General features: G+C 38.3%; 59 protein-coding genes, 1 pseudogene and 1 riboswitch (2 of these 61 cut by a window edge). Of the genes and pseudogenes, 49 read left to right on the top strand and 11 right to left on the bottom strand.

Annotation, left to right across the window (positions count from 1 at the left end; genetic code table 11):
* Both SCI76_RS02425 and SCI76_RS02420 read left to right on the top strand, forming a co-directional pair.
* Positions 1-140: the 3' portion of a sodium:solute symporter gene (locus SCI76_RS02425; protein WP_275211130.1), read on the top strand. 1,354 nt of this gene lie to the left of the window's left edge; only the last 140 of its 1,494 coding nucleotides appear in the window; its start codon lies beyond the left edge, outside the window; the stop codon is at positions 138-140.
* Between the two features lie 226 nt (positions 141-366).
* Entirely contained in the window at positions 367-534 is a 168-nt protein-coding gene (locus SCI76_RS02420) for a Fur-regulated basic protein FbpA (protein ID WP_080754423.1), read from the top strand.
* Positions 535-770: 236 nt separating this feature from the next.
* Here SCI76_RS02420 and SCI76_RS02415 read toward each other — a convergent pair whose 3' ends face one another.
* On the bottom strand, positions 771-1,364 hold the full coding sequence (locus SCI76_RS02415) for an exonuclease domain-containing protein (RefSeq protein ID WP_063248019.1): 594 nt from the start codon (positions 1,362-1,364) through the stop codon (positions 771-773).
* Positions 1,365-1,597: 233 nt separating this feature from the next.
* On the opposite strand from SCI76_RS02415, the gene SCI76_RS02410 reads away from it, so the two are divergent.
* The 13 genes and pseudogenes from SCI76_RS02410 (at position 1,598) to SCI76_RS02350 (ending at position 15,804) form a co-directional block, all read left to right on the top strand.
* Complete coding sequence (locus SCI76_RS02410) at positions 1,598-1,894, top strand: hypothetical protein (RefSeq protein WP_028413377.1); 297 nt, start codon at positions 1,598-1,600, stop codon at positions 1,892-1,894.
* 381 nt (positions 1,895-2,275) lie between these two features.
* On the top strand, positions 2,276-4,627 hold the full coding sequence (locus SCI76_RS02405) for an immune inhibitor A domain-containing protein (RefSeq protein WP_328180158.1): 2,352 nt from the start codon (positions 2,276-2,278) through the stop codon (positions 4,625-4,627).
* Between the two features lie 221 nt (positions 4,628-4,848).
* Positions 4,849-6,228 carry a class II fumarate hydratase gene (fumC, locus tag SCI76_RS02400; RefSeq protein WP_048020951.1) on the top strand — a complete coding sequence of 460 codons (1,380 nt, stop codon included), beginning with the start codon at positions 4,849-4,851 and terminating at the stop codon, positions 6,226-6,228.
* A 175-nt stretch (positions 6,229-6,403) separates the two neighbouring features.
* Positions 6,404-6,622 (top strand): hypothetical protein, encoded by a 219-nt coding sequence (locus SCI76_RS02395; protein WP_108674720.1) that lies wholly within the window; start codon positions 6,404-6,406, stop codon positions 6,620-6,622.
* Positions 6,623-6,668: 46 nt separating this feature from the next.
* On the top strand, positions 6,669-7,565 hold the full coding sequence (locus tag SCI76_RS02390) for a GH25 family lysozyme (RefSeq protein WP_048020949.1): 897 nt from the start codon (positions 6,669-6,671) through the stop codon (positions 7,563-7,565).
* A 61-nt stretch (positions 7,566-7,626) separates the two neighbouring features.
* On the top strand, positions 7,627-7,893 hold the full coding sequence (locus tag SCI76_RS02385) for a hypothetical protein (RefSeq protein ID WP_028413373.1): 267 nt from the start codon (positions 7,627-7,629) through the stop codon (positions 7,891-7,893).
* A 136-nt stretch (positions 7,894-8,029) separates the two neighbouring features.
* The gene (locus tag SCI76_RS02380; RefSeq protein WP_221833336.1) at positions 8,030-10,117 is read left to right on the top strand and encodes a PAS domain S-box protein; all 2,088 of its coding nucleotides are present in this window, start codon (positions 8,030-8,032) and stop codon (positions 10,115-10,117) included.
* A 562-nt stretch (positions 10,118-10,679) separates the two neighbouring features.
* The gene (gene yjcZ, locus SCI76_RS02375) at positions 10,680-10,820 is read left to right on the top strand and encodes a sporulation protein YjcZ (protein ID WP_048020947.1); all 141 of its coding nucleotides are present in this window, start codon (positions 10,680-10,682) and stop codon (positions 10,818-10,820) included.
* A gap of 607 nt (positions 10,821-11,427) precedes the next feature.
* Positions 11,428-13,026 (top strand): annotated as a pseudogene (locus tag SCI76_RS02370) (M4 family metallopeptidase); the annotation flags it as partial.
* 307 nt (positions 13,027-13,333) lie between these two features.
* On the top strand, positions 13,334-14,074 hold the full coding sequence (locus tag SCI76_RS02365) for a metallophosphoesterase (protein WP_048020945.1): 741 nt from the start codon (positions 13,334-13,336) through the stop codon (positions 14,072-14,074).
* Between the two features lie 276 nt (positions 14,075-14,350).
* Positions 14,351-15,019, top strand: a complete 669-nt coding sequence (fsa, locus tag SCI76_RS02360) for a fructose-6-phosphate aldolase (RefSeq protein WP_028413368.1) — start codon at positions 14,351-14,353, stop codon at positions 15,017-15,019.
* 163 nt (positions 15,020-15,182) lie between these two features.
* A complete protein-coding gene (locus tag SCI76_RS02355) occupies positions 15,183-15,401 on the top strand; it encodes a spore germination protein (RefSeq protein WP_275211128.1) in 219 nt (72 codons plus the stop codon).
* A 115-nt stretch (positions 15,402-15,516) separates the two neighbouring features.
* On the top strand, positions 15,517-15,804 hold the full coding sequence (locus SCI76_RS02350) for a hypothetical protein (RefSeq protein ID WP_048020944.1): 288 nt from the start codon (positions 15,517-15,519) through the stop codon (positions 15,802-15,804).
* Positions 15,805-15,833: 29 nt separating this feature from the next.
* Here SCI76_RS02350 and SCI76_RS02345 read toward each other — a convergent pair whose 3' ends face one another.
* The 3 genes from SCI76_RS02345 to SCI76_RS02335 all read right to left on the bottom strand — a co-directional run bounded on the left by SCI76_RS02345 (position 15,834) and on the right by SCI76_RS02335 (position 17,888).
* Positions 15,834-16,505, bottom strand: a complete 672-nt coding sequence (locus SCI76_RS02345) for an NAD(P)H-dependent oxidoreductase (protein WP_047750986.1) — start codon at positions 16,503-16,505, stop codon at positions 15,834-15,836.
* Between the two features lie 300 nt (positions 16,506-16,805).
* Entirely contained in the window at positions 16,806-16,946 is a 141-nt protein-coding gene (sspL, locus tag SCI76_RS02340) for a small, acid-soluble spore protein L (RefSeq protein ID WP_013057030.1), read from the bottom strand.
* Positions 16,947-17,117: 171 nt separating this feature from the next.
* Positions 17,118-17,888: an SDR family oxidoreductase gene (locus SCI76_RS02335; protein WP_063248012.1), complete on the bottom strand. Its 771-nt coding sequence runs from the start codon at positions 17,886-17,888 to the stop codon at positions 17,118-17,120.
* Positions 17,889-18,247: 359 nt separating this feature from the next.
* Here SCI76_RS02335 and SCI76_RS02330 point away from each other — a divergent pair, with 359 nt between their 5' ends.
* From SCI76_RS02330 to SCI76_RS02320, 3 genes are all read left to right on the top strand, one after another.
* Positions 18,248-19,708, top strand: coding sequence for a sensor histidine kinase (locus SCI76_RS02330; RefSeq protein WP_255900866.1), 1,461 nt, complete (start codon positions 18,248-18,250; stop codon positions 19,706-19,708).
* Positions 19,705-20,412, top strand: a complete 708-nt coding sequence (locus tag SCI76_RS02325) for a response regulator (RefSeq protein ID WP_255900869.1) — start codon at positions 19,705-19,707, stop codon at positions 20,410-20,412. Before SCI76_RS02330 ends, SCI76_RS02325 begins: the two co-directional genes overlap by 4 nt.
* Before the next feature lie 198 nt (positions 20,413-20,610).
* Positions 20,611-21,918, top strand: coding sequence for a CitMHS family transporter (locus SCI76_RS02320; RefSeq protein WP_034266108.1), 1,308 nt, complete (start codon positions 20,611-20,613; stop codon positions 21,916-21,918).
* Between the two features lie 41 nt (positions 21,919-21,959).
* On the opposite strand, the gene SCI76_RS02315 is transcribed toward SCI76_RS02320, so the two are convergent.
* Entirely contained in the window at positions 21,960-22,559 is a 600-nt protein-coding gene (locus tag SCI76_RS02315) for a DedA family protein (protein ID WP_014460120.1), read from the bottom strand.
* 337 nt (positions 22,560-22,896) lie between these two features.
* On the opposite strand from SCI76_RS02315, the gene SCI76_RS02310 reads away from it, so the two are divergent.
* The 6 genes from SCI76_RS02310 (at position 22,897) to SCI76_RS02285 (ending at position 29,037) form a co-directional block, all read left to right on the top strand.
* A complete protein-coding gene (locus SCI76_RS02310; RefSeq protein WP_014460118.1) occupies positions 22,897-24,177 on the top strand; it encodes a GntP family permease in 1,281 nt (426 codons plus the stop codon).
* 19 nt (positions 24,178-24,196) lie between these two features.
* The gene (locus tag SCI76_RS02305) at positions 24,197-24,973 is read left to right on the top strand and encodes a 3-hydroxybutyrate dehydrogenase (RefSeq protein WP_028413363.1); all 777 of its coding nucleotides are present in this window, start codon (positions 24,197-24,199) and stop codon (positions 24,971-24,973) included.
* Positions 24,974-25,168: 195 nt separating this feature from the next.
* Positions 25,169-26,629 (top strand): aminoacyl-histidine dipeptidase, encoded by a 1,461-nt coding sequence (locus SCI76_RS02300; RefSeq protein WP_048020937.1) that lies wholly within the window; start codon positions 25,169-25,171, stop codon positions 26,627-26,629.
* A 244-nt stretch (positions 26,630-26,873) separates the two neighbouring features.
* Positions 26,874-27,347, top strand: coding sequence for a hypothetical protein (locus tag SCI76_RS02295; RefSeq protein WP_033578967.1), 474 nt, complete (start codon positions 26,874-26,876; stop codon positions 27,345-27,347).
* A gap of 175 nt (positions 27,348-27,522) precedes the next feature.
* The gene (locus SCI76_RS02290) at positions 27,523-28,098 is read left to right on the top strand and encodes a GNAT family N-acetyltransferase (RefSeq protein WP_168760767.1); all 576 of its coding nucleotides are present in this window, start codon (positions 27,523-27,525) and stop codon (positions 28,096-28,098) included.
* A gap of 252 nt (positions 28,099-28,350) precedes the next feature.
* Entirely contained in the window at positions 28,351-29,037 is a 687-nt protein-coding gene (locus SCI76_RS02285) for an O-methyltransferase (RefSeq protein ID WP_034266120.1), read from the top strand.
* A gap of 200 nt (positions 29,038-29,237) precedes the next feature.
* Here SCI76_RS02285 and SCI76_RS02280 read toward each other — a convergent pair whose 3' ends face one another.
* The 6 genes from SCI76_RS02280 to SCI76_RS02255 form a co-directional block, all read right to left on the bottom strand.
* Positions 29,238-30,149: a LysR family transcriptional regulator gene (locus SCI76_RS02280; protein ID WP_407545015.1), complete on the bottom strand. Its 912-nt coding sequence runs from the start codon at positions 30,147-30,149 to the stop codon at positions 29,238-29,240.
* Between the two features lie 132 nt (positions 30,150-30,281).
* On the bottom strand, positions 30,282-30,467 hold the full coding sequence (locus tag SCI76_RS02275) for a hypothetical protein (protein WP_028413357.1): 186 nt from the start codon (positions 30,465-30,467) through the stop codon (positions 30,282-30,284).
* Positions 30,468-30,622: 155 nt separating this feature from the next.
* On the bottom strand, positions 30,623-30,757 hold the full coding sequence (locus SCI76_RS02270) for a hypothetical protein (protein ID WP_013057043.1): 135 nt from the start codon (positions 30,755-30,757) through the stop codon (positions 30,623-30,625).
* 138 nt (positions 30,758-30,895) lie between these two features.
* On the bottom strand, positions 30,896-32,158 hold the full coding sequence (locus tag SCI76_RS02265; RefSeq protein ID WP_048020933.1) for a dicarboxylate/amino acid:cation symporter: 1,263 nt from the start codon (positions 32,156-32,158) through the stop codon (positions 30,896-30,898).
* Between the two features lie 50 nt (positions 32,159-32,208).
* The gene (gene lysA, locus SCI76_RS02260) at positions 32,209-33,537 is read right to left on the bottom strand and encodes a diaminopimelate decarboxylase (protein WP_014460106.1); all 1,329 of its coding nucleotides are present in this window, start codon (positions 33,535-33,537) and stop codon (positions 32,209-32,211) included.
* Between the two features lie 138 nt (positions 33,538-33,675).
* A riboswitch (Lysine riboswitch) is annotated at positions 33,676-33,858 on the bottom strand.
* 66 nt (positions 33,859-33,924) lie between these two features.
* Positions 33,925-34,437 (bottom strand): CBO0543 family protein, encoded by a 513-nt coding sequence (locus SCI76_RS02255; protein ID WP_063248009.1) that lies wholly within the window; start codon positions 34,435-34,437, stop codon positions 33,925-33,927.
* Between the two features lie 338 nt (positions 34,438-34,775).
* Here SCI76_RS02255 and SCI76_RS02250 point away from each other — a divergent pair, with 338 nt between their 5' ends.
* From SCI76_RS02250 to SCI76_RS02130, 25 genes are all read left to right on the top strand, one after another.
* Positions 34,776-35,894, top strand: a complete 1,119-nt coding sequence (locus SCI76_RS02250) for an NAD(P)/FAD-dependent oxidoreductase (RefSeq protein WP_394557108.1) — start codon at positions 34,776-34,778, stop codon at positions 35,892-35,894.
* Between the two features lie 73 nt (positions 35,895-35,967).
* Positions 35,968-36,282, top strand: a complete 315-nt coding sequence (locus SCI76_RS02245) for a YckD family protein (RefSeq protein WP_048020928.1) — start codon at positions 35,968-35,970, stop codon at positions 36,280-36,282.
* A gap of 160 nt (positions 36,283-36,442) precedes the next feature.
* Positions 36,443-38,167: a PAS domain S-box protein gene (locus tag SCI76_RS02240; protein WP_407545014.1), complete on the top strand. Its 1,725-nt coding sequence runs from the start codon at positions 36,443-36,445 to the stop codon at positions 38,165-38,167.
* An 86-nt stretch (positions 38,168-38,253) separates the two neighbouring features.
* Positions 38,254-38,517, top strand: coding sequence for a DUF1292 domain-containing protein (locus SCI76_RS02235; protein ID WP_013057050.1), 264 nt, complete (start codon positions 38,254-38,256; stop codon positions 38,515-38,517).
* A 152-nt stretch (positions 38,518-38,669) separates the two neighbouring features.
* Positions 38,670-39,914 carry an acyl-CoA dehydrogenase gene (locus SCI76_RS02230; RefSeq protein ID WP_407545013.1) on the top strand — a complete coding sequence of 415 codons (1,245 nt, stop codon included), beginning with the start codon at positions 38,670-38,672 and terminating at the stop codon, positions 39,912-39,914.
* The gene (locus tag SCI76_RS02225; RefSeq protein ID WP_048020924.1) at positions 39,892-40,665 is read left to right on the top strand and encodes an SDR family oxidoreductase; all 774 of its coding nucleotides are present in this window, start codon (positions 39,892-39,894) and stop codon (positions 40,663-40,665) included. Before SCI76_RS02230 ends, SCI76_RS02225 begins: the two co-directional genes overlap by 23 nt.
* A gap of 19 nt (positions 40,666-40,684) precedes the next feature.
* Entirely contained in the window at positions 40,685-42,301 is a 1,617-nt protein-coding gene (locus tag SCI76_RS02220) for a long-chain fatty acid--CoA ligase (protein WP_168760769.1), read from the top strand.
* Positions 42,302-42,391: 90 nt separating this feature from the next.
* Entirely contained in the window at positions 42,392-42,958 is a 567-nt protein-coding gene (locus SCI76_RS02215) for a TetR/AcrR family transcriptional regulator (RefSeq protein ID WP_047750971.1), read from the top strand.
* 80 nt (positions 42,959-43,038) lie between these two features.
* On the top strand, positions 43,039-43,923 hold the full coding sequence (locus tag SCI76_RS02210; RefSeq protein WP_047750970.1) for a 3-hydroxyacyl-CoA dehydrogenase family protein: 885 nt from the start codon (positions 43,039-43,041) through the stop codon (positions 43,921-43,923).
* Positions 43,920-44,702, top strand: coding sequence for an enoyl-CoA hydratase (locus tag SCI76_RS02205; protein WP_048020918.1), 783 nt, complete (start codon positions 43,920-43,922; stop codon positions 44,700-44,702). The genes SCI76_RS02210 and SCI76_RS02205 overlap by 4 nt, the downstream gene beginning before the upstream one ends.
* A gap of 14 nt (positions 44,703-44,716) precedes the next feature.
* Positions 44,717-45,118, top strand: a complete 402-nt coding sequence (locus SCI76_RS02200; protein WP_048020916.1) for a thioesterase family protein — start codon at positions 44,717-44,719, stop codon at positions 45,116-45,118.
* A 25-nt stretch (positions 45,119-45,143) separates the two neighbouring features.
* Entirely contained in the window at positions 45,144-46,202 is a 1,059-nt protein-coding gene (locus SCI76_RS02195) for a phosphotransferase family protein (protein ID WP_048020914.1), read from the top strand.
* Entirely contained in the window at positions 46,199-46,942 is a 744-nt protein-coding gene (locus SCI76_RS02190; RefSeq protein ID WP_047750966.1) for a 2-phosphosulfolactate phosphatase, read from the top strand. The genes SCI76_RS02195 and SCI76_RS02190 overlap by 4 nt, the downstream gene beginning before the upstream one ends.
* Positions 46,930-48,708: an acyl-CoA dehydrogenase family protein gene (locus SCI76_RS02185; RefSeq protein ID WP_168760770.1), complete on the top strand. Its 1,779-nt coding sequence runs from the start codon at positions 46,930-46,932 to the stop codon at positions 48,706-48,708. The genes SCI76_RS02190 and SCI76_RS02185 overlap by 13 nt, the downstream gene beginning before the upstream one ends.
* A gap of 14 nt (positions 48,709-48,722) precedes the next feature.
* Complete coding sequence (locus SCI76_RS02180; RefSeq protein WP_048021471.1) at positions 48,723-49,484, top strand: SDR family NAD(P)-dependent oxidoreductase; 762 nt, start codon at positions 48,723-48,725, stop codon at positions 49,482-49,484.
* 29 nt (positions 49,485-49,513) lie between these two features.
* A complete protein-coding gene (locus tag SCI76_RS02175; protein ID WP_407545012.1) occupies positions 49,514-50,287 on the top strand; it encodes an enoyl-CoA hydratase/isomerase family protein in 774 nt (257 codons plus the stop codon).
* Positions 50,288-50,303: 16 nt separating this feature from the next.
* Positions 50,304-51,287 (top strand): quinone oxidoreductase, encoded by a 984-nt coding sequence (locus SCI76_RS02170; RefSeq protein ID WP_048020908.1) that lies wholly within the window; start codon positions 50,304-50,306, stop codon positions 51,285-51,287.
* 193 nt (positions 51,288-51,480) lie between these two features.
* A complete protein-coding gene (gene pdxS, locus SCI76_RS02165; protein WP_407545011.1) occupies positions 51,481-52,365 on the top strand; it encodes a pyridoxal 5'-phosphate synthase lyase subunit PdxS in 885 nt (294 codons plus the stop codon).
* A 37-nt stretch (positions 52,366-52,402) separates the two neighbouring features.
* Positions 52,403-52,651: a ferredoxin gene (locus SCI76_RS02160; RefSeq protein ID WP_013057065.1), complete on the top strand. Its 249-nt coding sequence runs from the start codon at positions 52,403-52,405 to the stop codon at positions 52,649-52,651.
* Between the two features lie 214 nt (positions 52,652-52,865).
* Positions 52,866-53,195 carry a DUF3870 domain-containing protein gene (locus SCI76_RS02155; RefSeq protein WP_013057066.1) on the top strand — a complete coding sequence of 110 codons (330 nt, stop codon included), beginning with the start codon at positions 52,866-52,868 and terminating at the stop codon, positions 53,193-53,195.
* 179 nt (positions 53,196-53,374) lie between these two features.
* Positions 53,375-54,031 (top strand): CoA transferase subunit A, encoded by a 657-nt coding sequence (locus tag SCI76_RS02150; protein WP_063248001.1) that lies wholly within the window; start codon positions 53,375-53,377, stop codon positions 54,029-54,031.
* A gap of 1 nt (position 54,032) precedes the next feature.
* On the top strand, positions 54,033-54,695 hold the full coding sequence (locus tag SCI76_RS02145; protein WP_407545008.1) for a 3-oxoacid CoA-transferase subunit B: 663 nt from the start codon (positions 54,033-54,035) through the stop codon (positions 54,693-54,695).
* On the top strand, positions 54,695-55,885 hold the full coding sequence (locus SCI76_RS02140; RefSeq protein ID WP_048020904.1) for a thiolase family protein: 1,191 nt from the start codon (positions 54,695-54,697) through the stop codon (positions 55,883-55,885). Before SCI76_RS02145 ends, SCI76_RS02140 begins: the two co-directional genes overlap by 1 nt.
* Complete coding sequence (locus SCI76_RS02135; protein WP_048020903.1) at positions 55,873-57,258, top strand: aspartate aminotransferase family protein; 1,386 nt, start codon at positions 55,873-55,875, stop codon at positions 57,256-57,258. Before SCI76_RS02140 ends, SCI76_RS02135 begins: the two co-directional genes overlap by 13 nt.
* Positions 57,242-57,671, top strand: the start of a protein-coding gene (locus tag SCI76_RS02130) for an aminotransferase class III-fold pyridoxal phosphate-dependent enzyme (RefSeq protein WP_048020901.1). It continues 866 nt past the right edge of the window; the window shows 430 of its 1,296 coding nt (coding positions 1-430); its start codon is at positions 57,242-57,244; its stop codon lies off the right edge, out of view. The genes SCI76_RS02135 and SCI76_RS02130 overlap by 17 nt, the downstream gene beginning before the upstream one ends.

The raw sequence follows: 57,671 nt of genomic DNA, 5'->3' as shown, positions 1-57,671 counted from the left end.
TCATTAAAGATACAAATGTCGGCGTCATTTCTTTATTTATTAATTTAGTTGTATTAATGGTGGTTAGTTTAGCAACAAAAAAAATCGCCGCACAGCCGCATTTTGAAAGTGGGGCAGTAGATGGCAAACAGATTTTATGAAAATCTTTTTCCAATTGCGTTTTAAGAACATCATGAAGGGTATAAAAGTAGTGCATCACCAAAATGTTCAATATGGCTGCAACACGTAAGCAGCCTTCTCGATAAAATGTAACGATTGCGTTGTTTTTAAACATAGGTAACGAGTGTGAAAAGCAACAAGACGTATGCCACAAGCGGTGTACGTCTTTTCTATGAAAGATATTCACCTAAAAAAGGAGATGATAACATGACATCTGAAAAAGCATTTGAGCAAAAGAAAGATCTTTTAATGAATCAAATTATTGAATCGGGTTACTTTAAAGCAGAAGACGGGAGACATTTGTACGAATTGAATTTAAGTGAACTAGAACAAACGCATCACGACCTTCAAAGCCAAAAGGTAAGAGAAGTATAATTTGAATCTTCTAGATTATTAGCAATTCAGCTGATTTCGTATATGTCTGTAAACACCGGCTGTTCAGTTTGTTCCTCCGCGATTTTTTTGGTTTGAAAGCAGGCACTTTTCTTTTTCTTCCGGTGCGTTTACAACCTCGCTGTTTACAACCATATTCCTCAAACATATAACTCAACACTTAAGAAATAGGCAAATAAAAACAAAAAAAGCGCAGAAGCTGCGCTTTTTTTATTAAGTTAAAAACGAGTGGAAGCCGCTGTTTTTTTAGGTTTGCTCATTGCTTTTTTTAATACTTCAGAAAAATAGGGCTCTCCGCTAGGATTTTGCTGTCTTAGCAAGTCAATGGTTCCTTTCACGTCATCCATAGCTCTGTGAGCGTTCTCTCTCTCAATCTTATGATGGTCAAGAAGTGTTGTTAGTTTTTTATTAGGAAAGCCGTACTCTTTCCATTTGACAGCACGCATAGAGCAGTGCCATTTTTGGTTAAATAAAGATGGATACCGTTTTAAAAGAAAACTGCGATCGAAAGAAGCATTATGAGCGATGATAGCCGAAACGCTAGTTAACAGCGATTCCACTTTTTTATCGTCTAATGTTTTATTTTTGACCATCTCATTTGTAATTCCCGTTAAGTTTGTAATGTACGGGAAAATGGGAGTTGAAGGCATATTAAATTCTTCATATTCTTCTACAATGTCGATTATTTCTCCGGTAGCAGAATCATAAGAAACAACAGCAATTGCCAGTTCGATAATATCGCATGTTTGAGCACTTAAGCCCGTTGTTTCAACATCTAAAACGGCTGCTAATTTCACTTGTTCAGTTGACAACTCGTCGCCCTCCCTTTCTATTTATCATTCTATTAGCTTATCATTTTTTAACAGAAAACGTTAGTAAAAAAGATGAGCAAGCATGTACACGGGTTTATTTTATACGCCCACGTGGAAAAGGAATTCACTTTTTTAAAGGAGATGACGATAGCAAAGGAGAATAGTAATATTTACTCATCTAAATTAAGTCTTCATTGAAAATAATGAAATGAAGGAAGAAGGGGATCGTTATCATGCAATTGCTGTATATGGTACTTTTTCTTGTCTTAATTTTTTGGGGAATTACATCTTTTATTCATTACAGGAATCAAACTATTAAAGTTCGTTTGAACAAACATTATACGAATGCAGTAGAATGGATTGAAGCTGTTAAACAAGAGCTGGAAAAGCAAGGGAAATCCGTGAGTTATGAAGGGGATTTCTTGTTTAAAATTGATGAAAAACCTTATGAAATCGCAGCGCGCAATATGTCTATTTGGAGCACGTCGCTCTATCATATCTTGCTGCATCGTCAAAAAGAACATTCTTAAATTTGCTTGCATACAAAGGTTATCACTTCTCGTCTATCGAGAAGTGATTTTTTTATCTTTCTGTATCCATAATGGGGAATTTTTTGTTTTTATATAATAGTAATACGGAAAAGGTGGTTCTAATTCCCTAAAAAAATACGCTTCATACAGTTTTAGTTGTGGTTATCGATTTGGCATGGAATTTGCATACGCAAGAAGGGTTTATCAGACATTTTAATTGTCAGGCAAAGAAAACTAGTTACATACTATAAAACTATTTTACATTATCTACTAGAATCAAAAAATTTTAATAATATAGTAAAATGTAGTTGACCTTCCTAGTTTTAGAATATAAAATAAATCTTGCTAATAGTTTGAAAATTCTAAAATGGAGGGGTTTACTTGAAAAGCTGGAAAAAGATTTTGGGGACATCTTTTCTTGCCACAACTGTTACATTAAGCGGAGTGGGACCAGTACTTATGAATGGAAGTACTGCTTCAGCTAAAACCGCACAATCGGAAGAACTTCCGAGTTCACCAATTGATATGAATACAGTACCGGAAGAAAGATTGGCTAACGCACTGAAAAACCAAGGAGTTATTTCTCAAAGTGCAACACCGCAAGAAGTGAAGAAAGCCGTTACTTCTTACATAAACAAAAAAGATGCACATAAAGAGAGCATGAAAGGACATAAAGCTAGCAAAATTGATTTGAAAGCGAAAGAAATGCAAACAAAACAAAAAGAAAAGTTTCAACGAGGCGAATTTGCTAACATTAAGTCTCAAGGAAACAATTCGGGGAACGGGGTAAACGTTAAACCTGCAGCTCAGGCAAAATATAACGGACAAGTGAGAAAAGATAAAGTTCTTGTACTTTTAGTCGAATACGCAGACTTTAAGCACAATAATGTCATTCAAGAACCTGGTTACATGTATGCAAAAGACTTTAACCGAAATCACTATCAGCAATTAATGTTTGGAAAGAAAGACTTTACGCTATTCAACGGAAAGAAAATTAAAACGTTTAAACAATATTATGAAGAACAGTCTGGAGGTAGTTACACAGTAGATGGAACGGTTTCTGACTGGTTAACCGTACCTGGAAACGCAAAAGAATACGGAGCAGACAATCCAGCGGGAGGAAACGATAATGCGCCTGGATCTAAAGGGCCTCGTAACCTTGTAAAAGAAGCGCTTGCTGCAGCAGCAAAAAGCGGCATTAACCTTTCAGATTATGATCAGTTCGATCAATATGATATCGATGGAGATGGCAACCGCAATGAGCCTGACGGCATAGTGGATCACTTAATGGTCATTCATGCTGGAACTGGGCAAGAAGCAGGTGGAGGTAAACTAGGAAACGATGCTATCTGGTCTCACCGCTCTACTTTGGGACAAGTATATAAAGTTCCTGGAACAAACATGGCTGCTTATGATTATACAATCGAACCGGAAGACGGAGCAGTTGGGGTTTTTGCTCATGAATTTGGCCATGATTTAGGTTTGCCGGATGAGTATGATACACAGTATACGGGTCAAGGTGAGCCGGTAGGCGTTTGGTCAATTATGAGCGGAGGGAGCTGGGCTGGTGAAGTAGCTGGAACAGAACCGACAAGTTTCTCCCCGCAAAATAAAGAGTTTTTCCAAGCAAATATGGGTGGAAACTGGGCAAATATTCAACAAATTGACAGCAAAAACATTACAAAATCGGGCTCTGTGAGCGTGGTTGATCAAAGTGTCACAAAATCTAAACGACCAGGTATTGTAAAGATTAATTTACCTAAAAAAGCTGTTCAAGGGATTAAGCCTGAGTTTGGAAGCAACTATTATTACAGTAAACGCGGAGACGATCTGCATACGACGATGACAACGCCAGAGTTTGATTTAACAACGGCCAACACAGCTAAATTCAATTACAAAGCGTTCTATGAAGTAGAGGCAGAATACGATTACTTATATGTAAATGCGATTCTTCCTGACGGTTCAAAAGTTCTGTTAGATACAATTGGTGATAAAGCGAATAATGCAGATGGTTCTGCTGAAACATCTAACGGAAAATGGGAAGATAAAAGTTATGACTTAACGCAGTTTAAAGGTAAAAAAATCAAGCTTCAATTTGAATACGTCACGGACGGCGGACTTGCTCTTCAAGGATTCGCTCTTGATAATGCTAGTTTAGTAGTAGATGGAAAAACGGTATTCACGGACGATGCTGAAGGAGCTCCAAAAGTAACGTTAGATGGATTTGAAAAGACAAACGGCATCAGCTATAAAGATAACTATTATTACCTTGAGTGGAGAAACTATGCAGGCAGTGATAAAGCACTTCAATTCGCGCGCGGTGCAAAATATAATACAGGCATGCTGCTTTGGTACGCAGATGAAAGCTATCTTGATAACTGGGTAGGACAACATCCGGGTGAAGGATTCCTTGGTGTAGTTGATTCACATGCTCATAAAGTTCTTTACTTTAATGTGAATGGTATTAGCACTACAGCAAATTCAAGCCGATATCAAATTGCAGACGCGGCGTTCTCATTTGATAAATCACCTGCTTGGTCATATTCTCATAAAACGTGGGGAACGATTTCATCTAAAGAATCAAATGGTGTTACAAGCTTTAACGATAAAAAATCGTATTTAGATGAAAGAATTAAAGATGCAGGCCGCTTGCTTCCTCAAAACGGATTAAAATTAGACGTAATTGGTGAAGCAAAAGACAATTCAGCTGGTGCTGTATGGATTCATAAGTAAAATTGGACGTATTAAAAAGATCTGAAGAGCGTATTCTTCGGATCTTTTTTTGTATCATAAAATCATAATAAACTATGAGCTAAATAATCAAATAAGTTAAGCCCGTTTAAAAAATAGAAAAAAGGGAATTTTCAACAGTGAATAATTGTTATTATGTCATGAAATTCATCCATATAATCAATACTAATAGGTAAAGAAAATATTGAAAAGGAGTTCTAACTATGAGCTATCGTATCGAAAGAGATTCAATTGGAGAAATCAAAGTGGCAGAAGATAAACTATGGGGAGCGCAAACGCAAAGAAGTAAAGAAAACTTTCCAATAGGGATTGAAAAAATGCCGATTGAAGTAATACGCGCTTTTGCGGTTCTGAAGAAAAGTGCGGCTATTAGCAATCATAAACTAGGCAAACTATCAGCAGGGAAATCGGAAGCCATCGTGCAAGCTGCTAACGAAATTATTGAAGGGAAATGGAATGAACATTTTCCTTTAGTAGTATGGCAGACAGGAAGCGGAACGCAATCAAACATGAATGTAAATGAAGTGATTTCCCACCGGGGAAACCAGCTAATAAACGGCGACGAAACGCTCCATCCAAATGATGATGTTAATATGTCACAAAGCTCTAACGATACTTTCCCTACAGCTCTTCATATTGCAGCTGTACTAGAAGTCGAAGATCAATTATTACCTACTCTAAAAACATTAAAAGAAACGTTTGCTGCGAAGCAAGAGCAGTTTAAAGATATTATTAAAATAGGAAGAACCCATTTACAAGATGCTACACCGCTAACACTAGGACAAGAAATTAGCGGATGGCATCATATGCTCGAAAAAAATGAAGAAATGATTAAACAAAGCGTAGAGTATATGAAGGAGCTAGCTATTGGCGGTACAGCTGTTGGGACGGGGATAAATGCACATCCTGACTTCGGCGATGAAGTAGCGAAAGAAATCAGCAGCACGCTTGGAAAAACATTTATCTCAGCACCTAATAAATTTCATGCATTAACAAGTCACGATCAAGTGGTTTATGCCCATGGTGCACTCAAAGCCTTAGCAGCTGACTTAATGAAAATCGCCAATGACGTACGCTGGCTGGCAAGCGGTCCTCGGAGCGGATTAGGTGAAATCACGATTCCTGCCAACGAACCAGGAAGTTCTATTATGCCTGGAAAAGTAAATCCAACTCAAAGTGAAGCTCTAACAATGGTTTCTGCACAAGTGTTAGGGAATGACGTGACGATTGGCATTGCGGCTAGTCAAGGAAACTTTGAATTAAATGTATTTAAGCCGGTTATTATTTATAATTTTTTACAATCAGTCAGACTGCTGACAGATTCCATGCAGGCTTTTAACGATAAATGCGCAGTAGGAATTGAACCCAACAAAGAGAAAATCCAGCATAATCTAGAAAATTCTCTTATGCTTGTAACAGCGTTAAATCCGCACATAGGGTATGAAAATGCGGCTAAAATTGCCAAGCTGGCTCATCAAGAAGGAACGACATTAAAAGAAGCAGCGGTAAAAACAGGCCTTCTGACAGAAGAACAATTTGAGCAATGGGTAAATCCAGCTAATATGATTCATCCATCAAAATAAAACAAGAAGCCAAGCAGCTCAGAATGCTTGGCTTCTTGTTTTATAATAAAATGAACATTGTTCTAAATAAACATATAAAAAGAGAAAGCGGATTAAAAGAATTTTTACACTACCTTGTACTAGATTCAAGTACATACGATTAGGGTATTTACATCTTTATAAAGGAGGGATTCAAGTGACGTACGAAGTGAAGTTTTATTTTGGAAATGAAAAATCAATCAGTACATTGGTTGAATCAGAAAATGTAAAAGAGCTTGAGGAATCTATTATTCATACGCAAGGATGGTATCGTTATTATGACAAAAAACACGAAGCTTATTTAGCTATTCAAATGAGCAACGTTTTACACATCGTTATAAAAGAATATCAAGATCCGGAAAAACAGGGGTTTTAAAATATTCGTCGTATACATAAGGAAGCTAGCAAAAGAGGTGAAAACTATGCAAAGTCGACATTCAAATAATCCTATTATTCTCGATGTTTCTCATCATCAAGGAATCATTAATTGGAAAGAAATAAAAAACACCTCAGTGAAAGGGGTGTATATAAAGTTAACAGAAGGCGGAACTTTTGTAGACCCTAGATCTTATGAAAATTATATAGGTGCTAAAAATGCGGGCTTGAGAGTAGGGTTTTATCATTATGCTCACTGTACAAATAGCCCGGAGAAAGAAGCTGCTTTTTTTATTGCTCAGCTTGGACAAATGAAACTAGACCTTCCGCCGTGTTTGGATCTAGAAGAAGATAAGAAAAAATCCAAAGAATTTGTTTCTCGCTTTGCCGTAAGCTGGCTTGAGTATGTTCACAAAGCAACAGGGATTAAACCTATCGTATATACGAATTATCATTTCGCTAAAACTTTTTTTACAAACGAAATAAGTAAGTATCCTTTGTGGGTAGCAAGATATAGTGCAAACAACAGACAAGGCGGTATGCAGCACCCTGGTGAGCTAAGTCAATGGCAGCGATGGGCAATGTTTCAGTATACGGATTCTGGCAGAGTAAAAGGAATTTCTACAAATGTGGATATAAATGAAATGGACTGCTCATTTTTTAAAGAAGTCACAACAAATCTCTCTATGACGAATAATACAAAAGGACCATTTGTCTATTCCAAAGGTGATAGAGGGTTAGGAGTCAAACAAATTCAGCAAAACTTACTTACGCTAGGTTTTTCTCTTCCGAAGTTTGGAGCAGACGGTTTCTATGGAGATGAATTAATCGCTGCAGTGAAAAAATTCCAGAATCAGTATGGCCTTTTTTCAGATGGAATAGCAGGAGCGGACACGCTGCAGCGTCTTATTAAAGAAGTGAATAATCTGAATAATCGGGTTTGAGAGAGTACCTGAGAGGGAAAAGTTATTGTAAGATTCAAAAAGGTACAAGGAAGGAGTTATTATGAGAAAACGAAAACAAAAAGCATTGATATCAGGTATTACGCTATCAACGGTAGGAGTCGGCATTACGTCTTATCTATTAAGCGATGCTGCGAAACGACGAAAAGTAAAAGGACTTGTTCGAAGTGCCAAAGTAAAACTTTCAAGTTTATCTAAAAAACAGCAGGTAAATGCTAGCCTAAATAAAGATGCGCATTCAGATCCTACGTACGTTTCTGAAAGCAATATGATTTCAGAAGGACCTATGTATCAAGATCAGCATAGATAATAAAAAAACTAGTCTTGCCTCGGGCGAGACTAGTTTTTTTTATCAATTTCATAAATAGCAGCGCTTATTCATGTTACACTCTCTATATAAGGGAATTATTTCACGCATATTTACAAGTAAAGGAGGAATAGAAGGAGTGATTAGTAGCGGATTATTTGTTAACTTATGTATTTTTTCGTTTTTTGTCAGTATTATGATTGCGATACGAATATTTTTGCTGCAGCGTCTAGCCCATAAATACAAATGGATGAGTGGTGTTTATGCAAGTATTGTTTCTGCTATTCTTATGATATATAGCGTTACGTATCAACAGATTACATATGATTTACGTTTTCTTCCTCTTATTTTGACCGTTCTATACTTTGGTTATAGAGCCGGTGCAGTTGCAGGTATCACTATGGCTGTGTGCAGTATCTATTTAGAAAGTCATTGGTTACTGACTATCTTAATTTTAATCTTTACCTTTTTATTTTCCCTTCCTCTTATTCGATATAGAAAGCAGTTTTCTTTATTAAAACAATCTCTTCTTTGTTTTTTTATTCATTTTATCGTTCATGTCTTACTGACGAATTACTTCTGGAATACACCTATTCAGTCGCCGTTTTATAGCGAAATAGAATATTTAGTGTTCGGAATTCTCGGACTGGGAGTAGCTGTAGCGACGATAGAATTTTATCGTAAATTTTACGCTGTAGCAGAAGAAGCTGCTTATGCTGGATCAGATTCATGTAAGGATGAAGAAGATTCTTTTTTTGTCAGAATAATGAAAAAAGAACTGGAATATACGAAAGAACAGCTGGAGTCTTTTATTAATCATCACATGGATGCGGTGATCATAACTGATTTAGAAGGTCGGATCTTGCGAGTTAATGAAGCCTACGAAAAAGTATATGGCTGGAAAGCCCACGAAGTAGTTGGGAAAACATATTACGAAATAGCAGGGGCTTTTAGTGAGGACGTACATGAGAATATAAAAAAGACGGTTGCTGAAAAAGAGGCAATCAATCGAGTAGAAGTTGTAAGAGCTCGTAAAGACGGAAGTTTAGTAGATCTTCGCATCACTATTTCGCCAATTTTTAATGGGAAAGATGAGTTAATAGGTTTGTCTGGAGTATGTGTGGATATATCTGAGGCTAAAAAAGCGAGAAAAGAGCTTGACTTGCTGCATCGTAAGCTTAAGGAAAGTGAGTTGAAATATCGAACGTTATTTGAATATGCAAACGACGCAATTTATTTACTTGAAATAGGTTCTAATCATTTTCCTTCTCGTTTTATCGAAGTAAATGAAGCTGGATGTAAGCGCTTTGGATATACGAGAGAAGAGCTTTTATCCATGCCATGCCAAGATATTATACCTAGAGATTCTGACATTGTTCGAAAAACGGTTGAAGAAATTCGCCAAGGAAATCTTTCTTTCACGCTGCAATCACAGTTTACATTTAAGTCTGGAGAAGTAAAAAAACTAGAATATAGTGGGAAATTGTTCAATATAGAAAACAAAAAAGTGCTTCTTATTGTTTCAAGAGACAGGACAGAATACCTAGAAACAGAAGAGCTGTTGCAGAAATCTGAGAAATTAGCAGCGGTCGGTCAGCTTGCTACAGCTATTGCTCATGAAATTAGAAATCCTTTAACGGCCATCAAAGGGTTTATGCAGCTATTAACTGAAAAAGCGAGTAAAGAAGAGTTAACCTATATGAACATTATATCCTCTGAAATTGAGCGTATTGAAATGATTACAGATGAATTCATGTCTGTGGCAAAACCACAGGCCGTAACATTTCAGTCGATTGATTTGCAGCTGTTAATTCAACAAGTGATTTTATTGCTGCAGCCTCAAGCAACCATGAAAAACATTTTTATTGAACTTCACTCATATGGAGAATTGCCTCTTGTATATTGTGAAAGCAATCAAATGAAACAGGTGTTTATAAATATTCTTAAAAATGCGATTGAAGCAATGCCTTCCGGAGGCGAAATTAAAGTTGAGCTGAGACAAAAAGACAACAATCACCTTCATATTCAAATTATTGATGAAGGTGTAGGAATTTCAAAAGATCGCATTAAACATTTAGGTGAACCATTTTACAGTATTAAAGAAGACGGTATTGGGTTAGGGTTAATGATCTGCTTTAATATTATCCAGCAGCATAAAGGAACTCTTAGTATTGAAAGTGAAGTAAACAAAGGGACGAATGTGGAAATTTGTTTACCGTTAAAATAAAAGGTAATCAGTTAAAGGCAGAAGAAATTTTGCAACAAGTTGTTTAGTAAAGTTATAATATTCTATGTTGGAGTAAAATAAGCAAAGGAGTGGTTACGATTAAACAGAAAAAGTGGATTAACATATTTCGTATTCTGTATATTATTTTTGCTATTATTGCAATTGGAGCATCTTTTGGAGACTATTCTTTCGGGCTTAATAATCCCCGCATAGTCAGTTTAACGGCTCTCGTTTTGGCGGTTATTTGTATTGTTCCGTATTACATACTTCGCTTTAAAGAACAAGCTTCTAAAAGTAAATAAGTTAATATTTGTTATCTTAAAAGAGGCTGTGACAAAAGCAGTTTAGTTGAAGGAAAATCCGAACGATGAATCGTTCGGATTTTTTCATTGGTAGGGTGAACGTAGGTTTCATCTATTTAGTTGCTTCTAGCTATTGATTGGAGTGATTTCGTTATGTCTCAATTTCTTTTTTATCGTTATAAAAGGGCGATAAATGGGCGAGCATTTTTTCTAGCCTGTACATATGCTATAGAGTAAACAGGCTACGGAGGTGAAGTGAAATGGGATTTTGTAACTGGGGTTACGGCGGTGGTTATGGCTACGGCGGTTACGGCGGCTACGGTAGTTACGGTGGCGGTTTTGCATTAATCGTTGTACTATTTGTTTTATTAGTTATCGTTGGTTGTGTATGCTTGAAATAAACAGAAAAAGCACGGATTTACAAAGATTTTAGTAGATTCGTGCTTTTTTACGTTCATAAGAAGTACAGTACTATAATAAAATAATGTTGTGCACGTACATAAAAAACATATAAAAAATTTAATTAATAGATTAAAAAAATAAAAAAAATGAAGAGGAAGAGTATATTTAAGCCGAAAAAATGGTCTGAAATTTATAATTTTCCTTATAAGTAATTTTTGTAAAATGCTTCATAGAACTGACAGTAAGAACGAATAACGCTACCTATCCTACTAGTTTTTATTAGCTGGCTAGAAGAATTATTTTACTTGTATGAAAATCAACATAAATGATTTTCATATAGTTTAAATAGGTAAAAAAGACTTATTGCAGAGGACTTATTTTTAATTTTCATAATAATAGGAATATTGAAATAATATATAGACGTAGTAATTTTTAGTTGCTATAATGTTGCTAATTATCGCAATTAACAGAAAAATTGGGGTAATTAAATTTACTAGGGATAGGGAGAAAAAAACTATGAAAAAGAAAAAACAGGCTTTAAAGGTATTATTATCAGTTGGTATTCTTTCTTCATCATTTGCTTTTGCACATACGAGCAGTGCTGCGCCAAACAATGTACTTTCAACTGAAAAGTATAACAAAGAAATTAAATCTCCTGAGTTTATTTCCGGAAAGCTCTCGGGCCCGTCATCGCAGAAGGCTCAAGACGTCGTATTTCACTATATGAATACAAATAAAGACAAATATAAATTAGGAAACGAAAATGCTCAAAACTCATTTAAAGTGACAGAAGTGGTGAAAGATCCTATTGAACAAGCAACCGTGGTACGCTTGCAGCAAGTATATAATAATATTCCCGTTTGGGGATCTACTCAATTAGCACACGTAGCGAAAGATGGAACCTTAAAAGTTGTATCAGGTACAGTAGCTCCTGATTTAGATAAAAAGGAAAAATTAAAAGGCCAAAAGCAACTTGACAGCAAAAAGGCGATTCAAGTAGCTGAAAAAGACTTAGGCTTTAAGCCGACGTATGAAAAATCTCCTTCATCTGAACTGTATATTTATCAAAATGGTTCAGACACTACATACGCTTATGTAGTAAATTTAAATTTCTTAAATCCTGAACCAGGCAACTATTATTACTTTGTTGATGCTACTAGCGGTAAAGTACTGGATAAGTACAATACAATTGATTCCGTAGCTGGTCCAAAAGCCGACGTGAAGCAAGTGGCAAAGCCGGCAGCGAAACCTGTAACAGGCACAAATGCTATTGGCTCAGGTAAAGGAGTTCTTGGAGATACTAAATCCTTAAAGACAACGTTATCTAGTTCTACTTACTACTTACAAGATAATACAAGAGGCGCTACAATCTATACGTACGATGCAAAAAATCGCACATCTCTTCCGGGTACGCTATGGGCCGATACCGATAATACGTACAATGCAACTCGCGATGCAGCTGCAGTAGATGCTCACTATTATGCAGGCGTGACATATGATTATTATAAAAACAAATTTAACCGCAACTCCTATGACAATGCAGGAGCTCCGCTAAAATCGACTGTTCATTATAGCAGCGGCTACAACAATGCGTTTTGGAATGGCTCTCAAATGGTATATGGAGATGGAGATGGAACTACTTTTGTTCCGCTATCAGGAGGATTAGATGTTATCGGACATGAATTGACGCATGCGGTGACAGAAAGAAGTTCTAATTTAATCTATCAATATGAATCAGGTGCATTAAACGAAGCGATTTCCGATATTTTCGGAACGTTGGTAGAATACTATGACAACCGAAATCCAGATTGGGAAATTGGAGAGGATATTTATACGCCTGGAACAAGCGGCGATGCACTTCGTTCAATGAGCAACCCAGCGAAATATGGAGATCCGGATCATTATTCAAAGCGCTATACAGGTTCTAGTGACAACGGCGGGGTTCATACAAATAGCGGTATTATCAACAAAGCTGCCTACTTGCTAGCTAACGGAGGAACTCATTACGGAGTTACTGTAACAGGCATCGGCGGCGATAAGCTAGGAAAAATTTATTACCGTGCCAATACGCTATACTTCACTCAGTCTACAACGTTCAGCCAAGCGCGTGCAGGTTTAGTACAAGCTGCTGCTGATCTATACGGTTCAGGCTCTCAAGAAGTAATTTCAGTAGGCAAGTCATTTGACGCAGTTGGTGTTCAATAAGCTATAAACCAAAAGTCGCAAGATAAATGAGGTATCTGGCGACTCTCTATACTACCTAACTACCAATAAAGGAGTACTCGTATAAATATATTACAGTACTCCTTTATTTTATGTTAATAAATAAGGAAGATAGATTTCTTCCCAATCCATAAAAATCCACTTCTTATTCCTCCCTTTTATATCCATTCGAATTATACCGTTGCTTGTTAAATGAAGAGGACCCGTTTTAGTAAACGGTCTTATCATAAAATGTTATAATAAAGAAAAGGCTTGAATACATACATATGAAAAAGGAGTGGAGGAATCAATGGACAAAATTGCTGTTATTTCAGATATCCACGGAAATCTCCCTGCATTAGAAGCAGTTTTAGCTGACATACAACAACGAGATATCCATCGCATCATTTGTCTAGGTGATTTAGTAGGAAAAGGACCGGATTCAAGTAAAGCAATTGATATCATAAAAGAAAAGTGCGAAGTAACAGTAATGGGGAACTGGGATGACTTCATTACAAAGCCTGCGGAATTTGAAGCGTTAAAATGGCATCAAGAGAAGTTAAGTTCAAACCAAGAAGCATACTTAAAGGAACTTCCTTTTTCTGTTGAGTTTATGATGAGCGGGAAATTAATTAGAATGTTTCACGCTTCACCTAGAAGTCTTTATGACCGAATTCAACCCTGGGATTCACTTGAAAAGCGCCTTAGTCTATTTGCTAATACGGAATATACGGAAAATATAAAAGGATCAAGAGAACCGGATGTCATCTGTTACGGAGATGTACATAATGCATTTATTCAACATATTAAAGGGAAAACGCTGTGTAATGTAGGAAGTGTAGGAAACCCGCTTGATTTACCACAAGCTTCCTATCTTATCTTGGAAGGAAGGGATCAAGACGAAAGTCCTTCAGCATTTTCTATTCAATTTGTGCGTATTCCATACGATATTGAAAAAGCAATCGAATTGGCGAGAGCTGTAGAGATGCCGGACTTTGAACCCTACGTTCAAGAATTAAAAACAGCTCGCTATAGAGGACTAAAAAATTAAGAGTAGAATGTATCTTAACCTTCAGCATAAATGCTGGAGGTTTTTTAGTTGAGTAGATGATAGGTTTTTCAACATCATTAGTATGATACATACAAATAGAAGTTATTCAGATGAGTTTAAAGAAGGGAAAACTTGGAGAAAAACATACAGCATTTGAAAGGAAATAAATTTTATTTTATGAAGACAATATGAAGAGGGCAATTCCATTTGAACATAAAGTTATGCAAAAATGCCCCTGAAAAGCTGTTTTTAACATAACGAGTGGAGGAATACATGATGAAATTTTTTATTGATACAGCTAACCTGGAAGATATTAAAAAAGCATATAAAATTGGGGTATTATCAGGTGTTACCACAAACCCTTCGCTAGTAGCTAAAGAAGGCGTAAAGTTTGAAGATCGCATCGAAGAAATTTTAAAAACCGTCCCGGAAGTAGAATCCGTTTCAGCAGAAGTCACCCCCGACACAGTAACAGCAGAAGACATGATTGCGCAAGCAGAAAAGCTTATAAAAATTAACGGAGGAGACAAAAATATAACAATTAAACTTCCTATGACCATTGCTGGATTGGAAGCAACCCGTTATCTAGCTAAAAAAGGCGTGAAAACAAACGTAACGTTAATTTTCACAGTGAATCAAGCGCTTCTAGCAGCCCGTGCTGGTGCGACATACGTATCGCCATTTTTAGGACGCTTAGATGATATTTCAGAAGACGGTGTGTATCTGGTATCTCGAATTGCCGAGCTATTTCGAATTCAACACATTGACTCACAAATTATAGCAGCGTCAGTCAGACACCCAGATCACGTCACACGAGTAGCTCTTGCTGGGGCTCATATTGCGACCATTCCGTATGCTGTAATTGAACAATTAGTAAAACACCCGTTAACAGAACAAGGAATTGAAAAGTTTGCATCAGACTGGGAAAAAGCTGTGAAAAGTTAAATTCACTTAAGGAGAAGACATCATTTGAGTGTCTTCTCTGTTTAAAGGGTATACGAAGATTCTTTTTTCTATTTTGCAGCAAACAACTTATCATCAATAGGCGAACATCCTATACATATATACAGAGATGACATACGTTAATAGAAACGAAAGAGGTGGTAAAATGGGATGTATTATTAACATTGAGAATATCGTGACTAACGGGTTAAAAGACAATTCAAATGTAAGCGTAGGTTGTGTTGTACAAAATAGTCACACGGCCAATACAAAATTGGTAGGAGCTTGTTTTTCGTTTGGAAATGGCTCTCCTGCTATTGCCTCTATGACAAACAGTAATATCGATTTTTGCAAAGATGAAGAAAATAAAGAGCAACAATCTTAAAAACAATTCCAGAAAGAGTATTTCTGGAATTGTTTTTTGGTAAGTGATAGAGTTTTGTTAACGAGATATTTTATGCTCCAAAAGGAAAATATTCATAAAGAAGGGGAGCTGTACTATGAGCATTATTTCTATGATTTCTTATACATACGTTGAAAGAAAAATAAAACGAACAAAAAAAGTGACGATTCAGCATTCAAAAGACATGTGCTTATATACTGATAATATTGAAACAGAGAATGAGTCCTTTCACATTAACAGCGTATTTGACATCTCTTACAAATGCGTTTCAAAAGAAAGCGGCTTTTTGTACTTACATACAAATCAAGGAATGTTCGCTTATACCATACACACCGATCCTGGTGATTTTATAGCAGCATATAAAGATATAAAAAAGAAGAGGTGACGTTGCTCACCTCTTCTTTTTTTGGTTTATTATTTGATCCACTGTACAACTTGATCCATACTTCTTCTTGTTTTTTCGCGTTTAGGTTCGTGAATACGGTAGCCGAATGCAACCATAACAGAAACATCAAACTTGCCGTCTTCTAGTAATCCTTCTTCTTTTAGAATTTCATGTACTTGGTCATAGTTAAACCCTTCAATTGGGCAAGAATCAATGCCAATTTGAGCAGCTGATGTCATCATATTAGCTAGTGCAATATAAGATTGTTTGCTGGCCCAATCAAATAGTGCTCGCTTGCTTTCGAACAAGTGAAAATCATTTTCTTGGAAATCTTTGTAACGAGGCATTAATGTCTCTAATACATCCTCCGGCATTTCTTTTACGTTTTTCTGAAGATTTAACACATATTCAGAGTCATATCTTGCGTCTGTACGAGAAAGAATAATAACAAAATGACTTGCTGTAGGAATTTGGCCTTGTGCTCCCCAAGAAACAGCTTTTAATTTTTCTTTTAAATCTTCATTTTCAACGACTAAAAATTTCCACGGCTCGTAACCTACTGAGCTTGGAGATAAGCGCCCCGTTTCTAAAATGAATTGGAAATCTTCATCGGAAATTTTCTTCGCTGGATCAAACTCTTTTGTAGCATGACGAAAGTTAAATGCGTCTAAAATTTCTTGTTTCTTATCTGTATTGTTCATGTGTAAACAACCTTTCTGTAAAAATATTTAATGATGAACTGTTCAGAGTAATCTATACCCTGTATAGCTTACAACTAACAGTCAGTTAACATACAATTTGTCGTAAAATCCGTTTGCAGATTTATCATAAATCATATAATTCATCCTAACAAGTACGCACATTTTTGTTGTATAGTATACTTTTTTATACTATTGATACAGTTTCATAAGAAGCAGAAAGGAGTCAACAATCTGGGGAGTTTCGTTTTCGAAAAAGTAATTAAGAGGAAGAGAGGAGAAGAGTGATCTTCTCCTTGTTAATTAAATTTTTGTATTTGACTTTTTCGCTTTGTTTTCAAGTTCACTTTTCGGTTCTGTTGAAAATTCAACATCTTTTCCGTGTCCTTGAGGGTTAACTCCAGGAGCTACTTGACCGCGGTTAGCAGATTTTTTTGTACCCATTTTCGTCACCTCCGTTCGGTTAGTATGTACAAAAAGCAAAACAAAAATTAGGAAGTGAAGCGTGGAAAGATAAATAGGAAAAGATTATCTTTAAGCATCTTCATTACATAAACAAGATAGTTACTCATTTAAACGGACATAAAAAAACACCCTTGGAAGGGTGTTTTTTGTTTAAGAATCTGAGCTTGTCGCTCTGTCTGCGTATGGATAGATAGGATCTTTTAATTGAAATTCGTAAGTCACGCCATCTACAAGTCCTACCGTTTTATTGCTATCATAAAGGTCCAGCATAAAAGCAGCCATTTCTTTTGACGTATGAAACTTAGGTACTCGTCCTTCGTATTCAAAATCACTCATATCCATCGAACGCTGTGCAAATTCTGTTTCCGTAGCCGCTGGAGCTAGAACTTTAGCCTGCATTTTTGATCCTCTTCCTTTCAATTCTTGAGAAAGACCTTCTGTAAATGCACTTACATAGAATTTTGTTGCGCAATAAGTGACTGCATCAGCAACAATGGTGTAGCCGCCTCCAGAAGAGACATTAATAAGCTGTGTACCTTCAACATTTTCATAATCTCTTACAAATAGAGAAGAAAGAATGGTTAAGGCTTCGATATTTAAGTGAAGCATTGTTTCAATTTTAGTTAATTTTTGTTCACCGACAGAAGCAAAGTTTCCAAATCCAGCATTGTTAATCCATGTTTCTAACTCATATTCTTTAAGCGACTCATAAAACGTGTGAGCATTTTCTGCCACGGATAAATCAACCGACTGGATAATAACATTTACATCTTGGTTCAGTTTTTCAATCTTTCCTTTTAACTCATCCAGCTTGTCTTCTCTACGTGCAGCTAATATAAGGTTTTTTCCGCGCGCTGCGAAAGCTAAAGCTGTTTCATATCCAATTCCCGAACTTGCGCCAGTGATTACTGTATATTTCATGTTAATTCCTCCATTTGCGATGTTTTCGAATTGATTATAATTGTTAAAGTATACTTTAAGTCAAGCGTTTATTCGATTTATTTTTCCCTTTATCAGTCTGATTGTAAACATTTGAAGTTTGGTGCTAAACTTCCTTTTTTTTATGCTAAACTTAAAACAAAAGACGGTATTTTATTTCATTATTAATTCCTTAAAAGGAGGAATGTATGCGTTCTCTTTACGTGAATAGAAGACTTAGTTTACTTGCCCAAATTACATTACTCATCACTGTAGTTATTCTTGTTAGTACCGTCCTTGTATGCATCTTATTTTCTGCAATGGTAGATGAAATTGTCGAAAAATATGTAGGTAATCAAGCTATGACAGTAGCAAAATTAGCTTCTGAAGATAAAATGATTGTAAAAGCTTTTAAGCAGAAAAATCCTTCTGAGCACATCCAACCTGTTGCTGAAAAAATAAGAAAAACCACAGGGGCAGATTATGTCACCATCGCCAATGATAAAGGAATACGCTATTCTCATCCCAATAGTAGTTACATTGGAAAACATACCAAAACAAGCAATGAAGCTTCTTTAAAGAAGCATCAATCCATTATTTATAAAGGAAAAGGAATTTCAGGCTTTGCAATTAAAGCCAAAACCCCCATATGGGATAACCAAGGAAACGTTATAGGTGTTTCTTCGGTAGGATTTCTTGTAAGCAATATAGAAAAACAGATTAATGATTATAGAATAAAAATTATTAAATTGTCCTGTATTCCTTTTCTTATTGGAGCATTTGGAGCTTTCTTTATTGCAAGGCGGGTAAAAAGACTAATATTTGGACTGGAACCAGAGGAAATTTCCTTTCTTTTTAAAGAAAAAGAGGCTACCCTTGAATCTATTCGAGATGCTACTGTTACTGTAAATGTCGAAAAATATGTAACGTCGATGAATAGAAGGGCTAGAGAGCTCTTTGATAACCTTCATTTAGCAATAGGAGGAGAGATAAAGAACACCCGTTTAGGACAGCTAATTGATCAAGCAATAGAAGAGAAATGCGTGTATTCTAACCAATCCCTTCTACTAGATGGTCAGCAGTATATTTTAGATTTATCTCCTATTGTAAGAAAAAAAGAAGTGCAAGGTATCGTTCTTACCATAAGAACTTTATCACAAATTGAAGAATTGACTGAAGAGATTTCTAAAATTAAAATGTTCTCTGATAATTTACGCGCTCAAAATCACGAATTTTTAAATAAGCTGAACGTGATTTACGGGTTATTAAGGTTAAAGAAATATGAGCATGTCATGCAAATGATTTCATCAGAGGTAAAGGAACGCCAAGATATTCTTTCTTTTTTAATGTCTTCTGTGAAGGATCCTTTGATTGCTGCCTGCTTACTTGGGAAAATCAATCGTTCGAAAGAATTAGACGTCACTTTAGAAATTGATCAAGATAGTAACTTAACAAGTACTTTAGATATCGAAGAGGCAAAAAACGTTGTTTCCATCTTGGGGAATTTAATTGATAATGCGCTCGAGGCTGTGCGAGAACATAAAGGGAACGTGCTAGTATCTTTTACAGATGTAGGAAACGACCTGATTTTTGAAGTTGAAGACAATGGACAAGGGATATCAAAAGAAGTAGAAAATATGATTTTTATAGATGGTTACACAACGAAAAAAGGTGAAAATCACGGGATTGGATTGACCATTGTTAAAAGATCTGTAGAGTTGCTTAAAGGTGAACTATACATAAGCAAAAGTATGTTACAGGGAGCAAGATTCACATTAGTTATCCCAAAGCTATTAAATAATGAAAAGGAAGAATCGATATGACTGAAAATCAAATTAATGTCATGATTATAGAAGATGATTCTACAGCTGCACAAATTTATGAACAATTTACTAAGAAACTAGAGCATTTCACTGTTGTTGCGACAGCAGGATCTGGAGAACAGGCTTTAGAATTACTGACAATATTTACACCGCAATTAATTTTATTAGATGTCTTTTTGCCAGATATCAATGGAGTAGAACTGCTATGGGAAATTAGAAAGAAGTATCGAGGAATCGACATTATTTTAATAACGGCAGCCAATGATGTTGAAACAGTAGGAGAAGCAATAAGAGGCGGAGCGTTTGGTTATTTGGTGAAACCTGTAATTATTGATAAATTTTTATCTACTTTAAAACATTATCAGTCTACGAGAATAGAATTAACTGAAAATAAAATGATTAATCAAGAAAAAATAGACGATTTATTTAGAACACATCATAGTCGCCGCAATCAATCAGCGGCTGCAGTAACAGCATTTCCTAAAGGTATTGATAAACATACTCTTCGTTTGGTAAGAGATAAAGTTTGCAAAGTTCAGGAAAGCTTGAATGTAGATGAGTTTGCTCAATTAGTCGGTATCAGTTATTCAACAATGAGAAGGTATTTAGAGTATCTAGTATCGTGTAAGGAAATGCAGGTTGAAATAGTGTATGGAAGTGTAGGGAGGCCCGAACGGAAATATCGAGTAACTAATCTTACATAAAAACGAGATAGTGGGTTTTTATCCGCTATCTCGTTTTTATGTAGAAATGATGCATGAAAAAAATGAAAAAAATTACTTTTATAAAAGATATTAAACTTATGTTGGTTATCTATGAACCAGCTTCAACAAGTGATACCTTTTTAGTAACGTGTAGCAAATAAAAATGAAAACGTTATCAAAAAAGGAGGAAAAATATCTGTGCTTTCTTTATTAGGATTTTTAATGGTTGCAGTCTTCATGTATTTAATTATGTCAAAACGACTTACCCCAATGGTTGCTCTTATCATTATCCCCATCATATTTGGTCTAATAGGCGGTTTTGCTAGTGGAATGGGACCTATGATGCTCGAGGGTGTAAAAGACATTGCGCCTACAGCTATTATGATTTTATTTGCTATTTTATATTTTGGGTTGATGATTGATTCAGGATTGTTTGACCCTCTTGTTTCATTCATTTTAAAGGTTGTAAAAGGAGATCCACTAAAAATCGTTGTAGGAACTGCTGTGCTTTCAATGATGGTTGCTTTAGATGGGGATGGAACTACTACATATATGATAACGGTTTCTTCTTTGCTTCCGCTATATAAACGCTTAGAAATGAATCCACTTATCCTTGCAGGAGTAGCGATGCTATCTATGGGAGTTATGAATATGACTCCGTGGGGAGGTGCTTCTGCTATGGCTATGAGTTCATTAAATTTGGATTCATCTCAGTTGTTTTTGCCTTTGATACCTGTAATGGGTTTTGGGCTTCTATGGGTTCTATTTGTTTCTGTTGTACTTGGAAGAAGGGAAAGAAAAAGGTTAGGAGTTATCAATATTAAACATTCTGCAAATGAAATTGCACACGCACATGAAGTAGAGGGAACAGTGCAATATTCAGACTATCGACGTCCTAAGTTAGTATGGTTTAATTTTCTGCTTACCGTTAGTCTTATGGTGTGCTTAATTATGGACTTCATGTCGCTGATGCTTTTGTTCATGGTAGCATTCGCTATTGCATTACTAATAAATTATCCAAACATCAAAGATCAACAGCAGCGAATTTCATCTCATGCAAATAATGCGGTAGCCGTCGTTTCAATTGTTATTGCAGCAGGTATTTTTACAGGAATTATGTCTGGAACAAAGATGATTGATGCTATGGCAAATACACTTGTAGGAATAATTCCAGATGCAATGGGCCCTTTTTTGCCAGTTGTAGTAGCATTTTTAAGTGCTCCTTTTACATTTTTTATGTCTAATAATGCTTTTTATTTTGGCGTATTGCCGATTATTGCTCAAGCTGCCGAAAGTTATGGCATTAGCGCAGCTGAAATTGGAAGAGCTGCTATCTTAGGACAACCTGTTCACGTGATAAGTCCCTTGGTAGCAGCAGCTCACTTATTAATTGGAATGGTAGGAATTGAATTTAGTGATTTGCAACGATTTTTAATTAAGTGGGCGCTAGGAACTACGGCGGTGATGACACTAGCTGCATTAATCTTAGGTGTTATTTCTATTTAATAAAAAAAGACCCCTCGGGGTCTTTTTTTATATTCTTAATCTTAAGTTGAACTAGACTGTTCGCTGCAGCTGCTCTTTTTAAAATAGAACTTATAAATTAAAAATCCGCATACAGCCACTACCGCTGCAATTAGAATATAAGTTTGTGCATCTGAGATAAAAGACTGAATGGACTTAAAGTTTCCGATTTGTCCTAGCCAAAGCATGGCAATATTCAAAGGAAAGATACCAAGAAATGTGAGCAGAGCAAACGGCATAGGTTTTACTTTAGATAGCCCTGAAAGGTAAGAAATGTAGTTGCCGAGCCCTAAAGGACGAGCAATCGCAATACTCCATAATCCGCATTTTTTAAACCATTTTTGCGATTTCTCAAATGCTTTTTTCTTTTTTGATAATTTTTTCTTTACCTTATCTTCTAATTTATAGCCTATCCCATACGGTATAAAGCTAAAAGCTGTATAAACGGCGCTTCCTGCAAGAGCGATTAATAATAATTTCACTATGTGCATGTTTAATAAGTATCCGTAGGTAAGGGTGAGAAGAGAACCAGGAAACGGCAGGGAGGAAGCCTCAATGGCCAGTCCGCTTAAAAGTCCCCAAATTCCAAATTGTTTCAGTAAGTCTGTTATGAAGTGTAGCATAAGATCGCCTCTTTTTCTGTGTCATAACATTCAAATACCCATCTATATGTTCGGAAAAACTTATAAGAGAAAAGAAAATAAAGGAAGAGCGCGGGATATAACAGAAAAAAACTTAGCTTGTACAAGGAAAAAAGAAGGAAGTATATTTTATAGCTTCTACTCAAAGTGAAATTATAGAAAAAAAATAATTGAGTGTGGATTTTTAAATAAACTACGACTTTTATTCATAGTTTTGATTCCTTTTATTCATTTTACTTATAAAACTAACGGGTGTAAACTTGTTGTGTTGTGAAATAATCCATTATGTATATGTATTAAAAGGAAAGGAGGTTACCGTGTGGTTATTATTGTAGGATTGTTATTGTTGATGTTTTTTGCTTATCTAGGATGGTCTATTATCTGGGTGGCACCTGTTGTCGCTACGTTTGTTGCTTATTTTAGCGGTTTAAAAGTACTGCCTACTTATACAGATGTGTATATGGGAGGGTTTGTAGATTTCGCTGCAAAATGGTTCCCCATCTTTTTATTAGGAGCCGTCTTCGGAAAGCTAATGGAAGATACAGGCGCAGCTAAGTCGCTAGCGCAGCGTATTGCTAAATTGTTTGGAAGTAAAAGAGCCATTTTAGGGGTGCTGATTGCTTCAGCCATTTTGACATACGGCGGAGTCAGTTTATTCGTTGTTGTCTTTGCGATTTATCCTTTAGCAATCGCATTATTTCGAGAAGCTAACGTATCGCGAAATTTACTGCCAGCAACCATTGCACTCGGAGCATTTACATTTACAATGACAGCGATTCCAGGTACGCCTCAAATTCAAAATCTGATTCCGACTGCTACATTTAAAACCAATGCAATGTCCGGTTCGATTATTGGAATTGTCTCAGGTCTTATTATGGCAGTGGGAGGCTATTTATGGTTAGCTTATCGCGATAAAAAATTAAAAGCTAAAAATCAAGGGTTTACTGAGCCTAATGAATCATCGGTTGCCGCAAGTGAAGAGCAGGACTCGATGAATGTAATGTTAGCTATTTTACCGCTGATTATCGTTGTCGTGACATTAAACGTTTTAAAATGGGAGCCTATCGTATCATTATTAATTGGTATTTTTTCTATTTTACTTATTAATTTCAAACACTATAAGACGTTTATTTCTTCTATAAATGAAGGAGCAAAAGGATCCGTAATGGCTGTTATTAACACGAGTGCAGCAGTAGGCTTTGGCTCGGTTATTACAGCAGTTCCAGAGTTTAAAGATGTCACGCACGTACTACTAAACATTTCGAGTAATCCGCTCGTTTCAGAAGCGTTAAGCGTTCAAGTGCTAGCGATGATCACGGGTTCAGCATCCGGTGGTATGGGTATTGCGCTTCAAGCATTAGGAGATACGTGGTATCACTTGTCTCAAACGACGAATTTAAGCGCCGATGCGCTTCACCGTATTGCAAGCGTTGCGTCAGGTGCATCTATTTTACCGCATAACGGTGCGTTGTTAACGCTATTAGCTGTAACTGGTCTTCGGCATAAAGAAACGTATAAAGACGTATTTGTTGTTGCATTTATCATCCCGACAATCGCTTTATTTGCAGGAGTCGCATTAGCGGCAGCCGGTATTATTTAAAAACAGGAGGAGAATACACATGGTTGAAAATCAAGTAATTGTAATCACAGGAGCAGCAAGAGGAATTGGATTTGAAATAGGTAAACGATTCGCTGAAAACGGCGGGAAAATTGTGTTATCTGATATTGATCAAACTGCCGTAGAAGCTGCAGCACAAAATCTTCGTGAAGCTGGATTCGAAGCACTTGGTGTCAAAGCGGATGTAACAAAAGAAGAAGAAATCAAACATTTAATTGAAACAGCAAACGCACATTTTGGAGCGGTTCATACGTTCATTAACAACGCTGGTTTGCAGCATGTTTCTCCAATCGAAGAGTTTCCAACTGAAAAGTATGAGTTAATGATTAAAATTATGCTAACAGCTCCATTTATGGCGATTAAGCACGCGTTTCCGATTATGAAAAAACAAGGGTTCGGACGTATTATTAACGTTTCTTCTATCAACGGTTTAATCGGTTTTGCAGGCAAAGCAGCTTATAACAGTGCCAAACACGGTGTAATTGGGCTAACAAAAGTAGCTGCTCTTGAAGGTGCAGCACACGGTATTACGGTTAATGCACTTTGTCCTGGTTATGTGGATACACCACTAGTGAGAGGTCAGTTAGATGGTTTAGCTAAAACAAGAAACGTACCATTAGAAAGCGTTCTTGAAGAAGTTATTTATCCTTTAGTCCCTCAAAAAAGATTACTAGACGTGAGCGAAATTGCTGACTACGCTATCTTCTTAGCGAGTGATAAAGCAAAAGGTGTAACTGGTCAAGCGGTAGTAATGGACGGCGGATATACAGCTCAATAAAAATAGAACAAATCATTAAAAGCATAAATGAGTCCAACGGGCTCATTTATGCTTTTTTAGGTTATATCTATTCTATTGAGTTAATCAACGTTAAAATATAACTAGGCGATACATAAAAAAAGCCTCATATGCTATTTCTACTGTCAAGATAAATAGTAGGATAAAAAAGCGTACAGATTAGAAAGGATGATACATATGGTGCAAACAGTAAATGAATTAATTAAACATCCGGTTTTCTATTTCTTTAACGAAATCTCAGCTATTCCTAGAGAATCTGGAAATGAAAAAGAAATTAGTAACTATTTAGTTTCTTTTGCAAAAGAAAGAAGCCTTGAGGTTATCCAAGACGAAGCTTTAAATGTAATCATTAAAAAGCCGGCAACTAAAGGATATGAACATGCTCCAGCTATCATTTTGCAAGGACATATGGACATGGTATGCGAGTTAAATAAAGGAACTGTCCATGACTTTGAAAAAGATCCTCTTCAACTGCGAATTGTTGAAGATATGCTTTATGCAAATGGTACTACGCTAGGAGCTGATAACGGGATTGCCGTTGCATATGCACTGGCTTTACTAGATGCTCAAAATATAGCGCACCCCTCTCTTGAAGTAGTCATTACCACTGAAGAAGAAACGACTATGGGCGGAGCCATTGCTGTAAATCCAGCTTATTTTGAAGGGAAAATCTTTATTAACCTTGATACAGAAGAGGACGGAAAGCTCCTTGTCAGCAGCGCAGGCGGGGTAAAAGGCGTGCTTCGTATTCCTATAAACTGGGAGTCGTCTTCCAATAACTCAGAAACATATAGCTTAAGCATCGGAGGACTGCGCGGCGGACATTCCGGAATGGAAATTGACAAAGAAAGAGGAAATGCGAATAAACTGCTAGGGAGAGTTTTATATGATTTACAACAAGAACTTCCCTATTCTTTAAGCAGCATTAGCGGAGGATTAAAATCAAATGCAATTCCCCGTGAATCAGAAGCAATTCTATCAGTTGAGCCTTCTGAGGTAGGAAAGCTAGAAAATAAGATTCGTGAGTGGAACGAAATAGTAAAAAATGAATTACAAGCGGCTGATCCGAGCGTATATGTAAAAATAAACAAATTTTCTTCCGTTGAGAAATGTTTTACAAGAGAAACGACAGAACGAATTGTACAAGCTATTATGCTAACACCAAACGGCGTTCAAAGCATGAGTATGAATATTGAAGGATTAGTAGAATCTTCTACCAACTTAGGTGTGATCACGACGACAGAATCTGAGGTTGTTTTTCAAAATGAAATTCGCAGCTCAGTAAAAAGCTTAAAAGAAAAAATAGTAAGTCAAGTGCGCATACTTGCTCAGGTAGTCGGGGGAAGAGTTGAAACAAAAGGTAATTATCCTGAATGGGCGTACAATGGAGATTCAAAAATTCGCGAATTATGTAAAAAGGTTTACAAAGAAAAGTATGGTGAAGAGGCGGAGATCATCGCCATCCATGCTGGAATTGAATGCGGTATTTTCTTAGAAAAAATCCCTGGATTAGATGCCATTTCGCTCGGACCCGATATGTACGACGTTCATACACCTGATGAACACCTGAGCATTCCGTCTACTCTTAAGACATGGGAATACTTATTAGCAGTATTAAAAGAGGCAAATAAGATATAAAGTTATCAGCATCCCTATAATCTTAAAAAGAGAGCTTCTGTAAAGGAGCTCTTTTTCATTCGTCATTTATCAGATAATAAATAGGGTTCCATCAACGCGTCAGGCAATTGAGAACATTTATGTAAGCGTTTTACAAATAAAGGTTTTAAAACGGTCCTAAAAGAGGTAAACAATTATTAAAACGATAGACAAATGAATTCAAAACAAGCTCTGCAACTAATAAATTAGTAGGGAGAGAATGTATATGAATGATAATAGTCTTATCAAAGATCCTTTTTTAGAAAAAGGAGAAATTGAATTTTTAGAATTAAAGAAAGACGAAATACGTTATCTAAAGTTCGATCGATTTTTAAAAGTCATTAAAGCACTTAATCAACGCAGTGATAAAGGCTACCAGAGTCTTATGCTTTCCGTTGATGGCTTTAAAGGTACTTCAAGAGAATTATATGAGATAGAGGAGTTTCGCAGGTATGTAAATTTGTTAATTAATCAAGTTCCTCAAATGTTATTTTATATTCATGATAAAAACAAAATGACCAATCAAATTTTAAAAAGTCTATCAAACAATAGCAGCCAGCCGGCCTCTATAGATCCTAAAAGAGCACGTTTAATGATTGATGCCATACAAGAGCAAGTAGCGAAAACAGAGGATAAAGAGATAAAGGAGAATCTTTCTGAATTCGTATGTAAAATCCAGAGCTTTGTGAATCAGTATTAACAGTTCCCAATAGAAAAGCAGAATCCATATTATAAAAAAGTACGAGAACTTAAAGCTTCTCGTGCTTTTTTTGTTGGGAAAACTGTAGAAAAAGAAAAGGATTATCAACATATATTGATAAATAATAAAAGTAAAGCTTCATATTTGGCAGTGAAATAATCAGGAGGGATGAACATTGAATCATATTGAAATAAGAAGACCAAAAATAGAGGACAGCGCAGAACTCCACGAGCTTTTTAATGAAGTGATCACAGATACCTTTCATAGAGAGGGTCTATCTGACATGGTGAACGATATACAAATAGAAATTGAAAGTAAAGAACAATATTTAAAAAGTGACCTTGATAGCGATGGGAAATGTCGATTCTTTTGGCTCGGAATAGATACGTGCACCAATAAGATTATTGGCTGCATTGAATATGGCCCTGTTAGTGAATTAATTATGGCGTGTACAAAAGGGGAGCTGCAAGGATGGATTGAAATCGGCACAGTTTTTGTTCATCCAAAGTACCAAAGAAAAGGGGTAGGAACACTGCTTATACATATTATGCTGCTTACGCTTCAAAGCAGAGAAATTAAAAAAATTTGTTTGGATAGCGGATACAAGAATGCTCAGAAAGTATGGAAAAACATATTTGGAATTCCCGATTACTTAGTAAAAGATTACTGGAGCAAAGGATATCATCACATGATTTGGAAAATAGAAACAGAACGTACACCGATGGTATTTAAGTTCAGTCATAACGGATAATAAGATGTCTTCTAGAAAATAGCCGGTAGAAAGGTACCGGCTATTTTCTACTGATTGAGCTACGATTATTTAAAGATAAAAAAGACCTCTCTGAAGGTCTTTTTTTTATGGACATATAACAATTCTTTTTAAGAGCGAGCAGGATAGTTTATTAGAGAGCTAGAATACATTCATAATACGAACGATTACGGCAACAAGCTGAATATGAGAAAAACATATTCGTATCTTTGAATAATAAAGCTTTTATCACTTATGTGGAGGAGTATGGAAATGTCTATATATGAAATTTGGAATGAAGTGGATCTTTATATGAATGACAAGCTCATACAACCTGACCCTATTCTTGATGAGGTATTGAAGGCAAATCAAGAGGCTGGATTACCTGCCATCGACGTATCGCCTAGTCAAGGAAAGTTTCTGCATTTGTTAGCTTCATTAAAAGGGGCTAAACGCATTTTGGAAATTGGTACTCTTGGAGGGTACAGCACGATTTGGCTAGCCAGAGCTCTTCCGAAAGATGGACAGCTGATTACGCTCGAATTAAGCGCTCAGCATGCAGAAGTAGCACGAGCTAATTTAAAAAGAGCGGGAGTAAGCCACTTAGTAGAAGTCATTGTCGGCCCCGGGCTTGATACATTAGCTGTATTAAAGGATAAGGGAACAGAGCCGTTTGATCTTATCTTTATTGATGCTGACAAGCCGAATAACCCAAATTACTTAAAGTGGGCTCTAGAATTATCGAAACGAGGAAGTACGATTATTTGTGATAATGTTGTTCGTCAAGGGCATGTGGTGAACTCAGAAAGTGAAGATGAAAATGTAAAGGGAATTCGACAATTTATGGATGCTCTGGCTCAAGAAAAACGAATCAGCGCCACGGCTATACAAACCGTTGGAAGCAAAGGCTATGATGGATTCATTGTAGGGATTGTTGAATGATAGAACTCGTGTTACATATAAAGAGGCTGGGACAAAAGTAGTTTTGTTGAAGGGAAATCCGACCGATGAATTCAAATTCTTGATGGAGAATCTCGATTCCTCGGTCGAATTTTTTCATGGTGATAGTGAACGTAAATTTCATGTGTGTAGGCGTAGGTGCTTCTAGCTGTGGATTGATTTCGTTATCTCCCAGCCTCTATTTAATTTGCGTCCAACTTATTTGTTATTTGCTTTGCTGTCAGAAAATTAATCAACTCTCTTACAGCGAATGAACTGTAGCGTTCTTTTAACAGAATAATTCCAAGTTCCCACATCATTTCAGGATCTGCAATAGGTACCGTAATAATATTGGAATCTTTCACTTTGGCATAAAGCGATTCGGGTAAAATAGCAATACCTAGTTCTGCTGCTGTTAATTCAATAATTAAATCCCATTGAGAACTTTTATATGCGATAGAAGGCATAAATCCTGATTTTAAAGCATCTTGAATTAACCGGTCGTGCAGCGTAAATTCTTCACTGAACATAATGAATTTTTCATGCTCCAATTCTTTCATCCAGACGGAAGAACGTTTCACTAAAGGATGGTTTTTATGGGCGTATAAAAGGAATCTCTCCTTAACGAACGGGTATACGTGAAAATGCTCATCATGACCGCTTGTGAGAGGAAGCATAACAATCCCCATATCTACACCAGCCTCTTCCACAAGGGCTTCAATTTTTTTTGCTCCAAATTCAATAAGCTCTAGAGATACTTTAGGGTATTGTTCATTAAATGCTTTTGCAATCTTCGGGAAAAACAAGGTCCCGATGAGCGGAGGGATTCCCATCTTGATTTGCCCTGTTTGCAAGTTCATTAAATCGCCCAACAAGTGAGGCATGTCTTTTAACACCGACAGCGCTTTAGTTGCCTGATGATACACGACTTCTCCTGCATCGGTTAGCTTTAATTCTCTTGTTGAACGGTCAAGAAGCTCAAATCCTAGTTCATTTTCTACTTTTTTGACGGCTTTACTTAAAGCCGTTTGTGACAAATGAACTTGCAGCGCTGCCTTTGTAAAATTTTTATGATTCGCTACCTCTATAAAGTATTCTAAGTCTCTGATTTCCATGTGAAACTCCATTTCTGCAAACTGCTTATCCTTTTTTTTTACTCTTTATTTTAACCATTAAATTATTTACTGTAAATGCGCTGATTAAAAAAGGGAGCTATCCAATGAATAAAAACGAGGAAAGGAAATGAACTAAAGTTTCTGTCGAAATTGATTTATAAAACCAATAATCTTTTTATAGAGAAACATAGATTTTGCTACTAGCTGATGAGGAATATAAAGATTTTTGCCTGTACGTTCGGGCAAAAATGCAAAACTTATCAAAATAACTGAAAGCCCAAAGGCTGCAGCTGTAATCTCTATCCAAGAAAACACCATATCATTCCTCCTTTTACAAACCTATTAATAGAATATGTAAAAGTTTGAAAGGAGGTTGTACGATAGACCTATAAAGAGCGTCGTCATTAAGCTCTCTCAAAATAAAATGACGTCAAAGAACGCAGGGCCTGTGCCAAACGTTCTTTGACGTCATTTTATTTTCGCTCTTCAGCTTGATGCTCTTGTTTGTTTTGCTCAGTGAGACGTTTTTGATGAGCTTTTGTTTCTGCACTTACGTGATTCGCATCATTCGGTTGATTCTTCTTTGAACCTCCTGCAGCGTTACTCATTAGACGACACCTCCAGTCCGGTTATGAAACATACCTATAGAATGTGCGTATTTACAAACTTTATACACGGCTATCGATATTACTGCACACGAAAAAAGCAAAGGGAGAGTCACTAAGACTGTTCCCTTTGCTTTTTTACTAGGCAACTTTATCGGTGGTGATAATTTTGTTAATCCAGTCTTTTCCTTCTGTAAACCTTGTAACAAGCATCGCTGTTACTGTATTTCCCGTACTGTTTAAGAGCGTAGCAGGGGCGTCAATAATTGTGGAAATGACCGCAATGATGGGCAGAACTTCTGGCGAAAATCCGTAAATTGTAATGATTAACATTTCGCCAATCATACCGCCTCCAGGAATTGCTCCCATTACGGCTCCAACTAAAAAGGCTACGCCTAATATGCTCAAAATACTCGTAGCAGACGTCATATCTTTGCCGAACAAACTGAATAAGAAAACAATTTTTAGAATACCACCGATAACAGAACCATCTTTATGGGTGTTTGCTCCTAATGGAATCACTGTTTCAGCAATATCCAGCGGCACACCCATTTTCTTTGTTGCATCTAAATTGACTGGAATAGATGCAGCAGAAGAACACGTAGCAATAGCAGTGATAGAAGGAGCAGTTGCATTTTTCCAAAACAGCTTAATTCCTGCTTTACCGCCAGCAATCCATGCGTATAGCGTAAAGAAGCCAAAATAGTAAACGATTGCAATTAATAAATAAAGAATAAATGCTCTAGCATACCCTTGCAAGATCTTTGGTCCAAGTTCTCCTACTACAGTAGCAAAATAGCACCCTAAACCAATTGGAGCATAGTACATGACAATTTTAACGACTTTCATCGATACTTCTTGACCCGAAGTCAGAAATTTCGCCATAGGCTGTCCTTTTTCACCAGCCATCGTGGTAGCAATACCGAAGATAACGGCAAAGACAATTAATTGTAAAATATGCTCTTTCGAAAATAACTGAACAAAATCAGGTACAGTAAATGTACTAACAAGCTGATTTAAAAGCGTCATTTTTTCAGCTGTATTTTCACTGTCACCCATTAATTCTTTAATGGCAGAAGTATCTACGTTGTGCAGCGGATTGTAAAGTGATGCGCCTAAAAAGCCTAGAACGGCTGAAACAGCAGCAGTGGCGACAAACACAACGGCGATACCTAGCATAATTTTACCAAGACGTTTCATTTCGTTCATGTTTGCGATCGCCGAAGCCACACTAAAAAAGACAAGGGGAACGATAATCATGAACATTAAATTAAGAAACAAATCACCAAAGGGCTTTACGACTGCCACATCGGGCCCGATAGCATATCCTGCTATCCCGCCAATTAAAATAGCGAGAAGCAGAATAAGCGATGATCTGTACGTTTTAAATACACTTAAAACCATATAGATTTCCTCCAAACAACAATAGCTTCTTTACTACGCAAGAACAGCTATCATTTGCTCATTGCATACGTAGTAACGACTGGCTTTACATCTTTACGCACCAAATCTTCGTATGTTTCTCGCTCTACAGCAAGACGAGCTTCTCCATTTTTCACAAATACAACAGCAGGGCGCGGAATACGGTTGTAATTGCTAGCCATTGAATAGTTGTAGGCACCTGTAGAGGATACTGCTAGTAAATCTCCTTGATTAACGCGCGGTAAATCGATATCCCAAATAAGCATATCTCCTGATTCACAGCATTTCCCCGCAATTGATACTGTTTCATCTTTTTTATCCGTCACTCTATTAGCCAAGACAGCTTCATGTTTTGCATCGTAAAGAGCAGGACGGATATTATCGGTCATACCGCCATCAATTCCTACGTATTTGCGTACACCTGGAATCTCCTTCGTTGAGCCGATTGTATAAAGCGTTGTACCTGCTTCTCCTACGATGCTTCTTCCAGGCTCAATCCAGACTTCCGGAAGGGTATAATTCTGTTCAGTTAACGTGCGGCTTAGCTTTTCTGTCAGTGCATCTACATAATACTCAACTGGAAGTGGAGAGTCGCTTTCGGTATAACGAATACCAAAACCACCACCTACGTTTAAAACTTTTACTTCAAATTCCATTTTATCACGAATACTGAATAAGAAATCAGTTAAAATATCAATGGCGCGAGAAAAACCATCTACTTCAAAAATTTGCGAACCAATATGACAATGAATGCCTAAAAGATCGTAGTAAGGCTTTTCTAATGCAGAACTTACCGCTTTCATAGCCTGGTCATTGGAAAGACCAAATCCAAACTTGGAGTCTTCCTGTCCGGTCATAATATACTCATGTGTGTGGGCTTCAATCCCTGGAGTAACACGCAGAAGAATAGATGCTTTCTGTTTGCGCTCAGCTGCTAAGGCATGTAAAACTTCAAGTTCGGTAAAGTTATCCACAACAAAACAGCCAATATTCGCATCAAGAGCCATTTCAATTTCTTCAATCGTTTTGTTATTTCCATGAAAATGAATGCGTTCAGCTGGATATCCCGCTTCAAGAGCTGTAAATAATTCGCCTCCTGAGACCACATCTAATGACATATCAAGCTTCGTTAAAAGGCTAGCCATTTCCATACAAAGAAACGCTTTCCCTGCATATGCGATTTGATATGAAAATCCGCTTCTTTGAAAGGCTGAATGGAAGGCCTTGCATTTCGTCTCAATTAATTCTTGATCGTAGATGTATAGGGGAGTGCCGTATTGTTTTTTCAGTTCGACCGTATCGCACTGCCCAATTTCTAAATGATTGCTGCTGTTAATTTTACTCGTTCCATGTAAGTACATAATCCGTATCCCTCCATTTAAATCATTCAACTATAACTTTGATGGTCAGTAGAAAAACACAAAAAAGACCCGTGAAGTGATGTTCACGCGTCTTGGTTTCATAATAATAAAGTATTATTACATTCTAGGCATCAACATCTCTTCAATAGCTCTCCACAAACCAAGTGGTTTGTGACAGCTCAGCATTTATTCAATACTGAACCAGTATATGAACACAATGGATGTTTATATACTTCGGCACGAAATCCCTTTTACTTATCTTCACAGACTCCATTAGTCTCCAATAAGTGACTCTTGATTTCATGCACCTCTATTCTCAGAGAGGAAAATTATATTTAAATGTAACTCCTATTATATTTCCTTTTCCTCCGTCTAGTCAATGAAAAGTTAAGGCATAGGAATATTAAAGAAGATAAATAAAAAAGCTATGAAGCTTCCAGATAGAATCCAAGCAGCCAGCGCTGTCTTCTGATGAATGACTAAAAGTGAGAACGTGACAATATTGAAGAGAAAAGAACATAGCAGCGACCATCCATAATGATGAGTGATACTGTGATTAACATAAGCAATGAACTCAATCACAGTAAATAAAAGCGCCCACAAAAGAATCCACCACAGCCGGCCGCTTACATGCAGCGGCAGCCTTCCTAAAAAAACCGGTATAACAAACGGATAAATAATTAAGGTTATTCCAAGAGAAACCATTAGGTGATCGGGTAGAAAAAGATGATCAATACCAACAGGGTGAAATACCCATACGCGGTGATGAAACAGCAGCACTTCATAAAGCAAATTCCCCGTGACCCAAAACAGCAAAGTAGGGTAGTATTCTTGATACCTTCGCCACTTGCCAAATAGTAAACCAAGAATGATAAAAAATAATACAAATGAAGATTGCATACGCTCTCCTTAAAATAATGGTTATTTCTTTTTATTTACATATTATAGTGGTTTTATTCTTTCATTTTTTTATTCAGCACCTATAATAGAAAAGCCGTAAGCCACAGCGTTAAAGACGTATTACCACTATTTACGGCTTTCTTCACCCTGTTATAATCTTGGTAAAAGAACTTCTACCGCTTTTGTTTACGAGACGAAAGGAGCTATATGTCAAAGTCAGCAAGGCTTAAAAATAAGCTTAAAATAGCTTCGCCTAGTATGTGACTTCTTTTTTTGCTATGCTAAAATTGCATACATATAGCATGAGAATACTAGAAGAAAGAAAAGGGTGTTTTGGTATGAAAACATACATCGTAGTTGGAGCTGGGGTACTTGGAGCTTCTACGGCATATCATTTAGCAAAAGCAGGAGCAGATGTGACATTGATAGATCGCAAGGATGCTGGTCAAGCTACTGATGCAGCAGCAGGAATTGTTTGTCCGTGGCTTTCGCAGCGTCGAAATAAAGCATGGTACCGATTAGCAAAAGGCGGCGCCAAGTACTATCAAACATTAATTCAGCAATTAGAAGAAGATGGAGAAACGGATACGGGATATAAGCGAGTAGGAGCAATTAGTTTACACACTGATGAACAAAAGCTTAAAAAAATGGAGGAACGAGCATATAAGCGTCGGGAAGAAGCCCCCGAAATAGGCGAGATTACACGTTTATCCGCTAAAGAAACACAGGCTTTGTTTCCGGCTCTTTCGGAAGAATACAGTTCAGTTCATATTAGTGGAGCCGCTCGCGTTAACGGAAGAGCTCTTCGAAACGCACTTGTGAATGCAGCGAAGAAAAACGGTGCAAAAATAATAGAAGGAAACGCAGAACTACTTTATGAAAATAATCAAGTAACGGGCGTTGCCGTAAATGGACAAACCCTTCTAGCAAGTACAACAATCGTGACAGCAGGAGCGTGGGCAAATCAATTACTAGAGCCTCTTGGAGTGAAATTTTTAGCAAGCTTTCAAAAAGCGCAAATTGTCCACTTGCATCTTCCTGATTTAGATACAAAAGACTGGCCCGTTGTAATGCCTCCAAGCGACCAATATATTCTTTCGTTTGAACAAGGTCAAATTGTCATGGGAGCAACACATGAAAACGACACGGGTTATGACTTGAGGGTAACGGCTGGGGGGCTTCATGAAATTTTTTCAAAGGCCTTATCAATTGCTCCTGGCTTAACAGAAAGCACAGTCTTAGAAACAAGGGTAGGGTTTCGACCATTTACTCCAGGCTTCTTGCCAGTCATTGGGGCTCTTCCAGCTTACGAAGGAATACTAGTAGCGAATGGTCTCGGAGCTTCAGGCTTAACGTCGGGCCCTTATCTTGGTTCAGAGCTTGCTAAATTAGCACTTGAAATGGAAATGGAAATTGATCTTAGCGATTATGATGTAAGAGGAGCTATTGAGTCCTAAGCAAATAGAATGAATGAAAACAAATAGAAGTTCGCAAACTATAACTACTATATGATGAAAGGAAGTAGATTGTTTGCGAAAGATTATGATAAGTGCAGCAGCAGCTTTTTTATTTATGAGCGCGACACCTGTATTAGCGGAAAACAATCCTCAGCCAGAAACAAAAGACGTGCAGCTGACGTCTCAGCAAAAGCAGGAATTATCCGTTCTGTACAAAGAAATGTTCGAAAAAAAGAAAGAAATACTTTCAAAATATGTGGAGTACGGCGTGCTAAGCAAAACGGAGAGTCAAAACATTTCTTCACATATGGAGAATCGCTATCAGCATATGGAGCAAAATGGTTTTGTCCCGAAGCGTCACTGTCATAAAATGCATCATTCAAAGTAATTCCTATTCACATAAAAAAGCGCCTATACAGGCGCTTTTTTATGTGAATGAATGGAAAATATCCGCTTCTTTATCTAGTAAATTTTAAACACCTCATGTAAAATTAAGAGAATGAGAACGAGTAGGAAAGATGCTAGTGAGGGGTAGGTAAATATGAACGATGAACGAAAATAAAAAAATAGTCCGATTACATGCAGAAAATCATTCAGCTGAGGCTCTAGGAATCATATTTGCTTACAAACAAAAAGGTGACCATCTTGTTTACAGTATGTATCAAGGAGAAAGCGTTTCTGAGCAAAAAATACCTCTAGAAGAATGGGTCTCGTATGAGCATTTTTTTGAAGCGCTAAATAAAAAGAAAAAGCTTATGTACGAGCTTCAAATAAATGATAAACGCTATGTAGTAAACTTAACCCCTTTATCTTACACAGAAAAACCTGAAGTTATGGGACATTGCGTGAATATAACTAGTTATCAGGAGAAAAAAGAACAGATTCAGCCTTTTATTTATCATAACGCAGATGCTGTTGCTATCGTTGACTTAGAGGGTAAAACGCTTCAAGTGAACCCTGCGTTTGAGAATACATTTGGCTGGACGTTTGAAGAACTTCATCAAAAGCCTCTTCCGATTATACCTTCGCTTTTAAAGGAGCCCGTGTGCGAACTTCATAAGACTATTCAATCAGGGGAATCGAAAACGGAATTTGAGACGGTCAGACAGCATAAAGACGGGCATTTAATTAATGTAAGCGTCACACTATTTCGCGTTGAAAATATGAATGATTGGCCGTTATGCATTGCGTTTGTCTATCGAGATATAACATCGCGCAAGCAGGATGAGACGGCTTTAAAAGAAAGCGAACAGCGCTACCGAAGTTTGATTGAGTTATCCCCGGAAGCGATTATCGTTCATAGTGAAGGTAAAATTGATTATATCAACCCTGCAGGAGCTAAAGCATTAGGATACAAGAATCCTCAAGATGTATTAGGAGCTTGTGTTTATCAGTTTGTTCACCCTGATTACTATGATGTTGTAAAACAGCGAATTTATCGAATGAAAACAGAAAATAAATCTGTGGATCTGCAGGAAGAAAAGTTTATTCATAAAGACGGTCATACGATTGATGCCGAAACCATTGCCTTTCCTATTCCCTATATGGGAAAGCAGGCCATTCAAGTTTTGTTTCGTGATATTACAGAACGTAAAAAAACTGAAAAATTGCTGCGTGAATCCGCTCAGCTTTCCTTAGTCGGACAGTTAGCAGCGGGTATCGCTCACGAAATCAGAAACCCTCTAACAGCGGTAAAAGGATTTATGCAGTTATTAGAAGAAACGAGCGGTCAGCCTTACTATGTAGAAATGATAAATCATGAGTTAGATAGAATCGAATTGATTGCCGACGAGTTCTTGAGTCTTGCAAAGCCTCAGGCGAAAACCTACAAAGACAAACACGTCCAAGATATCTTAGAGAACACGTTAAAGCTAGCTGAGGTGCAGGGGATTACAGAGAAAATTCACGTAAAAAAAGAGATTGATCTTCATCTTCCTCTCGTATTATGCGAAGAAAACCAGTTAAAACAGGTCTTTAGCAATATATTTAAAAATGCCGTCGAATCCATGCCAAGTGGAGGAACTGTAACGATTCAACTAAAAAGATTTAATCAGGAGAACCTTGTTGTCCGGTTTAGCGACGAGGGGCCAGGCATCACGCAGGAACGAATGCAGCATTTAGGAAAACCTTTTTATAGTACGAAAGAGAAAGGAACGGGGCTTGGACTGATGGTGTGCTATAAGATCATTCGAGAACATAGAGGAGAAATTAATTTTGTAAGTGAACTTGGAAAAGGAACTACCGTAGACATTCTTTTGCCTTTTAAAAAGTAGATTCTACTTTTATAAGCATGAAACCTTTTCTAAAGGGGAATACATGTTAGTGAACGAATAATGAGGTTAAAATAGGAGGGAATACGATGGAACGTATTGAAACGGGAGAGATTTTTACAATTTTAGATGAAAATGATCAAGAGCAAGATATTGAAGTGCTTGGAAAAATGACGATTGAAGGCCACGATTATATTGCCGTTGCGTTTGTGGAAGAAGTTTTAATTGAAACAGAAGAAGAAATTGATGTTTTCTTTTTAAAAATTGAAGATGATGGTGAATGGTCTTCAATTGAAGATGATGATGAGTTTGAAAAAGTATCAGCCGTATTTGAGGAAATGACATCCGCGTAAAAAGAGAGGTTACAACCTCTCTTTTTTTTGTTTCTAAATAATATAATATTTAGAATTTTTCTAAAAATATCTTGCTGAATTATTTCCCTTCATTTATGATAAATATGTAACATACCAACCGGTTAGTAAGTAAATGAAAGCGAGGGACTACCGTGTATTTTTCTTACTCTGACAAAGTAGTGAAGCTGCAAAAAGAATTGAGCTCTTTTGTGGAAGAGCATATTTATCCAAATGAACGGCTATACGAACAACAGCTGAATGAACAGCCATCTAGATGGTCAGCTGTTCCTCCAATCATGGAAGAGTTAAAAGAAAAAGCAAAGCGAGCTGGGCTATGGAACTTATTTTTGCCAGAAAGCGAATACGGAGCAGGTCTAACAAATGTAGAATACGCTCCTCTTTGCGAAATTATGGGCCGTTCTATTATTGGGCCAGAAGCTTTTAACTGCGGAGCTCCTGACACTGGCAATATGGAAGTGCTGGTTCGATACGGAACGCCTGAACAGAAAGAAAAATGGCTAAAGCCTCTGTTAAATGGAGACATTCGCTCCTGCTTTTCTATGACAGAACCGGATGTAGGTTCTTCTGATGCCACAAACATTCAGTGCAGTATTGTAAGAGAAGGCGATGAATATGTAATCAATGGAAGAAAATGGTGGTCTTCAGGTGCGGGAGATCCTCGCTGCAAAATTGCTATTGTCATGGGAAAAAGCGATTTTAACGCATCTAAATATGAACAGCAGTCTATGATTCTAGTTCCATTAAATACTCCGGGAGTTAAAATTGAACGAATGCTGCCAGTCTTTGGATACGATCACGCTCCTCATGGACATGCTGAAATTCATTACGACAATGTGCGTGTGCCAGCATCCAATATGCTTTTAGGAGAAGGAAAAGGGTTTGCTATTGCTCAAGGTAGATTAGGGCCTGGACGTATTCATCACTGCATGCGTCTAATAGGAGCAGCTGAAAGAGCGCTCGAAGAATTATGTAAGCGTATTCAAAGTCGTTCTACATTTAATAAGTTGCTTTCTCAGCAAGGGGTTATTCAAGAATGGGTTGCAGAATCGCGTATTGAAATTGAGCAAGCTCGCTTATTAACATTAAAAGCTGCTTATATGATGGACACAGTTGGAAATAAAAAAGCGCGGAAAGAAATTGCCATGATTAAAGTAATAGCTCCTGCTATGGCTTTAAAAGTCATTGATCGTGCCATTCAAGCATTTGGAGCAGCAGGTGTTTCAGAAGACACGCCGCTTGCGGCACTTTGGGCAAATGCCCGCACTTTGCGCCTTGCCGATGGTCCAGACGAAGTGCACAAAGCACAGCTTGCAAGACTTGAGCTAAAATCCTATCAAGAACAGGAGGCAACCTATGCACATAAAGGATCTGTTTGATTTAACTGGAAAAACAGCTATTATTACCGGAGGAGGCAGAGGATTAGGAGAGCAAATGGCAGAAGGGCTTGCAGAGGCAGGGGCAAATATTGTTCTATGCTCAAGAAAAAAAGAAGCATGTCAGCAAGTGGCTAATCGATTGGCCACCATGGGCGTAAAAACCCTCGCTTTAGCATGCGACATCAGTCAGCCTGAAGATATTAAAAATGTCGTGCATCAAACGATTGAAACATTTGGACGCATCGATATTTTAATTAACAACAGCGGAGCTACGTGGGGAGCTTCGGCTGAAGAAATGCCTCTTGAAGCATGGCAAAAAGTGATGAATATTAATGTGACGGGCACGTTTTTAATGTCACAAGAAGCTGGAAAAGAAATGATTAAACAAAAAGCTGGTAAGATTATTAACATTGCTTCAATTGCGGGTCTTGGAGGAACGGACCCTCAGTATATGGATACAATCGGGTACAACACGAGTAAAGGAGCGGTCATTACGTTCACGAAAGATTTAGCTGTCAAATGGGGACAGCATAATATTCAAGTTAATGCAATTGCGCCGGGATTTTTTCCTACTAAAATGTCAGGTGCGATTATGGAACAAGGAAAAGATTATTTTCTAAGTCAAACCCCTTTAAAACGCTTTGGCTCCGAAGCTGATTTAAAAGGAGCGGCTGTTTTTCTTGCTTCTGCAGCGTCTAATTATATTACGGGCGATATTCTGACAGTAGATGGTGGAGTTCATGCTATGTGAATAAGAAAGGAGTTACTCAATGGAAGACGTTAAAAAATGGTTTACACCTTATCCAGAAGCCTACACTCATGACATTCACATCGAAGATATTTCACTATTTGATATGCTGAAAGAAACAGCCGAACGTTATCCTGCTCACACAGCCACGCGCATGTATCAGCATACGTTAACGTACCAGGAGCTGTACCACTCAGTTCGCGTATTTGCAGGAGCACTGCAGAAAAAAGGGATTAAAAAAGGAGATCGTGTAGCAATTATGCTGCCAAATTGTCCGCAATATATAATAAGCTATTTTGGCATTGTAGCAGCGGGCGGCATTGTCACTCAGGTCAACCCCATGCTTGTCGAACAAGAACTAGAGCATATTTTACACGATTCCGGCGCAAAAAAAATAATTCTACTCGATGATTTTTATACGAGACTTCAAGAGATAAGGAATCGTGTTGAGATAGAAGAAGCGATAACCGTCAGTTTGCAAAAACCTTTTGTTCCTACATCACCAGACCTTTCCTTCTTAGATTTTCTAACCATTAAGCATGAATTTAATCAGCCGGTCATCCATCCAGCACACGATATTGCTGTTCTTCAGTATACGGGAGGAACGACCGGACCATCTAAAGGTGCGATGCTTACACATACAAACATTTACACAAACGCAGTTCAATCATACGAAATATTTAAGCATGATATTGAATTAGGAAAAGAAAAATGCTTAACCGTTATTCCATTGTTTCACGTATTTGGCATGACTTCCTGTATGCATTTATCAATTCTTTGCGGGAATGAAATATTGCTATTGCCGCGTTTTGATTTAGAAGAAGTACTAAATACAATCAAAAAAGAGCAGCCTAGTATTTTCCCTGGAGTGCCAACTATGTATGTCGCAATTACCAATCATCCGCGGGCAGAAGAATACAATATCGAAAGTATTCGCATCTGCAACAGCGGCAGTGCGCCAATGCCTGTTGAGCTGATGAAAGAGTTCGAACGAAAAACGGGTGCTAAAGTGTTAGAAGGGTACGGCTTATCAGAAGCGTCCCCCGTTACCCATTGCAACCTGCCGTTTTGTGAACGAAAGCCAGGCACAGTCGGACTTGGCGTTCCGCAAACTGCTTATAAAATTGTAGACGTGGCTACAGGAACAAAAGAACTGCCAAGAGGAGAGCTTGGAGAAATAGTGATTAAAGGCCCTCAAGTTATGAAGGGCTATTGGAATCAGCCTGAAGAAACAGCTCACGCGCTTAGAAACGGCTGGCTGTACACAGGAGATATTGGACAGATAGACGAAGATGGTTATTTATCCATTGTTGATCGCAAAAAAGATATGATTATTGCGAGTGGTTTTAATGTATATCCTCGAGATATTGAAGAAGTTTTATATGAGCACAGCCACATTAAAGAAGCCGTTGTCATTGGCGTTCCGCATCCTTACAGAGGAGAAACAATTAAAGCGATTTTGGTAGTGAAAGAAGGAAAATCTCTTTCTGAAGAAGAGCTTACTTCTTATTGTCGACATCATCTTGCAGCTTACAAAATTCCGCGAATCTTTGAGTTTCGCGCTGAGCTTCCTAAGACCAATGTAGGGAAAATTTTACGAAGAGCACTGCGAGAAGAAGTGGTGAAAGAAACGATGTAAAGAAGCTGAACATAAACAAACTTTTTCAAAAGCTCCCTCTAAGCCATGGTATAATTTGTGAAAATGAGAAAAGACAGAGAGGGTTTGACGATGAAAGATTTGATGATGGAACGAAGCATTCAGCTTTTTGCTCAAAAAGGTTTCAAAGAAACATCTATTCAAGATATTGTAAATGAATTAAACGTCACAAAAGGAACGTTTTATTATTATTTTAAAAGCAAGCAAGAGCTTTTAATGGATATTCACCTTCAATATATTGAAAGATTAATAGAAAACCAAGAGACGATTCTTGCAGATAAGACAATATCTTATCCTGAAAAGCTGCACAGCATTATTTTTAAACTTGTTCATGATATTGAGAAAGAAGGTCTTCGAGCTAAAGTGTTTTTTCGAGAGATGCGTCATTTGAGTGAAGAACACTTACAGCAAATCATTCCAAAGCGCGATTGTTTTAAAGAAAACGTACAGGAAATTATTGAAAAAGGAATGGAAGCAGGGCAGTTCCGTTCAGATTTGCCTTCAGATATCGTAACGCTAGGCATATTAGGAATGACAAATTGGAGCTATTTTTGGTTTCAGCCGGATGGTGAGAAGTCAGATCGAGAAGTTGCGGCTATTTTTTATAAGATGTTAATGAAAGGTATTCAGTCACAGTAGCTGCTAGGCTGGACAGTGCTCGTAAAAGGTGGGAAAGTATAAGCTCTTTCTCTCCTTTTATATTAAAAGGAGGCTATAACATGAATAGTAAAGATATACAGCGTATTGCTGTCATTGGCGCAGGACAAATGGGACATCAAATTGGTATGCTTTGTGCACTTGGAGGATATGAAACAATTATTCAAGATATGAATGAACAATCACTCATTGAGGCGAAAAATAAGCTGGAAGCAATTATAGACAAGTGGGTTCACAAAGGCAAAATCTCCTCTGATGCTAAAGAAGTCGCATTTCAAAGGTTGTCTTTTACAAGCACATTAAAGGAAGCGGTTTCAAGTGCTGATTTTGTGATTGAAGCTGTTGTAGAAAAGTTAGATGTAAAACAAAGCGTCTTTAAAGAAATAGATGAGTACGCACCAAGTCACGCCATTTTAGCATCGAATAGTTCAACAATTGTTAACTCGCTTATTGCAAGTGCAACAAACCGTCCAGAGCAAATCGTTAACATGCATTTCTTTTTTCCTCCTCTTGTAATGGACTGCGTAGAAGTTGTGATGAGTGAAAAGACAAGTGAACAAACAGCTCAAACGACAATGGAAGTTTGCAAGCAAATTAATCGCACAGCAGTCCTTCTGAAAAAAGAAATCTCAGGTTTTATTGCCAATCGAATTTTAGGAGCGCTGCAAAAAGAAGCCGTTTTCCTTTACGAAAATGGATACGCAGATTTTGAAGACATTGATACGATTTGCAAAAAAGCGCTCAATCACCCGATCGGTCCTTTTGAATTGATGGATCTCTCAGGAATTGACGTCGGATATTTTGTGATGCAGCAGCGCTATAGCGAAACAGGGGACCCTGAGGACAAGCCAGCTGCGTGCATAGAAGAAAAAGTTCAAAAAGGCGAGCTTGGACGCAAAACAGGAAAAGGTTTTTACACATACCACACACAGGGAGTGAAGCAATGATGAAAAAATTTGTACGTATTGAAAAAGAAGAGAAAACAGCTATTGTAACCATTGATAATCCGCCTTTAAATGTAATGAGCCAGGCTGTTGTGCAGCAGCTTGAAGAAACGTATGAAGAGCTTAGTAAAGATCCTGATGTCATTACAATCATTTTAACGGGAGCGGGCGACCGGGCGTTTATGGCTGGAGCTGATATTAAAGAATTTCCACAGCTAATGGGACAAAGCGGTATTAAAAAAGAGTTTATGAAAACCCATCGTGTTTTGCAAAAACTTGAAAACATTGAAAAACCAACAATTGTCGTGTTAAACGGTTTAACGTTTGGGGGAGGGTGCGAACTTTCACTAACCGCTGATATACGCATTGCTGAAGAACATGCTCAAATCGGTCTTCCGGAAGTGAAGCTCGGATTGTTTCCCGGAGGCGGCGGAACTCAGCGTCTTCCGCGCGTAATCGGCGCATCTAAAGCTAAAGAATGGATGTTTGCCGGCAGTCCTGTTTCGGCGGAAGAAGCACTTCATGCAGGCTTTGCCAATCATGTAACGCCTAAAGGAAAAGGGCTCGAAAAAGCAAAAGAGCTGGCTAAGAAATTTAACCGTCACTCTCTTCCGTCACTTTCTCGAATTAAGGCAGCGGTAAACGAAGGAATGAATCGTACACTATCTGAAGGTCTTGAACTTGAGGCAGAGCTGTTTGAAGAAGTCTTTCAAACAGAAGATATTAAAGAAGGAGTATCAGCATTTATTGAAAAGCGTCCCGCTGTTTTTTCACATAAGTAAAGGAGGAGAAAACCATGTATGAAACACAGGTCAAAGTGCGTTTTTGCGAAACAGACGCACTCGGTCACATTAACAATACGAGCTATTTCATTTATTTAGAAGAGGCACGCATTGCTTTTTTTGAAGAAATGGGAGCATCCATGCATACAAAAAAGTGGGAGTATATTTTAGCGTCTACTAAATGTGATTTTGTTGCGCAAGGATATTTTAATCAAGTGTTAACGATTAAAACCTTTGTATCTAATGTCGGCAATAAAAGCTTTACAATTGGCCATGAAATTACCGACAGCAAGACGGGATCGCTGATTGCTAAAGGAGAAGCTGTCATCGTGTACTTTGATTTTGATGCACAAAAAAGCATTTCTATTCCAGCGGACATTAAGCAGTTTTTGATGAATTATAAAGTAGCTGTTTAACTATAAAAAAGCAGGTGGTAAAAGAATGTCACAAATCATTCCTGTACGAAAAGGAGAGGAATTAAACACGGAAAAACTGCATCAGTTTCTCCGTGTTTCGATTCCTGATTTACCTAAAGAGCCTCTTTTAATCAAGCAATTTGGATCGGGTGCGTCCAATTTAACCTACGCTCTTTCAGTCGGAGAATGGGAGGCGGTGTTGAGACGCCCGCCATTTGGGCCAGTTGCGCCAAAAGCGCATGACATGGAAAGAGAATACAAGATTTTATCTGTTTTATCGAAATCTTTCCCTCTCGCTCCTAGGCCGTATGTGTTTTGTGAAGATGAAACGGTGGTCGGGAAACCCTTTTTTTTAATGGAGCGAAAGCACGGTGTTCTCATCGACACAGCGTTTCCAGAAGACGTGAAAGGAACTAGCGAACTTTGCCGTCGTATTTCAGAACAAATGGTAGATGTCCTTGTTCAGCTTCATGACGTTCCTTATAAAGGTACGCTCCTTGAAGAAATCAGCAAGCCTGAAGGTTTTTTAGAACGTCAAGTACACGGCTGGATTCATCGTTATGAAAAATCAAAAACAAGTGACATACCGGAAGTAGAAGCACTAAAGAAATGGTTGACCACACACATCCCCACTTCACAGCATTCAACCATTATTCACTATGATTATAAGCTTAACAATACGTTATTTTCACCGGATGGAAATAAAATTGTAGGATTATTTGACTGGGAAATGACAACCGTTGGAGACCCGCTTGCTGATTTGGGAGTGGCGATGAGCTATTGGATGGAAGACAGCGACCCTGAACTTTTAAAAAGAGGATTGGGGAACCCACCTGTTACTGTGCAAAAAAGCTTTTATTCCCGTCGAGATTTTGTGGAAGCGTATGCTAAAAAAAGCGGACGAGATGTGTCACACATTGACTTTTACCTGAAGTTTGCGTACTTCAAACTTGCTGTCATTTGTCAGCAAATTTATTACCGTTATAAAAAAGGCCAAACAAATGACAAACGGTTTTCACAATTTGGAGAGTATGTAAAAACGCTGATTATTCATGCTCTGCATACAGAACGCGGGCATATATGAAAAGAAAAGTTCACGTAATACTCAAAAAAGAAGAGCTTCTTGCCAAAAAGCTAGAAGGAAAAACGGTCGTTATATTTGACGTCTTATTGGCTACTTCAACAATTGCGGCTGCTTTACAACAAGGAGCAATAGAGGTTATTCCCGTAAAAAACGAAGAAGAAGCGCGCAATAAAGCAAAAACGTATAAGCCTGACGAAATTGCGCTTGTAGGCGAATATAGAGGGAAAACGATTGAAGGCTTTTTTGATCCAAGCCCCAGCACGATAAAGCAGCATGTTCAAGATAAAACGGTTATTTTGTCCACCACTAATGGAACGGTGGCCATTCATAACGCTGAAAAAGCAAAACATGTCTATGCAGCTTCACTGTTAAACGGAGAAGCGGTTGCCAGTGCTGTTTGTCAACCAAGTCAAGATGAAACTGTTTTATTGGTTTGTTCAGGTTCATCCGATCGCTTCTGTTTAGAAGATTTATATGGAGCGGGGTACTTTATAAGCTGTCTTCTGCAACTAAAAACATTTTATTTAACGGATGCTGCAAAAGCCGCACTGCTTTTGTATAAGGCTTATGAGCATTCATCTGTTGAAATATTGAAACACTCAGCCGTAGGAGAAATGCTCACTCAGTATGGCTTTCTAGACGAAATTGGCTTTGTAAGCCGGAAAAACGTCTATTCTGTAGTTCCTAAGGTAGTGAAGAAAAAGCTAGTAAACGGGGAGGAAATGATATGTCTGAAATGAAAACCGAAGCAAAAGGCGGATCATTTTTACTAAAAAAAACATCTGCGCAGCACGTCTATACACCTGAAGACTTAACGGATGAGCATCGTATGATCGCTCAGACAGCAAAGCAGTTTATTGAAAAAGAAGTCGACCCTTACCACAGTGACATTGAGCAGCAAGATTTTGATAAAGTAGTAGAATTGATGCACAAAGCAGGCGAACTCGGACTTCTTGCTCACAGTATTCCAGAAGCATATGGAGGACTAGGTCTTGATAAAGTAAGCAAAGGACTCGTCGGTGAAATCATCGGCCGGACAAGCGGATATGGAGTCGCTCATTCTAATCATACATGCATTGCGACACTTCCTATTACGTATTTTGGTACCAAAAAGCAAAAAGAAAAATACTTGCCCAAATTGGCAAGCGGTGAATATATTGGCGCCTACTGTTTGACAGAGCCAGAAGCTGGTTCTGATGCTCTTGCAGCCCAAACAAAAGCCGTATTAAATCCTGAAAAAACGCATTATGTATTAAATGGAACGAAGCAGTACATTACCAATGCTGCCTTTTCAGATACGTTCATCACATATGCAAAAGTAGACGGAGAACATTTTACCGCTTTTATTGTAGAAAAAGATTTTGAAGGACTGTCTCTCGGGCCAGAAGAAAAGAAAATGGGGATTAAAGGGTCGTCTACTCGCCCGGTTATTTATGAAGATTGTTTAGTACCCGTAGAAAACGTACTTGGACAAGTAGGAAGAGGTCACTTAATTGCGTTGAACGTCTTAAACCTTGGACGTTTTAACTTAGGTTCTGCATGTATGGGCGCAGCAAAATATGCGTTTGAACTTGCTTTAGGTTATACAAAAGAACGCAAGCAGTTTAAAACAGCTATTGCGGAATTTAACGCTTCAAAAGAAAAAATAGCAAAAATGGCGGCTCGTATTTTTGCATCTGAATCTATCCAGTACCGTACAGCTGGTTTACTAGAAGAGGCGCTTGGTGGACTATATGAAAGTGAAAATCATAAGTTAGTAGCTAAACAGCTGGCTGAATTTGCAATGGAATGTTCAGTGTGTAAAGTGTATGGATCGGAAACTCTTGATTTAATTGCCGATGAATCGCTGCAGCTTCATGGCGGAGCAGGATTTATTCAAGAATATAAAATCGAACAAGTATACCGTGACTCACGCATCAATCGTATTTTTGAAGGTACAAATGAAATCAACCGCCTTTTGCTTCCAACTCAGCTTCTAAAAAAAGCAGGCAAAGGAGAAATAGAGCTGAACAAACGAGTAGAACATGCCGTTAGTGAATTGATGAGCGGTCAGTGGGAAATATCTTCAAATGAACTTCTAGCACGAGAAAAGCAGACTGTTATTACAACAAGGCATTTATTTCTTGCATTGCTAGGAACAGCATTCCAAACGTTTCAGACAAATCTAGCGCAAGAACAAGAAACGCTGATGAAACTAGCAGAAATTGCTATTGGGCTATTCGCTATGGAGTCATCTGTGCTGCGCGTGGAAAAAGCTGTAACCAGAAATGGAGAAGAAAAAGAAACGTTAAAAAGCAAGCTCACAGCAACAGTTGTTAGTGAAACGCTCTTTGAAATTGAAAAGCAGGCTCGACAATTAATAAACGGGATGTTAACGGGTGAAAAACACCGACAGTACCGCACAATTCTTGGAAAATGGATGAATGATTTGCAAAGTGAAGGAGAGTTCATGCGCAATCGAGACATTGCCCGTGAATTTATCGACAGCGGACGATATGTTGTATAAGGAGGGGTATTATGATGCGTTTTGAAGGGCAAATAGCTGTTATTACAGGAGCTGGAAGCGGCATTGGAGAAGCGACCGCTCAAAGAATGGCGAAAGAAGGCGCTCGCGTCATTCTTGTGGGGCGAACGAAAGAAAAACTAATACAGGCTGCATCCGCTATTGACACACGGTGTGAACGAAAATGTACAGATATTTTCCCAGCTGACGTAACGAAAGAAGAAGACGTCAAAGAGCTTGCTGAGTTTATAAAAGAAAAGTACGGACAAATTCATTTATTAATTAATAATGCAGGCGGATCTGTTAATTCCACAATCAAAGAAACAACGCTTGAACAGTGGAAACAGGTGCAGGACGTCAATTTAACAAGCGTATTTCTTGTAACAAAACATTTGATTCCTTTTTTAACTGAAGAAATAGCAGAAAATCGCTCTATTGTTAACATCGCTTCTCTTTCAGGACATAAAGCAGGTGCGCAAATTCCCCACTATAGCGCTGCTAAAGCTGCTTTAATCAACTTTACAAAAGCAATGGCATTTGAATTAGCACCTCACGGAATCAGAGTAAACTCTGTGTCTCCTGGATTCGTAGAAACACCTTTAACACAGCCTGGACTTGAAAATGAGCGCTTCACTAAGGCAATCGAAAAAAATACGGCTTTAAAACGTGTAGGTAAACCAGATGAAATTGCAAATGTTATTGCTTTTGTAGCGTCTAAAGAGGCATCGTATATGACGGGAAGTGATTTATTAGTAGACGGCGGGTGGCTTATCGTTTAATACAAAGCAAAGAGGAGGAAGTCGAAATTATGAGTGATTTAGTAGTAGAAAAGCAAGGGACTATTTTATCTTTAACGTTAAATCGACCGGATCGTTTAAATGCATTCAGTGAGGAAATGATTGAAAAGTTAACAGCTGAAATAAAACAGGCACAAAGCGATGAGTCTATTAAAGTGGTTATATTAAATGGAGCGGGGCGCTCGTTTTCTGCCGGAGGCGATGTAAAAACGATGGGTCAAGCATCGGGAGCTGATGTTTATGTACATATCGGCCGTTTAAATGAATGTATTTTAGCGATGCAAAATCTAGAGAAGCCAATTATTTCAGCAGTTCATGGGTTTGCAGCAGGAGCTGCTTTTAATTTAGCTCTCGCTTCTGACTTTATCATCGCATCACAAGAAAGCCGATTTGTATTAAGCTTTTCTCAAGTGGGATTGATTTCAGATGGAGGAGGTCTTTACTTTCTCACAAAGGTCGTTGGGCCCCACAAAGCTAAAGAACTGCTATTTTTAGCAGAGCCTCTGGATGCCGATACGGCTTACAAAGCCGGTTTTTTGAACCGTGTAGTGCCGTTAGATCAGTTGAAAGATGAGGTTACGTCTTTTGCAAGCCGTTTATCACAAGGGCCAACGAAAGCGTACGGAAAAATGAAAAAAATCGTCAACGATTCATTCCATTTAACGCTAGAACAAGTGCTTGAACAAGAAAGGCTAACGCAAGTTCTTATGGTAGAAACGAGTGATCATCAAGAAGGAATATCTGCATTTAAAGAAAAAAGAAAGCCACTATTTCAAGGGAAATAAGAGGGGGATATAAAAGATGAAAGCTATTCAATTCACGCAGTATGGAGGGCCTGATGTTCTGCAAGTTATCGATATTGCACGCCCTGTACCTAAAAAGAAAGATGTGCTCATTAAAGTTGCGGCAATTGGCGTTAATTATGCCGACGCTGCGCGGCGCGAAGGAGCATATGTAGTCGAAACGCCGCTGCCTTTTATTCCAGGCTCTGAAGTAGCAGGCGAAGTGGTTGAAGTAGGCGAGGATGTACAAGGGATAAAAGTAGGTACAAAAGTCGTGACACTGCTGGGATCTAATCGAGCAACAGGATACGCTGAGTACACGCTGGCAGATTCAAGAGGCCTTATTCCGTTGCCGGAGAATGTGGATTTAACACAGGCCGTTGCTTTGCCTCTTCAAGGACTAACGGCTTATCATATTTTAAAAACAATGGGTCGCCTTGAAAAAGGAGAAACCGTCATCGTTCATGCAGCAGCAGGCGGCGTCGGAACCTTAGCTGTTCAGCTTGCGGAAATTTTTGGAGCTGGAAAAGTTATTGCTACAGCGAGCTCTAAAGAAAAGCTTGAGCTTGCAAAAAATCTTGGAGCCGACGAAGTGATTAACTATACAGAAACAGGCTGGGAAAAACGGATTTTAGAAGTAACAGAAGGAAAAGGAGCCGATATTATTTTAGAAATGGTAGGAGGGCATATATTCTATGAATCTCTTCAATGTCTTGCACCATTTGGGCGCCTCGTTTTTTACGGCATGGCTAGCGGAAAACCTGTAAAGTTTAACCCTGCTCGCCTGATGGAAAAAAATCAGTCGGTTCTCGGCTTTTTCTTACCTCAAATGATGGCAAAACCAGCACTTTATCAGCAAAGCCTGCATGAGCTATTAAACTACGTGAATTCCGGTCAGTTAAAATTAATGCTGGGCGGTACATTTTCACTTGAAGAAGCAGCACATGTACATCGTCTGCTTCAAGGAAGAAAAACGACCGGAAAATTAGTGTTAGTTCCTTAACAAAACAGCTTCCGTCTCTAATAGGGATGGAAGCTGTTTTAGTTTAAAAAATTGGCTTTCGCCTGCCAAATTTTTAAAAACTGCTTAATAATTTGGCATAAAAATCAGTACTTTTTACTAATTTCTTCTATATTTTAACACTGGCATGGAAGTTGCATAATAAGTGTTTGAACATATAAAGGAGGAATTGAATATGGTGAGAAATGGAACGGACCGCGTGAAGCGGGGAATGGCAGAAATGCAAAAAGGCGGCGTTATCATGGACGTGATCAATGCAGAACAGGCAAAAATTGCAGAGGCAGCAGGCGCTGTTGCTGTTATGGCATTGGAGCGTGTTCCAGCTGATATTCGTGCAGCAGGCGGCGTGTCTCGTATGGCAGACCCAACAATTGTTGAAGAAGTGATGAATGCTGTGTCCATTCCAGTTATGGCAAAAGCTCGTATTGGCCATATTGTTGAAGCACGCGTGCTAGAAGCGATGGGTGTAGACTACATCGATGAAAGTGAAGTGTTGACTCCAGCTGATGAGGAGTTTCATTTAAATAAAAATACATTTACGGTTCCATTTGTGTGCGGTTGTCGTGATCTTGGTGAAGCATCCCGCCGTATTGCTGAAGGAGCTGCAATGCTTCGTACAAAAGGCGAACCAGGGACAGGAAACATCGTGGAAGCAGTGCGTCATATGCGCCAAGTAAACGCTCAAGTACGTAAAGTTGTGGGCATGGACGAAGATGAGTTAATGACAGAGGCAAAACTATTAGGCGCGCCTTATGAGTTATTACTGCAAATTAAACGTGAAGGCCGCCTACCGGTTGTAAACTTTGCAGCGGGCGGTGTAGCAACACCAGCAGACGCAGCGTTAATGATGCAGCTTGGAGCAGACGGCGTGTTCGTGGGTTCAGGAATCTTTAAATCAGACAACCCTGAAAAATTTGCGCGAGCAATCGTTGAGGCAACAACCCATTATCAAGATTATGAACTCATTGCAAGCTTGTCAAAAGGGCTAGGAAGTGCAATGAAAGGAATTGAAATTTCATCATTATTACCAGAAAATCGTATGCAAGAACGCGGCTGGTAATAAGTAATAACTTTTAAACTTAGTTAGGAGAATGATCATGGGGAAATATACAATAGTCGATAAAGAAACGTGTATTGCGTGCGGCGCATGCGGAGCTGCGGCACCTGATATTTATGATTATGATGATGAAGGAATTGCGTTCGTTATCCTTGATGATAATCAAGGCACTGTTGAAGTGCCCCAAGAGTTAGAAGACGATTTAATAGATGCGTTTGAAGGCTGTCCAACAGAGTCCATCCGTATAGCAGATGAAAAGTTTGATGGAGATTCGAATAAATTTCAATAAAGCCGAATAAATAAAAAAATAGAAAGTTTTTTTAAAAGAAAAGAAGGATTTTGTCTAGAAAAGGCGAAATATTAGTTGTGTAAGAACATATCTTTTTAAAAATGAAAGCACTTACATAACTAAAAGCATATGAGTTAGTCTCATTTGACCTTTCAGAATTATTAGTGTAAATGTGCGGAGTAATTAAATAGTTTTTAAAAGGAGATTAAGGGGCATGCAAATACTGAATACAGTCATTGTGACAGGATATGCAAAAGCTCCACAGGGAACTTCCATGTATGAAATGTATAAGCATGCGGGAATTGTACTAGAAGTGGATCTGACAGAGCATAAAATTGTAAATGCTGAGTTTACGTTTATTACGGAGCTGACGCAAAATTTTTTCCGGAAGCTGCTTATTGGTTACTGCCTTGCAGATGGAATTGAACCTCTTATTGAACGTATTCAAAATTATTATTTTGCTCCATCTCAACAGGCGATTATCGTAGCGCTTCAGGCTGCAATCCAACGTTACTGGGATAATGTGAATCAAAAAATTACATAGCGTTTGGTTAGAATAAAGTGAGAAGACAACCTCTTTTCATGGTCTTATTAAAACCAAGCAGACACACACGCTTTACAAAGAATGGGGGACGTCCCTGTTTCTTTGGGGAGTCATTGTGTCCTGCTTGGTTTTTTTCGTGTAAAGCGCTGTGAAATATAAAAAGAAAAGGAGGAAACAAAATGAACAAAATCATCACGCGCGAAGAAGCAGTAGGAAAAATAACTGATGGCGCACGCATTATGGTAGGTGGATTTGGTCTTGTAGGAAGCCCGCTTAGTCTAATTGAGGCGATTGCCAAATCAAACCTTAAAGATTTAGAGATTATTAGTAATAACCTCGGTGAACCTGGAAAAGGATTGGGTATATTGGTTCAAAGAAAACAAGTAAAAAAAGCTATAGGTTCGTATTTCACTTCCAATCCTGAAGTTGTGCATGCCTATCAACAACAAGAACTTCAAGTGGAGCTTATCCCGCAAGGAACAATATCCGAGGCTATTAGAGCAGGAGGTGCGGGCATTGGAGGATTTTACACGCCTGTGAGCGTAGGGACTCAGCTCGCTGAAGGAAAAGAAGAACGAGTATTAAAAGGAAAGAAATATGTTTTGCAAGAATCGCTGCACGCAGATGTAGCGCTTATAAAAGCTAAAAAAGCAGACCGACTCGGAAATCTTATTTACAGCAAATCAGCAAGAAACTTTAATCCAATGATGGCAACGGCCGCTGATATCGTAATTGCTGAAGTAGAAGAAGTGGTTGAAGTTGGACAAATTTCTCCTGAAGAAATTATCACTCCTCATTTATACGTTACTTATATCGTAGTGAAAGGAGAAAAATAAGATGAACGTCAAACAATATATTGCTGGGCGCGCTGCAAAAGAGCTTTGTCACGGAGATGTAGTGAACTTAGGGATAGGGATTCCTACTTTGGTTGCTAATTATATTTCACCCGATGTTCACGTGTTTTTACATTCAGAAAACGGAATTCTCGGCGTTGGCCCTACTCCTGAAGAAACCTATATAGATCCAGAGCTTGTGAATGCTGGGAAGCTTCCCGTCACGGTCTTGGAAGGTGCCTCATTTTTTAACAGCGCCGATTCTTTTGCGATGATACGCGGAGGTCATGTGAATGTATCCATTCTTGGAGTGCTTCAAGTAGATGAAGCAGGGCGAATTGCGAACTGGGCTGTCCCTGGGAAAAGTGTTCTTGGCGTAGGAGGAGCAATGGATTTATTAGAAGGATCGAAAAAAGTGATTGTGACGACTCTTCATACGAATAGTCATGGAGAGTCAAAGCTAGTTAGGAATTTAAGCTATCCGATTACTTCAGAGCGACGAGTCGATATGATTATTACGGAATTAGCTGTCTTTTCGGTAACCGATCTTGGTCTTGAACTTCTTGAAACAGCTCCGGGTGTTTCTTTAGAGGAAGTAAAACAAAAAACAGAGGCTTCTTTTCATGTTTCTACATTGTTTAGCAAAGACAATGAGGTGACGGCATAATGGCAGTGATTGTAAATGCATTTCGAACTCCTATTGGAAAGTTTGGCGGTTCGCTTGCAGATACGCTTCCAGAAGAACTAGTCTCTCTTGTGATGAAAAACAATTTGTCTTCAGCCGGATATACATCAGAGATTGTTGATGAAATTATTGTCGGACAAACGAAACAAAGCGCTCATGCTCCTAATATAGCGAGAGTAGCCGGGCTTAAAGCTCAATTCTCTGAACGTATTCCTGCTTATACCGTGCACCGCCAGTGCGGCTCGGGCATGCAGGCTGTGATGAATGGCGCTATGTCCATTTTATCAGGTCAAGCCGAAGCGGTATTAGCTGGAGGAGTGGAAAGCATGTCTCAAGCACCGCACTATACGGTAGGTACTCGTTTTGGTTTTCACGTTGGTGATTTAACACTCTATGACTCTAACACAGAAAGTCAGCCAAAATCACAGCCTGAAACGCTATACGGAACGTTTACAATGGGACAGACGGCGGAGTGGCTTGCTGAAAAGTATAGCATTAGCCGTACGGAGCAGGACGAGTTTGCTTTTTATAGTCAGGAAAAAGCTAGGCGGGCTATAGAACTTGATTTGTTCGAAGAAGAAATTATACCGGTTCCTGTAAAAGAAGGAAAAAAAGGAATGAGGCATTTTGCAACAGATGAATTTCCTCGTCTTACTAGCAAAGAAAAGCTTGGTACGCTTAAGCCCGTTTTTCAAAGAAATGGAACGGTGACAGCCGGAAATTCATCCGGAAGAAACGATGGCGCTTCGATGCTGCTGATGATGTCGGAAGAAAAAGCTGAGCACCTCGGATTAACACCTATGGCAAAGATTGTGTCGTTTGCCGCAGCCGGCGTCTCTCCAAAGGAAATGGGAATTGGCCCCATTTCTGCTTCGCAAATTGCTTTAACTAAAGCCGGTTTAAGCTTAAATGATATGGACTTAATTGAATTAAACGAAGCATTTGCCGCCCAAAGTATTGCTTGCTTAAGAGAATGGGACATCACATCAGAGAAAGTGAATGTAAACGGAGGAGCAATTGCGCTTGGACATCCTTTAGGCTGCTCCGGGGCAAGAATCATCACAACTCTGTGTCATGAGCTCCACAAGCAAAAGAGACGATACGGCCTTGCTACTATTTGCGTTGCAGGAGGATTAGGAATGGCGATGGTGGTGGAAAGATGGACGAAATAAAAAGAGATTATGTTTTTCATAGAGATTTAACAAAAAAGTACCCTATGATTACGCACGGTCAAGGAAGCTACTTAATAGATGAACAAGGAAAAAAGTATTTAGACGGCTGCTCCGGGGCCGTAGCGGCAAACTTAGGGCACGGCATTGTAAAAATAGCCGAGGCGATGGCTGATCAGGCTAAAAAAGCTGCGTTTGTTCATACATTACGTTTTGAAACAGATGTTTTGCATAAACTTGCAGGAAAAATCGGTAAAATGGCTCCACTCCATTTAAACAAAGTCTATTTTACATCAGGAGGATCAGAAGCCAATGAAAGTGCATTAAAATTAGCAAGGCAATATCACAGAGATGCCGGAAAGACGCAAAAACACATCGTAATCGGAAGGTGGCAGTCCTATCACGGAAATACGATAGGGGCACTATCAGCTGGAGGAGATGTAAAAAGACGATATCCTTACACACCTAATCTTTTACATTTTGCGCACGTTTATTCTCCTTATTGTCATCGCTGTCCGTATAATCGCAATCAAGAAGACTGCGTGGCAAATCAAAACTGGAGCTGCATCACCGATATTGAACGCACCATTTTAGAGCTTGGTCCAGAAAATATTTCAGCTTTTATCGCAGAGCCGATTGTAGGAAGTCAGCAAGGAGCTGTCGTGCCTCCGCTTGACTATTTCAAAAAAGTACGTGAGCTTTGCAGCAGCTATGACATTCTTTTGATTGTTGATGAAGTGATGACAGGCTTTGGGAGAACAGGAACTGATTTTGCAGTGGAACAATTCGGAATCGAACCGGATATTTTAACGTTTGGTAAAGGAGTTTCAGCAGGGTACGCTCCTTTAGGAGGAATGGTTGTTCATGACCGTCTGATTCAAGGACTGTTAGAAAATAGCGGCGGAAAATTCCTTCACGGCTATACGTACAGTGGACATCCTGTTTCGATAGCGGCAGGACTTGCTGCTTTGGACATGTATGAAGAAGTAAATATCCTTCAAAATGTAGAAACTCAAGGTGCGTATTTAATGGAATGTTTAGTAGCGCTGCAGCGCAAGCATCCGTATATTTCAGATATTCGCGGCCGCGGACTTTTAATTGGATTAGAACTAATGAAAGACGCCAATCAACAGATATTTTTCGAGCCAGGCGAAGCAGCCAGCGAAAAGCTCAATGAAATTTGTATGGAGCTTGGAGGCGTATTTTATCCAGGGTCCGGATCTGTAGATGGACATAAAGGAGAACATATCATTATTAGTCCTCCTTTAAATATAACGAAATCAGAAGTTGATGAAGTAGTGAGATTGCTAGATCATGCGTTTTCTATTTTTCATCAGCACATAAGAAAGGATGAGTCATATGAAAGTGCAAAATAAAACAGAAGAGCTTCAACTCAAAGGCAAAAAACATTTATCACCCGTGATGACAAGAGTAACAGAGCTTGTTATTGAAAAAGCGCACGGTGCGAAATTTTGGACAGCTGATGGCACGGAATACATTGATTTTGTATCAGGAGTAGCTGTCAATGCAGTAGGTCATACACATGAAAAGATGGTAGAAGCGATTAAAAAACAAGCAGATCAGCTGCTTCACCTCGGTTTAAATTACGGATACTATGAAACAGCTGTGAATTTGGCGGAAAAACTTGCGCAAATTACGCCAGGAAACTTAGATACGGTTTTCTTTTCAAACTCAGGCGCAGAAGCTATTGATGGAGCGCTTAAGTTAGCAAAAGCGGCCACTGGCAGACCAGCGATTATTGCTTTCGAAGGTTCTTTTCATGGCCGTA

This window comes from Priestia sp. HNGD-A6 (genome assembly GCF_045784335.1).
GTDB lineage: Bacteria > Bacillota > Bacilli > Bacillales > Bacillaceae_H > Priestia > Priestia zanthoxyli.
This window is presented reverse-complemented; position numbering and strand designations above follow the sequence as displayed.

What these genes read in the sequence shown, in the direction of transcription:
- SCI76_RS02420 (WP_080754423.1), top strand. Translation starts at nt 367, where the DNA reads ATGACATCTGAAAAAGCATTTGAGCAAAAGAAAGATCTTTTAATGAAT.
- SCI76_RS02410 (WP_028413377.1), top strand. Translation starts at nt 1,598, where the DNA reads ATGCAATTGCTGTATATGGTACTTTTTCTTGTCTTAATTTTTTGGGGA.
- fumC (WP_048020951.1), top strand. Translation starts at nt 4,849, where the DNA reads ATGAGCTATCGTATCGAAAGAGATTCAATTGGAGAAATCAAAGTGGCA.
- SCI76_RS02390 (WP_048020949.1), top strand. Translation starts at nt 6,669, where the DNA reads ATGCAAAGTCGACATTCAAATAATCCTATTATTCTCGATGTTTCTCAT.
- SCI76_RS02385 (WP_028413373.1), top strand. Translation starts at nt 7,627, where the DNA reads ATGAGAAAACGAAAACAAAAAGCATTGATATCAGGTATTACGCTATCA.
- yjcZ (WP_048020947.1), top strand. Translation starts at nt 10,680, where the DNA reads ATGGGATTTTGTAACTGGGGTTACGGCGGTGGTTATGGCTACGGCGGT.
- SCI76_RS02365 (WP_048020945.1), top strand. Translation starts at nt 13,334, where the DNA reads ATGGACAAAATTGCTGTTATTTCAGATATCCACGGAAATCTCCCTGCA.
- fsa (WP_028413368.1), top strand. Translation starts at nt 14,351, where the DNA reads ATGAAATTTTTTATTGATACAGCTAACCTGGAAGATATTAAAAAAGCA.
- SCI76_RS02355 (WP_275211128.1), top strand. Translation starts at nt 15,183, where the DNA reads ATGGGATGTATTATTAACATTGAGAATATCGTGACTAACGGGTTAAAA.
- SCI76_RS02350 (WP_048020944.1), top strand. Translation starts at nt 15,517, where the DNA reads ATGAGCATTATTTCTATGATTTCTTATACATACGTTGAAAGAAAAATA.
- SCI76_RS02345 (WP_047750986.1), bottom strand. Translation starts at nt 16,505, where the DNA reads ATGAACAATACAGATAAGAAACAAGAAATTTTAGACGCATTTAACTTT.
- sspL (WP_013057030.1), bottom strand. Translation starts at nt 16,946, where the DNA reads ATGGGTACAAAAAAATCTGCTAACCGCGGTCAAGTAGCTCCTGGAGTT.
- SCI76_RS02335 (WP_063248012.1), bottom strand. Translation starts at nt 17,888, where the DNA reads ATGAAATATACAGTAATCACTGGCGCAAGTTCGGGAATTGGATATGAA.
- SCI76_RS02330 (WP_255900866.1), top strand. Translation starts at nt 18,248, where the DNA reads ATGACAGTAGCAAAATTAGCTTCTGAAGATAAAATGATTGTAAAAGCT.
- SCI76_RS02325 (WP_255900869.1), top strand. Translation starts at nt 19,705, where the DNA reads ATGACTGAAAATCAAATTAATGTCATGATTATAGAAGATGATTCTACA.
- SCI76_RS02315 (WP_014460120.1), bottom strand. Translation starts at nt 22,559, where the DNA reads ATGCTACACTTCATAACAGACTTACTGAAACAATTTGGAATTTGGGGA.
- SCI76_RS02305 (WP_028413363.1), top strand. Translation starts at nt 24,197, where the DNA reads ATGGTTGAAAATCAAGTAATTGTAATCACAGGAGCAGCAAGAGGAATT.
- SCI76_RS02300 (WP_048020937.1), top strand. Translation starts at nt 25,169, where the DNA reads ATGGTGCAAACAGTAAATGAATTAATTAAACATCCGGTTTTCTATTTC.
- SCI76_RS02295 (WP_033578967.1), top strand. Translation starts at nt 26,874, where the DNA reads ATGAATGATAATAGTCTTATCAAAGATCCTTTTTTAGAAAAAGGAGAA.
- SCI76_RS02285 (WP_034266120.1), top strand. Translation starts at nt 28,351, where the DNA reads ATGTGGAGGAGTATGGAAATGTCTATATATGAAATTTGGAATGAAGTG.
- SCI76_RS02280 (WP_407545015.1), bottom strand. Translation starts at nt 30,149, where the DNA reads ATGGAAATCAGAGACTTAGAATACTTTATAGAGGTAGCGAATCATAAA.
- SCI76_RS02275 (WP_028413357.1), bottom strand. Translation starts at nt 30,467, where the DNA reads ATGGTGTTTTCTTGGATAGAGATTACAGCTGCAGCCTTTGGGCTTTCA.
- SCI76_RS02270 (WP_013057043.1), bottom strand. Translation starts at nt 30,757, where the DNA reads ATGAGTAACGCTGCAGGAGGTTCAAAGAAGAATCAACCGAATGATGCG.
- SCI76_RS02265 (WP_048020933.1), bottom strand. Translation starts at nt 32,158, where the DNA reads ATGGTTTTAAGTGTATTTAAAACGTACAGATCATCGCTTATTCTGCTT.
- lysA (WP_014460106.1), bottom strand. Translation starts at nt 33,537, where the DNA reads ATGTACTTACATGGAACGAGTAAAATTAACAGCAGCAATCATTTAGAA.
- SCI76_RS02255 (WP_063248009.1), bottom strand. Translation starts at nt 34,437, where the DNA reads ATGCAATCTTCATTTGTATTATTTTTTATCATTCTTGGTTTACTATTT.
- SCI76_RS02250 (WP_394557108.1), top strand. Translation starts at nt 34,776, where the DNA reads ATGAAAACATACATCGTAGTTGGAGCTGGGGTACTTGGAGCTTCTACG.
- SCI76_RS02240 (WP_407545014.1), top strand. Translation starts at nt 36,443, where the DNA reads ATGAACGAAAATAAAAAAATAGTCCGATTACATGCAGAAAATCATTCA.
- SCI76_RS02235 (WP_013057050.1), top strand. Translation starts at nt 38,254, where the DNA reads ATGGAACGTATTGAAACGGGAGAGATTTTTACAATTTTAGATGAAAAT.
- SCI76_RS02225 (WP_048020924.1), top strand. Translation starts at nt 39,892, where the DNA reads ATGCACATAAAGGATCTGTTTGATTTAACTGGAAAAACAGCTATTATT.
- SCI76_RS02220 (WP_168760769.1), top strand. Translation starts at nt 40,685, where the DNA reads ATGGAAGACGTTAAAAAATGGTTTACACCTTATCCAGAAGCCTACACT.
- SCI76_RS02215 (WP_047750971.1), top strand. Translation starts at nt 42,392, where the DNA reads ATGAAAGATTTGATGATGGAACGAAGCATTCAGCTTTTTGCTCAAAAA.
- SCI76_RS02210 (WP_047750970.1), top strand. Translation starts at nt 43,039, where the DNA reads ATGAATAGTAAAGATATACAGCGTATTGCTGTCATTGGCGCAGGACAA.
- SCI76_RS02205 (WP_048020918.1), top strand. Translation starts at nt 43,920, where the DNA reads ATGATGAAAAAATTTGTACGTATTGAAAAAGAAGAGAAAACAGCTATT.
- SCI76_RS02200 (WP_048020916.1), top strand. Translation starts at nt 44,717, where the DNA reads ATGTATGAAACACAGGTCAAAGTGCGTTTTTGCGAAACAGACGCACTC.
- SCI76_RS02195 (WP_048020914.1), top strand. Translation starts at nt 45,144, where the DNA reads ATGTCACAAATCATTCCTGTACGAAAAGGAGAGGAATTAAACACGGAA.
- SCI76_RS02190 (WP_047750966.1), top strand. Translation starts at nt 46,199, where the DNA reads ATGAAAAGAAAAGTTCACGTAATACTCAAAAAAGAAGAGCTTCTTGCC.
- SCI76_RS02185 (WP_168760770.1), top strand. Translation starts at nt 46,930, where the DNA reads ATGTCTGAAATGAAAACCGAAGCAAAAGGCGGATCATTTTTACTAAAA.
- SCI76_RS02180 (WP_048021471.1), top strand. Translation starts at nt 48,723, where the DNA reads ATGCGTTTTGAAGGGCAAATAGCTGTTATTACAGGAGCTGGAAGCGGC.
- SCI76_RS02175 (WP_407545012.1), top strand. Translation starts at nt 49,514, where the DNA reads ATGAGTGATTTAGTAGTAGAAAAGCAAGGGACTATTTTATCTTTAACG.
- SCI76_RS02170 (WP_048020908.1), top strand. Translation starts at nt 50,304, where the DNA reads ATGAAAGCTATTCAATTCACGCAGTATGGAGGGCCTGATGTTCTGCAA.
- pdxS (WP_407545011.1), top strand. Translation starts at nt 51,481, where the DNA reads ATGGTGAGAAATGGAACGGACCGCGTGAAGCGGGGAATGGCAGAAATG.
- SCI76_RS02160 (WP_013057065.1), top strand. Translation starts at nt 52,403, where the DNA reads ATGGGGAAATATACAATAGTCGATAAAGAAACGTGTATTGCGTGCGGC.
- SCI76_RS02155 (WP_013057066.1), top strand. Translation starts at nt 52,866, where the DNA reads ATGCAAATACTGAATACAGTCATTGTGACAGGATATGCAAAAGCTCCA.
- SCI76_RS02150 (WP_063248001.1), top strand. Translation starts at nt 53,375, where the DNA reads ATGAACAAAATCATCACGCGCGAAGAAGCAGTAGGAAAAATAACTGAT.
- SCI76_RS02145 (WP_407545008.1), top strand. Translation starts at nt 54,033, where the DNA reads ATGAACGTCAAACAATATATTGCTGGGCGCGCTGCAAAAGAGCTTTGT.
- SCI76_RS02140 (WP_048020904.1), top strand. Translation starts at nt 54,695, where the DNA reads ATGGCAGTGATTGTAAATGCATTTCGAACTCCTATTGGAAAGTTTGGC.
- SCI76_RS02135 (WP_048020903.1), top strand. Translation starts at nt 55,873, where the DNA reads ATGGACGAAATAAAAAGAGATTATGTTTTTCATAGAGATTTAACAAAA.